The organism is Bacillus mycoides, from assembly GCF_001757995.1.
Taxonomy (GTDB): Bacteria; Bacillota; Bacilli; order Bacillales; family Bacillaceae_G; genus Bacillus_A; species Bacillus_A mycoides_B.
In genome coordinates this window covers 115343-173013 of sequence record NZ_LXLV01000020.1, presented here as the reverse complement: position 1 = coordinate 173013, position 57671 = coordinate 115343, and the positions used below count along the sequence as shown (strand labels likewise).

Genomic DNA, 57671 nt, shown 5'->3' with positions numbered 1-57671 from the left:
ATCTTCTTCACATATGCTAAAAATTGTTTTTCTACTTCATATGTAGCAACTGTCATAGTATAAAAAACCTCCTTTTTCTACCTCAACCTTATTTCGACATTAAAACATAAATTCCTTTTCTAATAGAAAAAAAGCTTGGCAAGTGCCAAACTTTTCCCTACAACATTTTTTCGCTTAAAGTACTTTTCCTTCTACCGGAAGCACTTTCTTCACTGCTTCTATCACTTTTTCATCTTCATTATCTGATAAGAATAATGATATAGCACCTTTATCTTCACTTGTACGAATTAAACGTCCAATTCCTTGACGAAGACGTAAAATCATATACGGTACATCTACATCCCAGAACGGATCATTTACATGTTTACGTTTCGCTTCAAACACAGGATCGTTTGGAGGGAATGGTAATGACCAAATAATAACGTGTGATAATGATGAACCAGGAATATCTAAACCTTCCCATAAATGCACAGCACAAAGTACAGTCTCTTCTTCATTTTGGAAACGAGAAACTAGCTGACTAATTTCCTGATCCCCTTCATATAAGAACGGAACCGACATTTGCTCTTTACTTACATACTCTTTGAACGCTGCAAGTTCTTGCATTGTACGGAATAATACAAGCGTACGTCCATTTGTTTTTTGGATATTTTCAAGTGTATATTGACACTTTCTTTCCCATTCATTTTCTTTCGTATGTGATAGTAAGTTTACTGTCATTTGCTCTTCATAATCAAACGGTGAGGCAACTGAGAATGATAAGTAATCTTTTACCCCTAGACTATTTGCAGTAAATGCGAACGAATCATTGTCAGATAATGTCGCAGAAGAGAAAATATATGGAATCTTCTTCGAGAATACTTTTTCTTGTAACACTTCTTCAACTGCACGCGGCATAATAACTAACGTGAAGGCACCATCACTTTCTTCACCCCACGTAATTACATTTTTCTCGTGCATGAAAAGACGAAGTGAATGCTCTAACACATCTAAATGCTCATCAACGATATTTAAATCGTATGTGTTTACTGTATGCATTTCACTTTCAAATACTAATGCATCACCGACTTCACCGATTTTCGCATAAAGTCTTTTCGCTTCTGCAGTTACCTTTTCTGTCACAGTAATTTCTAAACGATCAGAACCTTCAATTTCCTTTTTATTCTCTTGTAGTACCCCAAAGAATTGTTCAGTTTGCCAAATTGTTTCTTCTACTAAATGTGCGAACTCTTCACGAATATCGTTTTGTAATAATCTCGTTAAAAGTTGCTCCATCATCGTTTGCTTTAAACGGTATGTTAAAGCTTTTTGCGCTGCATACTCTACAAGATGTCCTTCATCGAATACAACGCAGCTACTTTCTGGTAATAACGGAATTTGCCCTTCACGTTTACGTGCATCATATGTCCAAATATGATCCATATAGAAGTCTTGAGAACAAATAATTAAATCTGCAGCTTTACGATAATGTTCACGAGAAAGTGTTTGACCACAACGATGACGAGAATCACAAGTGAAGCAATCTTGGAAGTAATCCCAGTTTACCTTTGACCATTCCTCGTCATTTAACAGTGGAAATTCTTTTCGATCACCATAGTGAGTAAAGTTCTGCATCGTACCATGATCGAATACGAACTGAGGTAATTCGTAATATACATCTTCAATTACTTCTGGAGCTCGTCCACTCATAACATCTTCAAGTTTACGCAAACATAAATAATTATCCATTGATTTTGCAAGTCTAACATCAACAGATAGCCCTAATGCTTCAGATAACTTAGCAATGTCTCCTTCTTCTTTCACAAGCTGCTCAATTAACGTTTCATCTGCACAAGCGATAATAGCTGGCTTCCCTGTATAACGTGCATAACAAATTGCATATAGAAGATATACAATTGTTTTCCCTGTTCCTACACCTGCTTCTGCAAACATAACTTTCTTCTCTTGGAAAGCGCGCTCTAACTGAAACGCCATAAAAATCTGTTCATCACGCTCTTCAAAGCCTTTTTCCGGAAGAATGTCGTAAAACACATCTCCAATCCACTCATTCAACTTATCGTAAAAATTATCTTGTTTTCCTACTTCAAATGGTAACCTATTCTCAGTAAACATCCTTAGCCTCCAACCAAACAGTTTTTCTATAAAAAGATATAGCAACTGCTACTTACATGTATGCAGTTGCTTTCCCCTGTTGCAATACATAGAAATACACGAAAAAAAATTTCCCTTTCGAAAAAGGAAAATTTTTTTCTATATTAATGACTTTAAATACCGTTTATCAATCGCTGTTTCATGTGAAAGAGCTGACAAATATTCTTCCTGCGCTTTTTGTATTTCATCTACAATCGCACCTTGACTATCCACTTCTTTTCCGAGCTCATCATACGTACGGTGAATAGCTTTTTGAATCATTGATAATTGGAAACTATCCATATCACTTCCTCCTTTACGCATTACATAATAGCCAGTATATGCGCGCTGGAGGAGTTTTATACTATGAATTACGCGATGGACGTTTTCCGAAGTATTGATAGTAATCTGTACGAATAAATCCGTTAAACAGTTTACGCTTTTTCGATGCATCTTTTCCGTAACACTTCTCAAATGCTTCATAACTTGTTAATAAATACATTGACCACGTATCTAATGGGCGGAATACCTCTCCCATTTCTTTATATAATTTTTCAACAAGCGCTCTTTCACTTAAACGTTCTCCGTATGGAGGATTCGTTACAACATAGCCATATTCCTCTTTTGTCGTGAAATCTTTTACTTGCATTTGTTTAAATGATATAAGATCCCCTAATCCAACTTCTTCTGCGTTATCTTGGGCAACTCTTATCATACGGTGATCAATATCTGATCCAATGATTTGCAATGGTTGATTATAATTTGCTAAATCTTCAGCTTCTTGACGAGCTTCGCGCCAATTTTGTTTACCAACCCAGCCCCAGTCATCTGATGCAAAGCCTCGGTTAAATCCTGGTGCGATATTTTGTCCAATTAATGCAGCTTCAATTGGAATTGTTCCAGATCCACAGAAAGGATCAACGAAAGGACGATCCGCCTTCCAGTTTGTTAACTTAATTAAAGACGCAGCTAATGTTTCTTTTAAAGGCGCTTCACCTTGCTCGAGACGGTATCCACGTTTATGAAGACCTACACCACTCGCATCGATTGTTAACGTTGCAATATCCTTGAGCATTGCAATTTCAATACGGAATAACGGACCATCTTCTTCAAACCAAGTTGTGCGTCTATACGTTGTTTTTAATTTCTCAACAACAGCCTTTTTAACAATACGTTGGCAGTCTGAAACGCTAAATAATGTTGATTTCAAAGATTTCCCAATAACAGGGAATTCTCCGTTCTCTGGAATATAATCTCCCCAGTTTAACGCTTTTGTTTTTTCAAATAACTCATCGAATGTTGTTGCTTTAAATTCACCGACTTTAATTTTCACACGGTCTGCAGTACGTAACCATAAATTCGTACGACAAATCGCTTTTTCATCCGCTTCAAACGTTACCTTTCCGTTTTCCACTTCACATTCATAACCAAGATCGCGAACTTCTCGGGCAACTAATGCTTCAATACCCATTGCCGCTGTTGCAATTAAAGTAACTTTTCCCATTTGCATTCACCTCTTATGTATAATCAAACAATAATTAATAACATGTTGTCCTATTAATTATCACATATTACGAAGAATATTCTCATTTACCATTTCAACTCACAATTTATAACTTCATACAAATAAAAAGCCCTCCTCTAACAAAGGAGAGCTGAGTTATTTCATAGTTGGTTCATAACGTTCTGTAAGCCATGTTCTGTTCCTTTGTACTGCAAACGGCCCACGCCTCGTACTCCGGTGGTAATCATCTATCTACAGGTTACGAAAACCTGTCCTTTTCCATCGTTCATTTCCTTGGAAAAGATTCCCCTACCATTATTTGGGTTTCTCGCTCGTGGGGTTTACCTCGTTCCACTCCTATCATTTCTTCAAGGACTTCGTCACTGTGGCACTTTAAAGGTAGTCAAACCATATCCGAAAGGACTTAGGTTTTTTCCCTGCCGTTAAACCAGCCTTACAGCCAGAATACCCTAGCTTATGACTTGGCTAGGCACGAACACTACAGCCATCTCAGGCCGTGCGAGCATGGACTTTCCTCTACAACGTTGGCGTTGCAGCGATTACCCAAACGTTATGACAAACATTAGTATAGTGGAAACAAAAAGATTTTGCAATGTTTTTTTCTATGTAAAATACTTTAACCTTTTTGTTACCTTAATTTATTCGTATAACTTACTTCCAAATACAGCTTTTTCTAAATTAGATAGACGTTTTAAAATATCTGTATTCGTATTGTTATACACTGGTTGTGCAACTGGTGCTTGTACCGGTTGTTGCGGAACTTGTGTTGCCGCTACTTTCTGCTCTTCTAATTCACGTTTTAAACGAGCGTTTTGTTGTTTTAATTGATCAAATTCCTTATGAAAAGCTTCATAATCTTTAATAATCATATCAAGAAACTTATCTACTTCTTCTTGTTGATAACCTCTCATACCTGTTTTAAATTCTTTTTCTAAAATATCTTTCGCTGTTAATTTAATTTTATCCGAAATCATTTTCTTCACCTCAAATTTTTGCCAAAGCTTTCATTAACTAAATTTTTTCAGAAACAATGCCTTTTGTCAATCAAATATACGAGTACTATATTACATATTACTCTGCATTATTCCACTGTTCCTCTTCCATTATATCTTGTAAATCAGAAAAAAGAATGAAATAACTGTGATAATTTTCTATTTCTCCTTTTTTCTTAGCTGCTTCTACAATATATTTAGGGCTCCCAGGCTTTTCTTCATCATATACAGCTAAAAGTGCATCGCTTTTTTCAATAAAAAATTGATTCTTTAATTTAAATTGCTCTGGACTTTCATACTTCCGTTTCGTAATACTATCAATGTGATCTGCTTGTGAAAGAATAAATTCGTAATATTCACGATTATCTTCCTTCCAATTTTCCTCTTGTTCTAAAAAAGGAGTAAATACCGCTAATTTTAAATCTGGATATTCTACTTGAATCTCAAAAACAACTTCAGCAGCCCATAGCTCCACTCCTAATTGACCACTTATAATAACCCATTCCAAACCTTCTTCTACAAAAGCAGTTAATTTACGATGCAACGCCTTTTTTATACATTCTACTCCTGGATGATCATTTTTAAATATTCCAAGTTCAAATGGCTTATATCCTGTTACAGCAATGACTTTCATATCAACACTCCAATTACAAAAAAAGAACTAGCATTTTGCTAGTTCTAACATATCATTTACTTTTTAAACATTCCACCAACGTTTGGTCCGATATTTGGTCCAAATGGTGACACGTTCGGTCCTGGTCCAAATGGTGATATTTGATGACCGTGGTGATGATGACCATGACCACATGGTCCACATCCACCGCCGAATCCACCGCCGAATCCACCGCCGAATCCACCGCCGAATCCACCGCCAAATCCACCAACAGATCCTGGATCACCAGGGTCTACAACATTTACGTTCGAGTTTGTTTGTGGGAAGAAGTTTTGATTTTTAATTTGTTGATGATGTACATGTGTTGTATGCGTTGGGAAAATGTGTGGCACCACCGTTGTTGAAAAAGAATGTGTTACACATTGTTTTGTCGGATGAATGACAGGAGCTGTCGTACAAATAGGTCCTACAGGCTTATGCCCTCCAAAGCAAGGATGACAATGATGCATAGTTTTTTCTCTCCTCTCTCATTAAAAAAATCTGACTACACTTTACAATATGAGCGAGGTGGTAAAGCCGCTTGTTATATATACCCATTTATTTCATGGAAATTTGTCTAGTGCCCCATTTCATACATAAGATACATTATGGATAAGCCCCTACTATTATTTACCAAAGAAGCCCCCAACTTGTTTAACAATCCCTGTTACTTGATTCATCGCGTTCATCATTTGTCCAGCTGTGTTCATCATTTTATTTACATCGTAGTTACCATCTGATGATTTAAATTGTGAAACAAAACTAGAAAACTGACTTGGTTGCTGTTGCTGTTGCTTTTGTTTATTCATCGTTGGATATGGTTGTTTCGGTGGATAAAACATAGCTTGTTGATTTACATATTGAGATGGCGACATGTAGTTTTGTGAATTCATATAAGCTTGCTGTGGTTGATTCGTATACATTTGCTGTGGCTGACTCATATGCGGTTGCTGCGGTTGATTCGTATACGCTTGCTGCGGTTGATTCATATGTGGTTGTTGCGACTGATCCATGTGCGGTTGCTGTGGTTGATTCGTATACGCTTGTTGCGACTGATTCATATGCGCTTGCTGCGGTTGATTCGTATACGCTTGTTGCGATTGATTCATATGCGCTTGCTGCGGTTGATTCATATGTGCTTGTTGCGATTGATTCCCAAACGACACTTCAAATGGTTGATAATAATTTTGGTTTCCATAATGAGGCTCGAAAGGATACATATTATATCGCAAATATGTATCCTCATTATATTGGTACATATTTTGCTGTGCATATGGATTTGCTTGCTGATATACATTAGGTTGTTGAAACATGCATTCTCTCCTCCTTCGCATAAGTTTCTACATATAGAATATGTACCTATAAATTAAAATGTGTGACGGAGTATCTGTCTTTTTTTGTCGGAAGTTTAAATTTTTAAAAAAATTAGAAAGTAAACCCTTCCATGCTATGATAATAAGGAAAAAGTTTCTCATGGGGGAGGAATCAACATGGTATTAGGGGATTTAAAACAAGCGTTTTCTCAAAAAAAGGGGTATTACACAGAAAATTCGAATGAACTGTTAGACTTTGCAAGACATTGTTATCTTGAAGGAAAAATATGCATATCAGATTACCGAACATTAATACGTGAATTAGAAATAAACGGTGCAACAAAACCTACAACAGTGACAGAAGCATAAAAAAACAAGAGGGCTTTCCCTCTTGTTACTTACATTGATCTACGATATTTTGCAAAGTATACGAAATAGCTTGATAAGTTTCAAAGAAACGTTTACCTTTTCCCTTATTAACAAAACATTGTAGCACATTAGTTTGTAAATTATCATACACTTGATCAATTTGTTGTACATGTATATACTTAGGTCGTTCTTCCTTTATCCACCTGTAAGCTAATTCTTTCCACATCTCTAACTCCGCATCTACAATATCAACAAATGGCTTCATATCCTTATAAAAATCATATTCAGCCATTTCTCTTTTTTTCACATTCGCTTCATCATTATACTGCATCAACTTCTCAGAGGACTGGATTAATGCTTCATATCCCATTTTGTTCCCACCTTATTATGCACTCACTACGACGTTTTGAAATGTCTTTACCCAACTCCCTTTTTCTTCGTGATGCACTAATTTATTTTCCATATGCTCTATATGCATTTCTGTTATTTCTATCTTATTGCATATTTTTTCACCTTTATCCTTCAATGCATGATTCATTCTAATCCCAATATTCATTTCCAGCAAATCGAGAGAACTTAACATTTGATCCATTTTTTTCATAACATCTTCCTTCTGAACCATCGCCATATTTAAAACGCCCCCTTCTTTGCCTTTCCTTTGTCATGTAATTTCGCCGATTGATTGATTACTCCTTCTCACATGACAAAACTAGTTGATATTCGTCAAAGAAATCATTTAGTATGCCATTTTTAGAAATGGTAACAATACAAAAAGGAGGTGTATTACGATGGCAAAAAATAAAAACGAAAAAAAGAAAAAGCAAAACAAACAACAAAACAAACCTGAGACTGGTAATCCAAAGCTTGACGGTCCAAATTTCCCCGCTACATAAAGTGAAACTTTAATCAGTGGGGGTTTTGTTCATTCCCCACTGATTATTAGCCTTCACCAATCGGGCGTTTACGGGCAGCAGGGCTTCCACCTAACTTCTTTGCTCCAGCCAAATTTTGAGGTGGGAGTTTTACCGCCCAAAAATAGCAGGATAAAATGACACTTTAATCAAAGTGGCTTTTACAAACAACTATTTTCTATTCTAACCTTACCTCTTCGCTTTCGATAAGTGTTGAAGTTAAAGTCATACTGCCGGCAAATAGCGAAGTAAAAAGTAATTTGTTGAAGAACATATTACTTTTAATCAAGAAGCCCCGCCTTCATGTAGGAAGGCGGGACTTTTTGATTATATCATGAACTCATCTATTCTTTTAACAAAACTACTTAATATAGAAAGAGTATGTATTTGCTCCCTCTTCTTTCTATACCATTCTGTGATATTAATTTCCCCCTTAGGTTTTTTAAGTAAAAATAATGAATCTATTTCCACCCCTTCACTAAACCAATCTTTTTCCATTAATTTTTCATGAGTGACAATAGAATACACATCTCGAAGAGCCGGCGTACATGATTTTCTAATTCCCCTTATATTACATTCATAATCCATCCTTGACCCTGTATGTCTAGTTTGCACTGCGAATTTATAAAAAGAAGCCTTATACTTTGAATGAAATAATAACCAAGCTAATTGCTTCCCAAGTTCTATACGTTTTTGCAACGTTTCAAATTGATAAACTGAAAATCCATACATTCCCCCTTCCACCATTGGAAAAATAACTGCACTAACGTGAAATATTTCTTGAAATTTGAATAGTGCAGTATCAAATACATGTTTTTGAAAGTATGCATTCTCGATTACTGGTTTTTGAATTTTATTTTGTTCATTAATAATAAGCGCCGTCATAAGCCTATTTATATCTTTTTTCTCCCAAAACGTGACCCATTCTTTTTCCATAAAAATTGATATGTTGAAAAATTGTAACAAATGAAAGAGCGGCGCACATCTCTTTTTACTTTCCTCATACAGTAATAGTTGAGGAAATGCATCTAAAAAAATGAGCCAATTAGCTTTCTCATACAAAAGAAATAATCGTCTCTTAACTGTTTGAGATAAAAGATTAGAATAATATTCTCCTTCTAAATCAGTCATGTTCCATCCCCCATTCCTTGAAACCATACTTGCTAAAAAAGACCATCTAATTTCTCTATTTCTCAAATAATATTCTTGGTAAGATTGTGTACGTGAAATATTATCTACGTTAGCTACATCCGTTCTCTCCTTAATATGAAGAACTATAGCTTTTTCCTCTTCTGTACAAAAAATATCATTACGGTTCTGTTTAATTTTTTCATACTCATTCCATCGAAACATGAGTAAGTCACCATACCTTTCTTGAAAAAGGTCACATCTTTTTTCATTTTTTGATATAATCACCTTTGTAAGTAATTCTTATCAAGTTGGGAGTGGACAAAATATGACCATTCGTTACCCAAATGGAAAAAGGTACGATCAAGCTTCACAACCTCATAAAACACCAATAAAAAAACATACTTACAGTAATAGAGGTATGTCCCTTGAAGAGGAATTGAATGACACCAATCAATATTACTTAACCCATAATATTGCATGCGTACATAAAAAACCTACACCTCTTCAAATTGTAAAAGTAGATTACCCCGCTCGAAGTGCTGCAGTGGTAAAAGAAGCGTATTTCAAACAACCTTCTACAACAGATTACAACGGTGTATACAAAGGGAAATACATCGATTTTGAAGCGAAAGAAACTAAAAATAAAACCAGTTTTCCACTTCAAAACTTCCACCTTCATCAAATTGAACATATGAAGCAAGTAGTCGCTCATAATGGAATTGCATTTGTTATTATTAAATTTACACTTTTTGATGAATTTTATTTATTAGATGCAAAACATATTATTGCATTTTGGAATCGTCAAAATACTGGTGGACGTAAATCGATTACAAAACAAGAAATAGAAGAGCATGGGTCTTTATTATCATGCGGTTATCACCCTCGAATTGATTATATCCGCGTACTAGACACGGTTTATTTTTCGTGATAGAGTCATCACTAAGGCTCTTTTTTCGACTTTTGGGGGAGAGAATGAAAGGTAGGAGAAAGTATAATGTCAGATAATTATCGTTCTCGTACAGAACGAAATCATGTAAAAAATCAAACGAAAGAAACTCATAAAGAAGAAAAGCCAAAGAAAAAAGGTTCCTTTTTCAAGAAATTCCTTATAGGTTGTCTACTTCTTGGTATCGTCGGCCTCGTAGCTGGCGTTTCGGCTTTCTTTGTTATGGTAAAGGACGCTCCAAAACTAGACAAATCAAAGCTAGTCAATCCTTTATCAACAAAGTTTCTTGATAAAAACGGAAATTTCTTCTATGAATATGGTGCTGAAAAACGAACCCATGTTACATACGATCAAATTCCAAAAGTAATTGAAAGTGCATTCCTTGCGACTGAGGATGCTCGTTTCTACGATCATAATGGAATTGATTTTAGACGTACTGGAATGGCAGTCATGGAAAATGTCACTGGTGGCTTCGGCTCACAAGGTGGTAGTACGATTACACAGCAAGTAGTTAAAAACTATTTTCTAACGATGGACAAAACTGCAAAAAGAAAAGTGCAGGAATGGTACTTATCTTATAAGTTAGAGCAACAGTATTCAAAACATGAAATTTTAGAAATGTACTTAAATAAGATTAACCTAGGTAATCGCTCTTATGGTATTTCAACAGCTGCCAAAAAATATTACGGCAAAGATTTAAAAGACATACAACTACACGAAGCTGCAATGCTCGCTGGTTTACCCCAAGGTCCTAACATTTATGATCCAACAAAACCAGATAACGTTGATAGAGCAACGAAACGTCGTAATATCGTATTAACATTAATGAACCGACACGGGTATATAACGAAACAAGAAATGAATGACGCGATGCAAATCCCTGTAACACAAGGACTTCTTCCATCTTCAGAAGTAACTGAAATGAAATACCAAGCATTTTTAGATGCTGTTGTAAAGGAAGTTGAAAAAGAATACCCTGATGTAAATATCGGTTCAGATGGTTTAACGATTCATACAACACTTGATCAAGATGCTCAAGATTACGCTGAGAAAATTATGGATGGTAATATCATTAAATATCCAAACGATCAGTTCCAAGGATCATTTGTATTTATGGATACACAGTCTGGAGAAGTTCGAGCAATTGGTGCTGGGCGTAAAGAAAGTAAGTCTACTTTCAAAGGTCATAATATGGCAGTTGATTTAAAACGCCAAGTTGGTTCAACAATGAAACCAATTTTCGACTATGGTCCAGCAATTGAGAATCTTCAATGGTCTACTTATCATCAATTAAATGACTCTGATTACACTTACTCTAATGGCACAAAGATTAAAAATGCTACAGGTAATTTTAAAGGTGACGTTTCACTTCGTGAAGCATTGAAGAAGTCATTAAACATCCCGGCTTTAAAGACAGCTCAAACAGTTGGTCTTACTAAGTCACAAGAGTTTGCTGAAGGTTTAGGCATGACGTTTGAAAATGGAGTACATGAATCTACTGCAATTGGTAGTAACGATAGTTCTCCATTAGCAGTAGCAGGTGCATATGCAGCGTTTGGTAATGACGGTGTTTATAATAAACCTCACTTCGTAAAAGAAGTCATCTTCCCAGACGGGAAAAAGAAAAGCTTTAAACCGAAAGAACAACGTGCAATGCACGACTATACAGCTTACATGGTTACTGACGTTCTTCGTGACGTAGTAAAACCTGGTTCTGGCGGTACAGGGCCAACAGCATATGTTTCTGGATTCGACGTTGCTGGTAAAACAGGAACACAAAACTTTGATGCAAAAGATATAAAAAAATATGGCATCCCATCTGATGCAAACAGAGATAGCTGGTTTGCTGGATATACACCACAATATACGATGGCTGTGTGGACTGGTTACGAAAAGAATGGTCCAGAAAATTACATTAGCGATCGTTATACTAAAATTGCACAACAAATGTTCCAAGTGATGATGAGCAAATTTGCTACAGATAAATCTCGTTTCGAGCGCCCTTCTTCTGTACAAGAATTAAATGGAGAACTGTACATTAAAGGTGCGAAAAAAGATGCAGTTAAAGAAATTAAAGTAGATCCACCTAGTGGCCTTAATGTCGCTTTCGATGGTGCTAGCACAGTGACACTGAACTGGTCTGGACCATCATCAAATGTTGATGCATACGCAGCAAGCTATAAAGCTACTGACGGTTCTAGTGGTAGCTTGTCAGTAAGCGGTACGACAGCTACTCTTGGTGGTATTAAACCAGGTGTTACTTACAGCTTCTCTGTAGTAGCGAAAAAGGGTACTGGAACAAGTCCTGCAATTGGTGCATCATTCACTGCGCCTGGCGGAACTCCAGATGCGAAAAAAGCTGAGGAAGAGGCTAAGAAGAAGGCTGACGAAGAAGCTAAGAAAAAGGCTGACGAAGAGGCCCAGAAAAAGGCCAATGAAGATAAACTAAAACAAGAAGAAGCTACAAAAAAAGCTGACGAAGATCAGCGTAAACAACAAGAACAACAACAGAAGCAACAACAAGAACAACAACGTAAACAGCAAGAAGAAGCTCAAAAGAAAGCTGCTGAAGAAGAGGCTAAGAAGAAGGCTGACGAAGAAGCTAAGAAGAAGGCTGACGAAGAAGCTAAGAAAAAAGCTGAAGAAGAAGCTAAGAGAAAAGCTGAAGAAGAAGCTAGAAAAAAAGCTGAAGAAGAGCAGCACCAACAGAATACCGGAGGAGATACACCTCACGCAGACGGAGATGTTGTTACATCAGAGTCTTAATAACAAAAAAGAAGTCCTTACTCTTAACGAGAAAAGGACTTCTTTTTTGTTATCACTTTCTTAACATGTAGCTTTTCTATTTCAATATACAACTGTGCTAATTGAATATACGAATGATAATTACTCGGTTTCTTTATAATAAATGAGTATCGTTCTATAAAATTAACAGGTTGTGCTTCCAATTCATTCGTATTTACTTGCATCTCATTCAAACTATGAACAGGCTTCTCATTTAGCCAATATACAACCGATAGCAAGTGTGCTGCAAAAAGAATCATCGGACCCTCAGCTTCTTGTTTTTTTCGGTTTCGAAATAGTGTAGCAATTTCTTCATGCCTGCTTTTCCATACATTTAACACCGCTGGAATACTTGTTTCAATTTCATTCCACGGCTCATATTGTCTTTCAATATCAAATACAAAGTAAGTATTTTGTATTATCTCTTCAAAAGACTGGTCTGTATTATACGTAATCGAATTTGCACTCTTTTTAAAAAATGGTACGTACCGAAACTCTTTCGGTATTTCTATAACTCGCTCCATCCTTTATTTCCCCTTCATTCGTTTCTTTCCTTCACGACATATTTCTAGTAATCGGCACTCTTCACATTGTGGTCGCTGCGCCTTACAGTAATAACGTCCAAAGAAAATCATACGATGGTGTGTAACTCCCCACTCATCCATTGGAATTTTCTTCATCAATGTCTTTTCCACTTCTAACACAGAATCTTTCCATCTACAAATTGCTAACCGTTTACTTACTCTCTCTACATGCGTATCAACAGCAATTGCTGGAATTCCAAATGCTACCGAAACAACTACATTCGCTGTCTTTCTCCCTACTCCAGGTAATTTCGTCAGCTCGTCACGGTCTTCTGGAACTTTCCCGTTATAATCATCTAGTAACATCCGGCACAATTTTTGAATATTTTTCGCCTTATTTCTAAACAATCCAATGGAACGTATATCTTGTTGTAATTCTTCTAAAGACACACTTAAATAATCTTCTGGTGTTTTATATTTTTGAAATAAGTTTTTCGTCACTTTATTCACAAGTGCATCTGTGCATTGTGCAGATAATGCCACTGCGATTACAAGTTCAAATGGATTATCATGAATTAATTCACAATGCGCTTCTGGATACATATCCGCCATTGTATCTAAACAATAACGAATTTGCGTTTTGTTCAACATATCTTTCCTCCTACACTACTGCTCCAACCAATTATAAAAAGGCACTTTCCCAGTAAATTTCGTCTCTTGTTTTGTCGTTTGTTGTGTGCGTTGTTGATTCGCTCTAAATTTCTGGCCTTGATTTTGCGCTTGATCTACCGTTTTAATTCCGTTCTTTTTCCACTCAAACAAAATACGATCAATATACCGGAAATTAAGTTTACCACTCATAACAGCTTCACGAAGAGCCGCTTGAATTAAATTTGGATGGTGTTGATCTTGATCTTCCCACATCCCTAATGTTTCACATTCAAATGGCGAAAGTGGTCTTCCGAATTCTTTTTCAAATACTGTATATAAATTTACTTGAATTTGTTTTTGTTCTTTTTGCTCTTCCTCTATAGATTCATTCATTAAAAAGTGTAATATTTTTTCCCACAGTGGTTGTAAAGAATAACTTTCACACATCATCGCTTCAGATCTTTGTCCACCTTCTAGTGCTAAAAAACCTTTTTGGATTAAAGTCTGAATCACTTCCATGCATTTCATTTCTGTTATCGTCATCCGTTCTGAAATCTCTGAAGGAGTCGGGAACGAATTACCTGATTCTAAAAATGTGTGTACATGAAGTACTACCATAAATTCCGTCTCATTTAAACCTAGCTTTTTATAATGCATCATAAGTAATTTAGGAATCGCTATGCTTCCCTGTTCAAACCATTGTAACATCATTTTCTTTTTCATCACCAAACACCTCGCTTTCTAGTATAACACACCTTTAGCCATTTCTTTTTGCCACAATTCGTCAAAAAAACCTCCCTATATATAGGGAGGTTTTTTTCCATTTACTACAAGAAACAGACGATTAAGCCTGTACTTTACTTTTCATGAACGTATGAATTCGTTCTAATGCTTTCTCAACTTGCTCAAGAGATGTCGCATACGATAATCGAACGTTATTTGGTGCACCAAATCCTGTACCTGGAACAAGAGCCACCTTTTCTTCTTCTAATAATGCTTTTGCCCACTCATCAACTGTATCATACCCAGCTAATGCTACGGCTTCTTTTACATTTGGGAACAAGTAAAAAGCACCTTGTGGCTTAATGCAAGTAAAACCAGGAATTTGAATTAATTTATCATAAATAATGTTCAATCTTTCTTCAAACGCTTGACGCATTGTTTCTACAGGTTCTTGTGAGCCTGCATACGCAGCAATTGCACCGTATTGAGCAATTGAAGTAGGGTTTGACGTACTATGACTCGCTAAGTTCGTCATCGCTTTAATAAGCTGCTTATTTCCTGCTGCATATCCAATGCGCCACCCTGTCATAGAATGTGATTTAGATACACCATTAATAATAAGTGTTTGTTCTTTTAATGCATTAGAAAGCTGGGCAATTGAAGTATATTCTACATCACCATAAATTAATTTTTCATAAATTTCATCTGAAACGATTAAGATATCATGCTCTAAACATACTTCTCCAAGCTGTTGTAATTCTTCTTTGCTGTAAATCATCCCTGTTGGATTGCTCGGTGAATTAATAATAACTGCTTTCGTTTTCTCTGTAATTGCCTCACGCAGCTGCTTTGCTGTAATTTTGTACTCATTGCCTTCTAGACCTTCTACATAAACTGGCTTACCACCAGCAAGCTTTACTTGCTCAGGATAACTTACCCAATAAGGAGTTGGGATGATAACTTCATCTCCTTCATCAAGTAACACTTGGAATAATGTATATAATGCATGCTTGGCACCATTACATACAATAATTTCAGATGGATCATACGCAATTCCTTGATCACGCGTAAACTTCTTCACAATTTCTTGTTTTAACGCTTGTAATCCACCTGTTGGTGTATACTTCGTATGTCCTTCTAACATCGCTTTATGCGCAGCATCCATAATATGTTCTGGCGTATTAAAGTCAGGTTCTCCTGCTCCTAATCCAATTACATCATGACCTTCTGCTTTTAATGCTTGTGCCTTTGCTGTAATTTCTAAAGTTGCAGATGGTGTTAAAGCAGCTACTCGCTTTGCTAATTTCATTTGTAGTTCCCCCTACATCTATTTTTCAATGCTATATCGTTTTAAAAACTGACCATCTTGAAACGCAAGATTGTAGTAACTATAACGATTGTCATCATCAATATATGTAACTTCCCATAGTGGTATATTGTTTTCAACGCCTAATTTTACTTTTAAAATTTCTTTCGGCTTACTTTTGGGTTCTTTACTTTCATCTCCGACTTGTTCAATCGTTCTTTGTAAAGCATCTTTTTCAGAAATACCTTCGCTCTTTTTCTTTACTATAGTTTCCCCTTTTTTCTCAGGCACCCAAACAATAAGTTGTTCTCCTTTTTCATCTGTACCTTGTACGACTGTATATGAAGATTCTCCGTTATAATAATCCACAGATTTCACATTTGTAAGCTTTGCTTTTTCTTTTGCAATTTCTACAGACTTTGACTCTTTTGGAATTTTCTTTTCCATCGCTTTATTATAAACATACGCCCCATATATTCCGCTAGCAACGATAATGATAATGATTGTAAAGATCCACTTTTTCATTGTATCACTACGTTCTGTAAATCGTAAATACAGCTATTTCTTTATCTTTTTCGTCTAATGCTAATCCGAACATGAGGTCCTGCTCTTTTAACGTACGATTCAAGCTATCAACAATTTTATACAAGTCAGACGAATATTTAATACGCGTCGTTGATAGGACTTCGATTTTCTTATCCATGAAAAAACTCCTCCGTTACACAAAAATTTCTAATTATAGAAGAACGCAATGCGGTTACAATAAGAGTACATTCTTTACAACCCCTGCTTCATCACCCATCTATTATAGCAGGACATGTACAGCAAAAAAAGGTTTCAAATCGAAAAGCAATATATTTTGTGTACAAGAAGTAAGAAAAATAAAATTCCTCCTACCCACATTTTTTACGCCTGAAGTTTAAATGTACTTCAGGCGTATTTTTCTTCCAATTTTATTTATTTGGCCGTTCCTTTAATTGCTCTAACAATTCTTCTAACGGTCCTTCATAGAGCGGGACAGTTGGGATTGATTGTAAAAATCGTTTTCCATAGGAAGAGCTTGTCAAACGGCGATCTAGTACAAATACCGTTCCCGTATCTGTATTTGTTCTAATAAGACGACCAAATCCTTGTTTAAAACGTAATATCGCTTGCGGGAGCGCTAACTTAGCGAATACGTCTTCTCCTTGATTTTTTAGCCACTCTCCTTTTGCTTCCATCATCGGCTGATGAGGAGGCGTAAAGGGCAGACGGACAATGACAAGGCAACTCAGAGCATCTCCAGGTATATCTATCCCTTCCCAAAAACTACTTGTTCCTAACAAAATCGATTTGTCGAACTCTTGAAATTTACGAATGAGGCGACTTCGGCTCTTATTATTCACACTTTGTGTTAATAATAAATATCCTTCTAATGCATCATCACTTTTCAAATTCGTATACGCTTCTTTCAACATTTCATACGAAGTAAATAAAACGAGCATTCTACCTTTTGTAGCTTTCGCTATTTTCGCAATATGTGCCGATACAGACTCAATATATTCCTCATTACTTGCTTGCTTAATAAAAGGCACATCCGTTGAAACCATTAATTTCATTTGTTCTTCAAAACGAAATGGTGATGGAACCTTTAATGTATTGGGCGCAAAATCATGTAAACCTAGCTCCTCTTTTATATAGTCAAATGAATCACTAACTGTTAACGTCGCTGATGTGAAAATAACACTCTTTTTTTCTGTTAAAAATTCATCAGCAAATCTTTCACTAATATGAACAGGCTGCGCATATAAAACTGTTGAATGAATCGTTCCCTTCGTTTCAGTCTCCATCCATGTCACGTATGAATTTTTTTCTAAAATGAGTAATTGTAAAGATTGTACCATCTTTCTCAACAACTCAATTAAGTGCATAAATTCACCTGTAACAACATGCATCTCCCATTCTAATTTACTTTGTAATATATCAACTTGCTTCTCAAGTGTAGTCACTAATTTTCTTACATCATATACAAAACGATTTGTTAACTCGGTAATGCTATCCCATAGCTTACCTGTCTCTACTTCCGTGTTATATCGATAAATGAGCGGCATATTGCTCATCCCTTGTTCCTGCTTTGTTTGTTTAAATATGAAAGCACGTAACATTTGGAATAGTTCATCCGCATCAAATTTCAATTCCTTCAAACTATGACTCACCATACGAAAAGTCGAACGAGAGGCTTGCTCTGATTTTTTCATCATTTTATATACTTTAGAAAGCACATCATCTGTTTCTAGCGTACCAAGACGAGATAGCGCTAATTGAAAATACATACATGAGAACTGTTCACCGAATGTTCTACTCGCCGCTTCCTCGATATGATGAGCTTCATCAAAAATAATATGTTCACATGAAGCAAACAGTGGTTCTTCACTTGAAAAATCTTGAAATAATAACGCATGATTGGTAATAACAATATCTGCAAACAATGCTTTATTCTTCGCTCGTTGATAAAAACAACGACTAAACCAGTTACTTTGCATCCCGCCTGGACTATATGCATCACTACAAATACGGTTCCAAAGTAACTTTCCGCCCTCAGGAATATTTAATTCATCACGATCGCCGGTTTCCGTTTGCAATAACCACACTAAAATTTTTGCCTTTGTGAGCGCTATATCATAATTTTTCTCTTCCTCTTGCAAAGCATATTCAAATTTATGTAGACACAAATAATGCTTTCTTCCTTTCAGAAGAGCCACTTCAAATGAAAATGGCATTATTTTCTTTAATAAAGGAATTTCTTTTTCTAGTATTTGTTGTTGCAATTGTACAGTTTGTGTACTTATAATGACAGGTTCTTCTTTTTTCTTTGCAAAATAAATACTTGGAAGTAAATATGCAAGCGTCTTCCCCGTACCTGTTCCTGCTTCAATCAGTGAAAACCTAGAATCTCTTAGCGCTGTATATATTTCCTTCATCATAATCTGTTGGCTTTCTCTTTTTTCAAACTTTGGCATATTCAATTCAAGTTTATCCATTGTCTTATGTAAGAAAGCATCAAATTTAGATGAGCATGTTTCACTGAGGCTTAAAGAATAATTCCGCTTTCGAAGCGCAATATTTCGATACACTTCATACTCCTCTGCCTCTTCTTTACCGTGCATCATTTTCTTTAAAATATTTTCAGAAAGTACATCAGCTATATCACTTTGGAAAACATCACTTAATTCATAAAGCGCTTGTAATGTGACCAGTGGTAACTTTTCAATTTCACTTAAAAATTGTAAAAACAACTCCGCTGTTGCAAGAGCATCACTATCCGCACGATGTGGTTGATCATGCTCTAGTTCATGTTGCTTAGCTAAATCACGTAATTTATAACTATCAGCTGTCGGCAAAAGAATTTGCGCCAATTCAACTGTATCGATTTTAGGACAATGTACTTCTGTATATCCAGCCTGTCTTAATTCTTCATTTAAAAAATTCCAATCAAAGTGAACGTTATGTGCAACAAAAGCCGCACCTTGTAATAGCTCAACAATCATCGGGGCTACATCTCGAAATAACGGGGCTTGTTTTACAAGGTCTTCATCAATCCCAGTTAGTTCTGTAATAAATAGGGGAATCTCTCTCTTCGGATTAATAAAAGATGAAAAAATCTCTAATATCTCTCCATCTTCCACTACAACAGCTGCAATTTGGGTAATTTTATCCTTCCCATCCTTCCAGGAGTTCCCTGTCGTCTCTAAATCAACAACGACATAACGCTTACTCATATATGTAACACCTCAATTTCTTACCTATCAAACACAAAAATTATATAATGTTACTATACCACGTTTTACCTCATCTTAATGAAAAGATGCACAAAAAAGCTATCTCCTTAATTAGAGATAGCCTTCCTACTTATAATATCGTGCCAGCTTTTTCAGCACCTAACATTTCAACAATTTGATTATCATCATCTAATACTGCAATTTTCGGCTCTTGTTTATGAATATTTTCTTCTGCCACTAAACCATAGCAAATAATAATAACTTTATCACCTGGTTGTACAAGCCTTGCAGCTGCACCATTTAAACAAACAATACCGCTACCGCGCTCTCCTTTTATAACATATGTCTCTAAGCGAGCTCCGTTGTTGTTATTTACAATTTGTACTTTTTCATTTTCTACAATATTTACCGCATCGATTAAATCTTCATCAATTGTAATACTACCTACATAATTTAAGTTTGCTTCTGTTACAGTTGCGCGATGTAACTTCGCTCTCATCATTGTGCGAAACATAGATGCTCCCCCTTATTTCCCCATTAATGTTATATTGTCAATTAATCGTACATTTTCAAACTTAACTGCAATCGCTAAAATGATTCTTCCTTCAATTTTATCTATTGCTTTTAATGAAGGATATGCATATAAATCAGCATAATCTACAGTGCCTTTCGTATACTTCTCAATATGCTCTTTCACAAGATTCATAATGATTTCTGGATCACGTTCGCCTGCCTCAATTCGTTCTTTCGCTATACATAGACTGCGGTATAAACGAGGAGCCTCTTCACGTTCTTCTTGTAATAAATACACATTACGAGAACTTTTCGCTAATCCATCTTCTTCCCTTACAATATCAACTGGTACGATTGTAACTGGAATATTAAAATCCGTTACGAATCCTTCAATTACAGCTACTTGCTGTGCATCTTTCATACCGAAATAAGCACGCGTTGGCAATGTAATATTAAATAGTTTCATTAGTACAGTAGCAACACCAGCGAAATGACCAGGTCTTTGTTTGCCACATAATACGTCGGTACGCTTCACAACTTCTACTGCTGTCGTTTGTTCTGCTGGATACATCTCTTCTACACTCGGATAAAATAAATAATCAACACCATTTTCTTTTGCTACATTTTCATCTCTATCAATATCACGTGGGTATCGATCTAAATCTTCATTTGGCCCAAATTGTAGTGGATTTACAAATACACTTAAAACTACAATTTCATTTTCTTCCCTTGCCTTACGTAGTAACGTAGCATGCCCTTCGTGTAAATACCCCATCGTTGGAACAAAACCGATACTTTTTCCACTTGTACGAAGTTCGTTTGTAATTTGCTGCATCTCTTGTACTGTAGTTATGATTTTCATTATTGTTTTCCTCCGTATAACGCTAAGCATTCTTCCTCTTTCATTGTGAATGAATGTTTTTCTTCAGGAAATTGCCCTGTCTTTACTTCAGTAACGTATTGCGAAATCCCTCGCACAATCTCCTCTTGAACAGACGTATATTGCTTCACAAATTTCGGAACACGATTTACGCCGTACGAGATAAGATCATGGTATACAAGAACTTGCCCATCTACTTTTTGTCCTGCTCCAATTCCGATTGTAGGAATTGTTAACTGCTCTGAAATAAGTTCTGCTAATTGCATTGGCACACACTCTAACACAAGTGCTATTGCACCCGCTTCCTCACATTTCTTTGCATCTTCTATTAATTTTTTTGCACTTTCAGCATCTTTCCCTTGTACTTTATACCCACCTAGCACTCCTACAGATTGAGGAGTTAAACCTAAATGCGCCACAACGGGAACTCCCGCATTCGTTAAGTAATGAATAGTTGATATAACTTCTCCAGCACCTTCTACCTTTAATGCATGTGCCCCGCTCTCTTGAACAATGCGACGTGCATTAACCATCGTATCTTGCAATGAGACATGATAAGACATAAATGGCATATCAGTTACAATAAACGTCTCTTTCGCTCCGCGGCGTACAGCTTTCGTATGATGAATCATATCCTCTACTGTTACTGGAACTGTTGAATCATACCCAAGCACAACCATTCCTAGAGAATCACCCACTAAAATCATATCGACTTTAGCTTCTTCTGCTAATTTAGCAGATGGATAATCATACGCCGTTAGCATTGTAATCGGCTCACCTAGCTCTTTCATTTTCAAAAAATCTGTTTTTGTTTTCAAAAACTACTCCTCCTTTATGCAGGAGAGAGGAGATGGCCGAAATCATATAAAAAACCCCTCTGGCCATAAAAGGGCAGAAGGGTTGTGTGTTAGTCGGCATTATTCATCCCTCTGTCCCAGTCCGTTATTGGATCAAGGCAGAATCCAAATTATTATTTTTTCATACTGCGTAAAATAATGGTGCAGTTCGCTTTGATACTGCCCATATTCGAATTAATTATAGCAAACTCTGAAAAGGAATTGCTACATTTTTTCGAAAAAATAATTTTCTATTCCTATTACGGTATGTGAAATTTATTAGTATCTAAATGACAAAAAGAAGCTCCAAAATAGGAACTTCTTTTACTTAATTTCTATATCGGCAGAATGAATGTGGTGCACTTGTCCTTGATGATCCTCAAGTAACAATACACCATCCTCCGTAATCCCTTTTGCTAGCCCATTAATAGTTTCCTTCATCGTTCGAGCTGTAATTTCTTTTCCGATACTTACTGCGTAACTTTCCCAAAGAATTTTAATAACAGAGAAGCCATTTTTTAAATACTCTTCATACAATTTCTCTAGTTGCAAGAAAATTTGTTGCATAAGTTCCGCACGAACAATCGGCTTACCCGATTCAATTGCTAATGAAGTTGCAATTTGCTGAATTTCCTCATCAAAGTGTTCTTGTTTCTGATTTGCATTAATGCCAATTCCCATAATAACAGCATTAATTTTATCTGGATCAGCTTGCATCTCCGTTAATATACCGACAGCTTTTTTACCTTGAATTAAAATATCATTTGGCCATTTAATCCCTACGTTTACACCGGTACATTTTTCAATTGCTTGCGCTACGCTAACAGCTGCTAATAAAGTAAGCTGCGGGGCATGATGAACTGGAATAGATGGACGCAAAATAATACTCATCCAAATTCCTGTTCCTTTTGGAGAATACCATTTTCTACTTAAACGTCCTCTACCTGCTGTTTGTTCTTCAGCAACGACAATTGTTCCCTCTTCTGCGCCTTCATAAGCAAGTCTTGCTGCAATATGCTGAGTAGATTCAACCGATTCTTCAAAATAAACCGTTCTACCAATACGCTCTGTTTGTAATCCTAATTGAATCTCATTAGCAGTTACTTTATCTGGTTTACTAGCAATTCGATAACCTAAGCGGCGTACAGCTTCTAGTTCATACCCTTCATTACGAAGATCCTCCATATGCTTCCATACAGCGGTTCTCGAACAGCCAAGTTTGTCACTAAGTGTTTGACCAGATACAAATGCACCATCTGCTTCAGAAAAAACTTGTAATAACTGCTTTCTTATAGTAGATTGCATCTTTGTAGCCACTCCCTTATATTCTCTTTCTTATTAACTAAATCTCCTTGTACGATTGCTTCTTCAATATTTTGAAGCATTTCGGCAACCCACGGACCTGGCTTTTTATCTGCCCAGCTTAATAAATCATTACCAGTCACATTCATTTCTTGACGATTTTTTATCGGCAATGCATGAAATAATGATTGTACTTGCTTAACAGACGCACTATTATAACTTTCTATTATCGCTTCATATACTCTTTCCGCCATCTCAGCGATGTGAATTCCAGTTTTATAAAGAAGGATTGTATCCCACTCCTTCTCCTTTCTAGAACGAATTGCTAATAAAACCGCTACGATATCTTTAATCTTTTTATTCGAGAACTTCCATTGACGTAAAAAGACAGATGGATGCTCTTCTCCGATACAATATAAGAAAAATGCCCACGCCTCAACGTCTGTTTCGAAAGAATCCCATTTATACTGCGTAGCTTTCAAGAGTCTTTCTTCTGACATTTGTAAATATGGCAGATGAGCAAATAGCTTCGTTTCTACTAACTCTTGAAGACCATTCACACAATATGTACCGGTCAACAATTTTTCAAATTCAACTGTAATTCTTTCAATCGCTATATGTTCGAGCAAATGCCCATACGTTTCAATTGCTTGTTTCGTCTTTATTTCCAAAGAGAAACCTAACGTACTTACGAACCGAATACCACGCATCATTCGCAGTGCATCTTCTTGAAAACGGTCTGCAGCATCTCCAACCGTTGTAATTTCCTTCAGACGAATCGCTTCTTGTCCGGCAAATAAATCAACCATTTCGCCTTCCTCTGTCATCGCAATTGCATTCATCGTGAAATCACGTCGTTTTAAATCCTCTTCTAATGAACGGACAAATTGAACACTACTAGGTCTCCGAAAATCTTCATATTCGCTTTCTGTCCGAAAAGTAGTTACCTCATACGGTTCACCATTTTCTACAACAATTACAGTTCCATGCTCAAGACCAACCGGAACATGTCTTGGGAAAATAGCCATTACTTCTTCTGGTAAAGCAGATGTTGCGATATCGATATCTCCAATCGGTCTATCGATGATAAGATCGCGTACACTTCCACCCACGAAGTAAGCCTCATGTCCGTTCTGTTTTAATATCTCAATAATTGAACTAGCTTTTTTAAATCTTTCCATTCTTGTCATCCCTTAGTATGTCATAATAAATCGCCTCATACTGTGAAACGATTTTTTCCGAACGAAACTGCTCATATACTGATTTCATCGCCCGCTCTCCCATATTACGGTGAAGTTCTTCATTTTCTAGTAGTTGAATTGCTTGCTTAGCTATTCCGTCTGTATCTCCAACTTCACATATATATCCTGTTTCACCATGTTGAATGACCTCTGGAATGCCCCCAACCCTCGTTCCGATACTAGGCACACCACACGCCATCGCTTCTAATATAACGAGACCAAAACTTTCCTTTTCTGATAAAAGTAGCATTAAATCACTCATCGCAAGAAGCTCTGCAACATTATCTTGCTTTCCTAGGAATAAGACACGTTCCTCAATATGTAAACTTTTCACCAATTGTAAAATAGTACAGAACTCTGGTCCATCACCAACAAGAAGCAATTTCGCATCTACTTCCTTTACAATTTTGGCAAATGACTGCACAACATCCTGTACACGCTTAACCTTTCGGAAATTTGAAATATGAATCAACACTTTTTCATTTTCTCGTATACCGTATTCTTTTTTTAATTGAGACATATCACGTTTGAAATAAACACGTTCGTCTACAAAATTGTATACCGTCTCAATTTCTTTATCTGGTTTTACAAGTTCATTCGTTTCTTCAATTAACGAATGTGACACAGCTGTAACAACATCAGATTGTTCAATACCAAAGCGAATTAAATTATTTAACGAAGGGTCGGAACCTAACACAGTAATATCCGTTCCATGTAAGGTTGTAACAATTTTAATACGCTCCCCAATCATTTGTTTTGCTAAATATGCACAAATAGCATGAGGGATTGCATAATGCACGTGTAAAATATCAAGGTTTTCTCTTTGAGCAACCTCTGCCATTTTACTCGCTAATGCTAAATCGTAAGGTGGATATTGAAAAACAGAATATTGATTTACTGTTACTTCGTGAAAATAAATGTTCGGGTACACTTTATTCAATCGAAATGGTACACCCGATGTAATAAAATGAATTTCATGTCCGCGTTCCGCCAATTGCTTTCCTAACTCTGTCCCAACAACCCCAGAACCACCTACAGAAGGATAACATGTAATACCTATTTTCAATTTCATTTACATCCCCCTATTAAATCAGCATGTAATAAAACCGGTTTCTTACTCATAAATCCTTCGGCATACAACACTCCAACTTCTTTCCCAAACATCTTCTCCCGAGCGATTACAGTTTCAACGTATCCTTCGGTTAATGGCGTCTTAACACCATCACTCCCTGTTGAAAACTGACTTTCATACGCTTCTAAGGCTTCCACCTTTTTAGAAAGGTATTCACTAATATCTATACAAAAATTCGGTTTATGAAAACCATTAATCATATAATTATAAAAAGACTCTACACGGTGCGGCGGAAGTTCAGGCATATATTTACGAATTCCCGCTGAAAAGATAGCTTCTTCCACAAGTTTTGCGCAATTAGCATGGTCTGGATGACGATCTTCGTAATATGGTGCGAAAATTAGTGTTGGTTTATATGTACGAATAATCTTTACAATTTCACGTATATACTCTTCTTTCATATACAAACCACGGTCTGGCATTGCTAAATTAATTCTCGTTTTTACTCCCATAATACGAGCTGCAGCCTTTGCTTCTTCTTTTCTTAGTTCTACCGTTCCATTTGAAGAAAGATCAGCTTCTGTTAAATCGCAAATACCTACTTCATATCCTTGCTTCGTATACTTTGCAATGGTACCTGCCATGCCGATTTCAACATCATCGGCATGAGCACCAAACGCTAATATATGTAATCCACTCATAATTGTTCCCCTCATTTTCTTAACTTTCGGTAATCTAAATCTCCCCGCTCTAATGCATGCATTAGCATTTCAGCACTTGCCATATTCGTTGCTAGTGGGATGGCGTATACATCACATAAACGAAGTAACGCATTGACATCAGGTTCATGTGGCTGTGCTGTTAGTGGATCCCGGAAAAAAATCACCATATCCATCTCATTTTTTGCAATCATTGCACCAATTTCTTGATCGCCACCAAGAGGGCCAGATTGATATCTTGTTACAACTAAACCAGTTGCCTCCATAATACGAAGTCCTGTCGTCCCTGTTGCAAAAAGTTCATGTTTTTCGAAAATTGGTTTATATGCGTATGCGAACGAAACCATATCATCTTTCTTTTTGTCATGTGCGATTAAGGCAATTTTCATCCGTTGTCTCCCCTTTAGTCGATAATGTTTTCTAAACCGTACACAAGATGATCAAGGTTCATTACTGTTTCAATTGATAGTTTTACACCTGACATAAATGATGCACGATTGAATGAATCATGACGAACTGTTAACATTTGTCCATCTCCGCCGAACATTACTTCTTGGTGTGCGATAAGTCCCGGTAAACGTACGCTATGAATATGTATACCGTCTACATTTGCACCACGTGCTCCTTCTAATTGTTCCGTTTCATTAGGGTGTCCTTGCTCTTTTGGTACACGATTTTGACGGATTAATTCTACTGTTTTTACAGCCGTACCAGATGGTGCGTCTAATTTTTGATCATGGTGTAATTCAATTACTTCAACATCTTGGAAGTACTTCGCTGCCATTTGTGAAAATTTCATCATAAGAACTGCACCAATTGCAAAGTTTGGAGCGATAATTGTTCCTACTTCTTTTTCTTTTGCATTTTCTGTTAATTGCTTTAGTTCTTCTTCAGTAAATCCAGTTGTACCAATAACAGATCGAAGTCCACGTTCAACTGCAAGTGTCACATGTTTCTTTCCAATTTCTGGAGTTGTTAAATCTAACAATACGTCTGCTTCTACTTCATCTAAACAAGTATGTAAATCTGCGTAAATAGGTGCATCTAGCGCTGGCATTCCCGGTAAATCAGAAATTTTTTCTCCGCCATGCTTATAATCAATTGCTGCTACTAAATTGAAATGTTCTGTTCTTTCCATTAGAAGGACTGCTTCATGTCCCATGCGTCCTCTTGGTCCAGCGATAATTACTTTAATTTCTTTCATGCTTCTTTCTCTCCCTCATCAATACGTGTCCAGCGATCTTTATCACGTGTATTAAATTTATTCATTACAATGTTATGCGCTGTTTCTAAATCAATATTTAAACTATTTGCCATACAAATCATAACAAATAATACATCTCCAAGCTCTTCTTCAATACTTCGTTCTTTTTCAGTTGTTTTCTTCGGTTTTTCACCGTAATAGTGATTTACTTCCCTCGCAAGCTCTCCCATTTCTTCCGTTAAACGAGCCATCATTGCAAGCGGACTGAAATAACCTTCTTTAAACTGACCAATATATGCATCTACTTCTTTCTGCATATCTTTCATCGTTTTTGCTTCCATACTATTCACCTCTAATCCTTCCTCTTTCATGTTAGCCAATTCATCGCGATTTGACAAATATTATTCCCCGCCAATCACCTATTTGCGACCCTTTTTTGGATAGACTATAATAAAGTGAAACTTTCTTTTGCGGTTTTTGCAAAAGATTAGCTGAACCAATCGGGTTCCTACGGATGGTTTGCCCTTCTCCTTCGCCTTATCTCCTACCAGCCGTTGGTACGGGGTAAAGTGAAACTTCTTTTGCGCTTTTTGCAAAAGATTAGCCCGAACCAATGAGATTCCTAGGACTCTTACTATTTTCACCAACAACTAGAAATTACTTATCATTATGTTTTACCGTTTAAGCGGAGCAATGCAATCATTACATAATTAGGGGGATTTCTATATGACATCAAGTTTGAAGATTCGAAATATCATTTTCATTTTAATTGGTTCCGCTATTTTTTCTTTCGGTATTGTGAATATCAATATTGAAAACCATCTTGCAGAGGGTGGATTTACCGGCATTACGCTATTATTATATTTTAAATTTTCACTTGATCCTTCCTATACAAACTTAATTTTAAACGTCCCTCTATTTTTCATTGGCTGGAAATTACTCGGCCGAACAACATTTTTATACACATTAATCGGTACATTTAGCGTCTCTTTATTCCTTTGGGTGTTTCAGCGCTACGAGATTCTCAACTTACATTTAAACTTGCAAAATGATATGACACTGGCTGCTTTATTCGCTGGGGCATTTATCGGTATTGGACTTGGAATTATATTCAAATACGGCGGGACTACTGGCGGTGTTGATATTATCGCAAGACTAGCTCACAAATATGTTGGCTGGAGTATGGGAAAAACGATGTTTATGTTTGATGCCGTCGTTATCATTATCTCTATTCTTACATATTTATCATATCGAGAAGGTATGTATACGTTAGTTGCTGTATTTATCGGTGCTAAGGTTATTGATTTTATGCAAGAAGGAGCTTATGCAGCAAAAGGAGCAACTATCATTTCTGATAAAAACGATGAAATTGCTTCAAAAATTTTATCAGAAATGGAGCGCGGAGCAACCTTTTTAAAAGCAGTTGGATCCTATACGAAAGTTGAACGAAATGTACTATATTGTGTTGTTGCAAAAAACGAAATCGTGAAATTAAAAAATATCATTATTTCAGTAGATCCTCACGCCTTTGTTGCTGTAAGTGATGTACATGATGTCGTCGGCGAAGGATTTACACTAGATGAAAATAAAAATCCGTTACATAATTAAATTCAACTAGAAAAGCTCTTTAGCTTTTCTAGTTTTTTATTACATATCTTTTAAGTTTCTCCAAATCCTCATAAATGAGCTCCAATAAACTCCGATTATAAAAAATTGAAGCTGGATGAAAAGTAGGAAATATATTATATTCTTTTTCAGTCCATATAAATTCTGTACCGCTACTATCTTTTAATTGCTGCACGGGTTGTTTTAACAATTCGCCATGAACATCCGTAATTTTATTATTTTTACCGACTAAACGCTGTAATGCAATATTACCAAGTGTCACAATAATAGGCGGCTGTATAAGTTCCAACTCATAATCTAACAAAGGTGCATGGGCAAGTATTTCTCCTTGATTTGGCGTTCTATTATACTTTTTCTGTATTATTTCGCCATTACGTTCTCTTTTCTCTCTCCACTTATAAGGTCTACTCCGAACCGCACTCGTAATATATACTTCTTCCCTTGTAACGTGAATACGTTCTAAAAACTCTATTAAATGCTTTCCCGCTCTTCCGCTAAAAGGAATATTATTATGAATTTCTGTTTCACCAGGCGCTTCTCCAACGAGCATAAATTTTGGATTTTCAGGACCTTGACCACTTAAAAAACCTTCTAATTGGTATGTAGCACTTCGCTCCCTCACTTGTTTAACTAAATGGTTTGGATATTCTATGTCTGTCACCTTCTTTCATCATTCCATACTTATCTTTATTTTAACTAGTTCTATACCCCATATTCTCTCTATTATTTCCATTTATAACATGTTATAAGATTCAATCCACAAAACAAAAAAAGACTATCATAATTGATAGTCTTTAATCGTCGCTGCGCTGCATACCAGTATAAATTAATACGAGACGTAATAATTCAAATACTGCTACAGCAGCTGCTGCTACATATGTTAATGCTGCTGCATTTAATACTTTACGAGCTTGACCGTACTCATCTGTCGATACGATACCAAGTGCTTCAATTTGTTGCATTGCACGTTTTGATGCATCAAACTCAACTGGTAATGTAACAAGTTGGAAAACCACACCTGCTGCCATTAAAATAATTCCTAGTAACAACAAACCAGACATTTGTGCAAATACACCAATTAGGACAAAAACCCATGACATGTTTGAACCAAAATTGGCAACTGGCACTAACGAATGGCGTACACGCATAAAGTTATAATCTTTCGCATCTTGAATTGCATGTCCTACTTCATGTGCTGCTACAGCTGTACCAGCAACTGAATGACCATAATAGTTATCTGTCGATAATCTAACCGTCTTTACACGAGGGTCATAATGATCTGACAAATGACCTGGCGTTTCTTCTACGGCTACATTGTACAATCCATTTTCATCTAAAATTTTTCGAGCCACTTCCGCTCCTGTCATACCTGATGTTGAATAAACTTGTGAATACTTGCTATAGGCACTACGTACTTTTGACTGTGCATACAACGGTATGATCAAAATGATCGCGAAGTAAATTAAATAAAACATCATAAACCTCCATTGAAGTTTTAATTATAGTACTTCTCATTCTATTTTTTTCTTCCACCGTTGTCAATAAATAAACCTTACAATCCGTATCTTTATTTATACGCATTATCTATCTTTAGAATGCAAGTTACTTCTCCGCTTCTCTCTCTCCCCTTTATACTTTCTCCAGCCAACATACGTTAAAGTGAACAAAATAAGTCCTCCAGTAATTGTCATAAACCAAATGAGAGAGGGAGCAATCTCATCTTTTTTTACGGTATGAAATATTTTTTGCAAATCACCTTTAATAATCCCTATTTGCATTTGTCCACCTTTCGTTTTTAACATAACGTTACGAAATTCATCCAAATAAGATAAATGTGCATTTACACGCTGCGCTTCGTTTTCTGGCAAGGCAATCATTAAACTAGGATAAATAATATTAAATTCATTTAAAAATGTATTTAGCGTCTGTTGGAACTGTCCATCATCGTCTTTTTCCATCGCCTTTTCTACTTGAGAAAAAGCATTCATTATCTTTCTTTCTCTTTCCATCCAAAGTGGCTGATATTTAGATACTTGTGCATCAACAGCAAGTTGTAATGCTAACATATTATCCACTTTAACTTGCCTATCTAAATCTTCCGCGAGAGATTGTTTCGCCTTATCGTATGCTAAAGAAACGACTCTAATTTGTCCCGGAGTTACTTTTGAATTTTTTTCATTCTCCTTTGATAGAAATTGCTCTGAGAAATGGTGCAGTACTTGTATTGCCTTTTCATCTTCTTTTTTCTTCACTAACTGCAAAGAGTCATCTAGCAATCCAGTTAGTTCACTCCACTCTTCAGCATATATACGTACTGGAAACATTATAATTAGAAATGCTATCAGTCCAATTAATGTTCTCTTCATCCCGGTCCCCCCTATAACTACTAGTACAAAATATGTGGAATTGGACAAGAATAGAACAGAACAAAACCAAAAAATATATTATCTCTATGAAAACAAAAAAATTCTCTTTAAACAGAGAATTTTTTCTTTGAAACCCTTTTCTTTTTCACTAAATATTTATACACACCGTAACAAAGTATGCTACCACCTAAAATCAATAACAAAATAACACATGCAGCATGCATAAAGAATTCTTCCGGTAACATTAAAATAACCGGATCTGTTTCAATATCAAACATCCAATAATCATTGCTAAATAAAAGCTTATGAAATAATACGAAACTCTTTTCAAAATTAATCGCAATTGGTAACGTAAGAGCTATTGGAAAAATAATTGTAAGAATCGCTCCGTGAAGTAAAAACTTTTCTTTTTTCTTTTTTAATAAATATGCTCCTCCTAATACAGCAATTACAATCGTTCCATACATTACATATTGAATCTTTACTAAAATATTTTTAACATCCACAAAATGAATTCGGCCATTTGTAGACATATCTAATGTCGGCAATTGTAATGCACCGTCATAAAACGGAGATAAATATGTAATAAGCGCATCATAGTTTCTCTTAATTTCATCTTTCGTCATATCCGCTAAATCTGGAATATTTAAAAAATCAATTTCAAAATAATACAGCCATTTTCCATATACAACTACCGTTGCCGCGAGAGCGAAAATAGAAAATGCTATGCTATATGAAACTACTAAAGTGATCAATCGATCCAATATGTTTATACCACTCTTATTCTTCTTCATTTTCTCCCCCTAAATGTTCTCACTATCATAAAGAAAACTGTTTTCGATGCTCACGTAAGCAATAATAATATGTAATGCATAGTACAGCAATACTTAACCAAAACGTAAAATAGCCTATCTCCTCGACAAACAAATGCATAATTCCATATCTCGGCATTTGCCAAAATAAATAATCAATTGCATCATTATGTAACGTCCATATCCCAGCTACAACGAAATGCCATTTTTTTATCCGATAAAACGGCGCATATAAGACTCCCTGTACAGCCATTGCAAAATGAGAAAGCATTAACATGTAGCCCATAATACCTATAGGACCTTTTACATAAATCATAATTCCATTTACAACAACAGCCCATATGCCATATTTTATTAAAGAAACAATCGCCAACGCCTCTATTAATCCCCAATTTTTCTTTTTCAAAAAGGCAATTAAAACAAATACAAAAAAGAGACTTGCCATCGGGCTATCTGGCACAAACGGCCAAAATATTAGGGACGTTTCTTTTAATTGATTTCCATACCATATAAACCCGTAAATTGTGCCTAATATGTTAACAATCAATAAAAATAATAATACTGAGCGCTGTCTTAACATTGCATACACGTAAACCAATCTGTATGTCCAACACCTTTCAAACAATGTAATTCTTTCATCGAACTCTACTCTATTATATAGCAAACTTTCCGTCATCAAAATAAAAAGCTGACTACAGATTTTGTAGTCAGCTTTTCTATTATTTTTTATTATACTTTGCAACGAATTCCGAAAGCTTTTTCAGCTCTTCATCCGTTCCTTTAAATACACCTTTAGGCATTGCACCTTTACCATCTTTCGCAATTTTAGCGATTTCTTCCGGTTTTAAAGTTAAGTTTTGTAGAGCTGGTGCTGCTGCACCACCTTGTAAGTTGTCACCATGACATGTTAAACAAGTATTCTTTTGCATTAACTTGTAGCCGTCATCATTTTTATCAACTGGTGCTGTTTTTACAATTGCTCCTTGTTTTTTTGCAGCTTCCCAGTCGTGGTGTGCTACAGATTCCCAAGTTAAGAAGATAATCGATGCAATTGCTAAAAGCATAAACCCCGTTGCTACAGGACGCTTCAATGGCGCTCTTTCTGGGCCTCTATCTAGAAACGGAGCTAATAGTAACGCTCCAAACGCAATACCCGGCATAATAAACGCACCAATTACAGTAAATGAGCCTGAAGCATACGAATACTTTAATAACTGATACAAGAATAAGAAATACCAATCTGGAAGTGGTATATACCCTGCATCTGTAGGATCCGCCATTCTCTCAAGCGGTGACGGATGCGCCACTGTTAAACATAAATAACCGATTAAAAAAACTGCACCAACCATCCATTCTTTTAACAAGAAATTCGGCCAAAACGCTTCTGTTTTCCCTGGATATTCAGAATAATCTTTTGGAATATTTGGTTTCCGAGCTACTGGTACCCGAGAATCTCCTACAAACTTCATCCCTTTGCCGCGATGCATAATCTCCCTCCTTTTGTTCTTTCCCCTTTAATTTAGCAATCTCTTATAGCGGACCGGAAATACCTTGTTTGCGAATCATGATGAAGTGGAAGGCCATTAAACCTAGAAGTGCTGCTGGTAAGAAGAAGACGTGAATAGCAAAGAAGCGAGTTAATGTTTGAGCGCCAACAATTTCGGAATGACCAGCGAGTAATGTTTTAATATAAGGACCAATAAGCGGCGTTTGCTCTGCAATTTGAATCCCTACTTTCGTAGCAAATAACGCTTTCATATCCCACGGTAATAAATATCCGGTAAAGCCAAGACCTAACATAACAAAGAAAATAAGAACACCAACAATCCAGTTTAACTCACGAGGCTTTTTATACGCACCTTGGAAGAAAACTCTGAGTGTATGTAGAAACATCATTACAATTACGAGACTAGCACCCCAGTGGTGCATACCACGAACAATTTGCCCGTAAGCAACTTCATTTTGTAAATAATAAACCGATTCCCAAGCGTTTTTAATATCAGGCACATAATACATCGTTAAAAACATTCCAGACAAAATTTGAATTACAGTAACGAAAAAGGTAAGTCCTCCAAAGCAATAGACGAATGCAGAAAAGTGATGTGCCGGGTTTACATGTTCAGGTACTTCATGATCAGCGATATCGCGCCATATTGGTGTAATATCTAATCGTTCATCTACCCAATCATAAATTTTATTTAGCATCTACTTTCCACCCCCTCTTGGCTTCGCTTTTCCTAAATACAACGTTCCATCTTTCACTTTAGACTCGTACACATCAAGCGGAGCAAGAGGCGGTGTGCCTTTAATGTTAACCCCATCTTTTGTATAACGGCCCCCGTGACACGGGCAAAAGAATTGATTCGGATGTGCTTTGTCCGAATTCCAGTTAACTGTACATCCTAAATGTTTACATACCGGAGAGAACGCAACAATGTCTCCGCTTTCATCTTTATGAACCCAAGCTGATTTTGGCTCTTCAGACTTGTACCAACCATCAACCTGCTTCACCTTAAAGTCAAAACGCTTCGGCTCTGTTGTAATATCTTTTACTTGTGCAACAGCAACCATGTCCGTTCCCGCTTCTTTTCTTAACACCGGATCAAGCGCAAACCGCGTCATCGGCATTAAAATACCCGCTGCCATAAAGCCTCCTACCCCTGTAAGTGTGTAATTTAAAAACTGTCTTCTTGACACACGATGTTCTTTCTCGCTCACGAAAATTTCCCCCCTCTATCAGAAATTGTCCCCTCGTGAAAAATAATATAAAAAATAAAAACTAGGACACTATCATGATATAATACCCTCATGCACAGGTCAATATCATACTACTCATAATAATAAGAACTTTCTGTTTATTATTACTTTCCCCATTTTTCTTCTAACATTACCATAATATTTTTTATATGAGCGTGAATGACTTCTCTCTTCGCTTGATCACTAAATTGCTCTAACGCCAATGAAGGAAACCAAAATAAATCCCCTTGTAACTCTTGCATATCTTCTTTCCATGAAAAATCACTTGTCACATAAGCAATATGCTTAAAACCTTGGCTTTGCAAATGATCTGTCCACTCTTGCAAACGAGCTTTTTCTTTCTTTTGACTTTCTACTAAATACGTAAATGCAGGTAGTAAAAGCACTCTTCCTTTATATTCTCTTTCCAACTCCATACTCAACAATTCTATAAATTCACCTTGTTCTACTACCATTTTCATTTCTTTTGCTGCTGAAATAGACAGAAGGGGTATAATCCCTGTATCTACATACTCCCTTGCTTGCTCAAACTGTTCCACATCTTTTACAATCCATTTCACCTTTTCTCCCCTCCTCCACTTTAAATGACAGAACTTTCACTTTATATATATTAAACCATACTAAAAGAGGTAAAAAAAGAAAAACTACCTATTATTAAGTAGTTTTTCTTAAAAAGTCTGAAATTCGTAAAGATTACATAATCAAAATGAATTCTATAAAATTTTCAACTCTGCTGTTAACCTATGAAATGCTTCCTTATCTTGCTTATCCAAAGCTTCATCAATTTGTTTCAAAAGACGCTCTCTTCTAAATGAGAATACACTTTCTTCTAAAAATCGTTCTGCAAGCAATCGATCTTTTTCATTCACTTCAATATACTTTGGCAAATATGGGTTTTCTTCTAATACAGCTACATAGTTTGCATTTTGGAACGATGATTTAAAATTAAGCTGAATATAAATATCCTCATCTCGATTCAAACGAATATCATGAAACGACTTTTCTGCATCTGTTGTCATTACATTTTGTTTAAAAAAGTGAAACGGTGTGTCTTTCACACAATTCGCTGACATTACTAAGCCACGCGGACAATATTTTGCATGTTCTACGAAGTGGACTTTATGCATTAATTGATCGTGACTCATTAAATAATTCAAAATCCATACACATTCACGCTGTTTCAGTTGGTAATTATTTAAAAACCATTTTACAAAATCCTTCTTCTCGTTTACAGAAACAGGGGTATTCATAGCGATTAAGTCCCTCCTCTGTCTTTCTCTTTTCTTTTTAGATTCAAGAAGCGGCATTCAGTTTCCTTCCAACTTACGAAAAATCCTCTAAATTATATAACAATTCTTCAATATGAATTTGTGTTGGGTCTAGTTGTATTAACTGCGTAAATACTTCTTTCGCCTCTTTTCGCATTCCTTCTTCTAATAAGAAATAACCGTACTCTTCCAAGAAATCTGGATGATTCTTAAAAGAAGTATATGCACTTTCATAGTGTTTTAATGCATCCGAATACATTTCTAATTGTTTTTTTGCAAACGCAAGATCCCAAAGTAATTGTGTATCTTGCTCTCCGCTATCAATAGCATGCTCTACAACTGTAATTAACTCTTCATACTTTTCTTGTCCTTTTAAGATATACGTATATTTTAATATTGCACCTAAATGTCCTGGATCTAACTCAAGCGCTTTTTGAAGTACTTCCTCTGCCTCTGCTACTTTTCCTAATTTAGCTGCAATGTTCGCTAATTCTACATAAAACGGAACAGCAAGCTCATCTACTTTAATTCCTTCATGAAGTGTTTCATAGCTTTCTTGAAGCATTCCTTCTTTTTCATAGCTTTTCGCTAAGTACATGTATAGTGATGCGTACTCAGGGTCTAATTCTTTTAGTTCTTGCCAAGCACCAATTGCTCTTTGATATTCTTCTCCTTGATATAATGTGAACGCATATCCAAATAAGGAGTGAATATCTTTTTGCTCCTCTAAGCCTGCTTCATAGTAAGAGATCGCCTCTTCCCAGTTTCCAATCGCACTTAACGTTTCTGCAAGGCGAAGTGCAATGACAACACCACCCATTACTTTATGCTCCGCTAATAGCGACTCGTAATAAGTGATTGCCTTTTGTTCTTCACCTTTACTACTATATAATTCTGCTAATCCAAACGTAATAACAGGCTCTTCAGGCATGATTTCTTTCGCCTTCAATAGTTTTTGCTCTGCTACATCATCAAAACCTTGCATTTGGAATAAATCCGCAACAAGTAATAACGATTGAACATATAAATCATCATTTTCTGGAATATCATGAAGTACTTCAATTGCTTCATCTTCTTTGTCTAAATCAATATATAATTCTGCTAAAAATACCGTAAATTCACTTTCTTCCGGATATAGTAAACGTAAGTCTTCAGTAATTGCTAACGCCTCATCCGTAAATCCAAGTGTATGATAGTAGCGAGCGATATCATACTTCTCTTCATCATTCGCAACTTGTAATTGTTCTTTTAATAATTGTAATCCTTTTTCTGCTTCACCGTTTTCAATATAAGAAACAGCTTGTTCAAAATTTTGCATAAACGTCTCCTTTAATTCAAAAAAATATTTCTCTTCTGTTCATTTATCATAAGCAACTAGGTGTAAGAACGCAACCTTTTGAGTGAACTGCCTCTTCCTATACTTTCTCTTATAGCGCAGCTAATTGTTCAAAAAAGTTCGGATACGATACAGCGACCGCATCACTATTCTCTATTTTCACTTCTCCATCTATAATACACGATGCGATTGCAAGCATCATCCCAATACGATGATCGCCGTGACTATTAACCGTATTTCCTTTTAAACTTTGTTTACCATATATAATCATACCATCTGGTGTAGCTTCAATCTTCGCACCTAATTTGCCTAATTCATCTACAACAGTATCGATACGATTTGTTTCTTTTACTTTTAATTCCTCAGCGTCTTTAATAACAGTAATTCCTTCTGCCTGCGTTGCCAATAAAGCAATTACAGGAATTTCATCAATTAATCTTGGAATAAGCGATCCACCAATTTCTATTCCTTTTAGTTTCGATGTTTCAATCGTAATATCCCCGCACGGTTCAAATTCTTCGTTTCTAATATTATCGATAGAAATAAGTGCACCCATCTTTGTTAATACATCTAAAATCCCTGTTCTCGTCGGATTTAAACCAACGTTTTCCAATACAAGCTTACTATTTTGGACAATTGCACCAGCTACTAAAAAAAATGCAGCCGAAGAAACATCTCCTGGAACTTCTATGTCTGCACCTTTAAGTTGTTGTCCGCCTTGTAATGAAACGGTCCGGCCATTAACATCTACGGTACAACCGAATGCACGTAACATTCTTTCCGTATGATCACGAGATTGCATAGGCTCTGTTACTGTAGTTACACCTTCCCCTTGCAAACCCGCAAGTAAAACTGCTGACTTCACTTGTGCACTTGCTACTGGTGAATGGTAATGCATACCTTTTACCTTACCACCACGAATAGATAAAGGTGTGTATTGTCCGTTTTCTCTACCATCAATTTGAGCATTCATCTTACTAAGCGGGTCTGTAACACGTTTCATAGGACGTTTTCCAATTGAAGCATCACCAATTATCGTACTATGGAACGGTGTATTTGCTAAAATCCCAAGCATAAGACGAATAGTCGTCCCTGAATTCCCCACATCTAATACTTCTTTCGGTTCTTGCAAATTTGCTAATCCTTTACCGTAAATCGTGACATCGTTACCACTCTGTTCAATCTGGACACCTAGTTTTTGAAAACATGCAATTGTACTTAAACAATCTTCTCCTAATAAAAAATTTGATACTTTCGTCGTCCCTTCCGCTATCGCTCCAAACATAACAGAGCGATGCGAAATAGATTTATCTCCTGGAACAACAATTTTCCCATTCAAACTATTTTTTCGTCCTACTAGTTTCAAACTGTATCCTCCTCACATTTTAAATAAGTTATATGTATAATAGTTCCTCTTATACGTCTACTTCTATTGTAACGTTTTCTTTCTTGAACGTGCAAACAACTCCCCTTATTGCAATTCAAATGAAAAAGGCTCCTGTAACAGGAGCCTTCACTATTTCTTAAGAATACGTTTCTTCTTTCTTCACTTGTTCTTTTACAAGTTCCGTAAGTAATTCAATAATCTCATCATTTTCTTCTTTTAATCCAACAGTAATACGAATACCATCATGCATACCAAATGCTGCACCAGAACGAACGATATATCCTTTTTGCATTAATCTTTCGAAAGCTTCATTACCAGGTATACCGAGTTTCAAGAAAATGAAATTCGTTTGAGATGGATAGTAGAATACGTTATATTCCTTACAAAATGCATAATATTGATTTAATCCTTCGGCATTTTTCTTCACACACTCTTGTAAAAACTGCTGATCCTCTATTGCCGCTAATGCTACCGCTTGGGCGATAGTTGATGTGTTAAATGGTAGTCTCGCCACTTCTAGCTGCCCAATAAGCTTTGCATCCCCAATCGCATATCCAATACGAAAAGCAGCTAATCCATATGCTTTTGAGAATGTGCGTAGCACCATAAGATTTTCGTACTTTTCAAGAAGAGGTAATGTTTGCGGATAGTCTTTTGCTTCCGCATATTCATAATATGCCTCGTCCATAATAACGAGCGCTGACTTTGGAACTGATTCTAAAAATGAAAGTAATTTTTGTTTCTCTACATATGTACCTGTCGGGTTATTCGGATTACAAATCCATACAATCTTCGTTTTCTCATCTACTTGCTTTAACATTGCATCTAAATTGTGAATACCATTTTCAAGTGGTACTTCCCTAACTTCCGCTCCTTCAATAACAGCATGGTGATAATATTGTGAGAACGTAGGATTCGCCATTACAACATTTGTTCCGTTATGTAGCAAGGCGCGGCTAATCATTTGAATGACTTCATCTAACCCACTACCAAATAAAAGTTGTTCCGCTTTTACACCTAAATGCTCTGCTACTTTCTCACGAAGCTCAAAAGCCGCCCCGTCCGGGTAGAGTGCATATTGATTGGCTAACGAAGTTAATGCTTCTGTCACACGGGCAGAGCAGCCAAACGGATTTTCATTCGATGCTAACTTCACAATTTTTGACAATCCATATTCTCTTTTTACTTCCTCAATATTTTTCCCAGGTACATATGCTCTCAAAGTTAACAATTGCTCTTTTACTCTCACTTTTCTTCCCCCAGTCATTGATATGATTTATAATTCCTTACTATCATCTTTAATCATAACCGTCACCATTACGAGAATACCTTTAAATATGCATTTCATACCTGTTCTACAACTTTTTTAGACCATATCCTTTTGAAATGCTTCTAACGCAATATGAACAGTCTCATCTGAAATAGATACGACATTCACTCCCCCATATTCCTGCATAAGCACCATATGAATTGTTCCGGCATTTGCTTTTTTATCTTGTTTCATCAACTGAACGAGACGTTCTACATTCAAGTCGCTTGGCATTTTTGGATAACCGTATTTCAAGAACCACTGCTTCATTTCTTGATAAGAAAGATCAATTTTGTACACTTGCTCACTTAAAAACATGGCAAATAGCATGCCAACCGCTACTCCATCACCGTGAGTAATATTTCCATATCCTAACTCTTTTTCAAGAGCATGTCCTAACGTATGCCCAAAATTCAAATGGGCACGTACACCTTTTTCTGTTTCGTCTTGCGACACGATGTTCGCTTTCACAGGAATCGCCTTCGTTAATATATGAATTAACTTTTCATCACGAAGATCCGTTAATGTTTGCACTTCTTCCTTTAACCAATGATATAGCTCTACATCACCAATAAGAGCATGCTTTATCACTTCTGCATAACCTGATCGCCACTCTTTTTCAGGAAGTGAATATAAAAATGGCGTATGATATACAACAGCTTCTGGCTGATGGAACGCCCCAATCATATTTTTTCCTAGTGGATGGTTAATTGCTACTTTTCCGCCTACTGCGCTATCGTGAGCTAACAAAGTTGTTGGAACTTGGACAAAGCGAATACCACGCATAAACGACGCGGCAACAAATCCAGCCAAATCTCCAATCATTCCGCCTCCAAGCGCGATGATTAAAGAATTTCTATCTAATTTATTTTCAAGAGCCGAAGTGTGAGCCTCATAGAAATTTTCAAAAGACTTCTCTTTTTCGCCACTCGGTACAACAAACGAAAATACTTTTTGCTCTACTTGCAATGCATCAACAACTGTCTGTAAATGCAGTGATGCAACAGCTTCATCAGAAATGATCATTATGTTAGATACTGCAGGATTCATTTTTTGAATAAGCGTTGTTAAATGTGACAACGCCTCCCTTCCAACATGTACATCATATTCTTTTGATTTCGTTTGAATATGTATGTTCTCCATTAAAATCCCCTCGCATATTCATTATGTTTCTTAATATTTTCACGTATAAGATCGATACGATCTAATCCAAATTGTTCAATTAAAGCTGTCGCGAGCTCCCAAGCCACAACAGCTTCAGCCACAACGCTAGCTGCTGGCACTGCACAACTATCTGAACGTTCAATACTCGCTGTAAAAGGTTCTTTCGTATCAATATCAACACTTTGAAGCGGTTTATATAATGTCGGTATCGGTTTCATAACACCGCGCACAACAACCGGCATACCAGTTGTCATGCCACCTTCTAATCCACCTGCATTGTTCGTTTTTCTTCTGTACCCTTGCACTTCATCCCAAAGGATTTCATCATGCACTTCACTGCCTGGTCTATGTGCTGCTTCAAAACCAATTCCAATTTCAACACCTTTAAAAGCGTTAATACTCATAATTGCCGCTGCTAATTTTGCATCTAATTTTCTATCATAATGTACATAGCTACCTACTCCAATTGGCATTCCTTCTACAACTACTTCAACAATACCGCCGATAGAATCACCATTTGCCTTCGCATCATCAATCGCTTGCATCATCTTTTTACCTGCCTCTTCATCTAAACAACGTACAGGAGATGCTTCTGTAGTACTTTGTAATTCCGCAATAGAGTTATATTTAATATTTTCTGCCTGTACACCACCGATCTCCACAACATGTCCCGCTACTTGTATACCTAATTCCGCTAATATTTTTTTTGCAACTGCACCAGCTGCAACACGAACTGTCGTTTCACGTGCTGAAGAACGCTCTAATACATTCCTCATATCTCTATGACCATATTTAATCGCACCATTTAAATCTGCGTGTCCAGGTCTAGGTTTCGTAACTTGCCTTTTCATTTCTTTCTCTTCCTGCTCAGTTAGCGGCTCTGCACCCATAACCTTTGTCCAATGTGTAAAATCACGATTTTCAACAACAAGTGCAATCGGGGACCCCATTGTCTTCCCATGCCTAACACCACTTACAATTTGCACTTGGTCTTTCTCAATTTGCATGCGTCTACCGCGTCCATATCCTTTTTGCCTTCTAGCTAATTCTTCATTTATATCATTCGCTACTAAAGATAATCCTGCCGGAACACCTTCTACAATTGTCGTAAGTTGTGGTCCGTGGGATTCACCAGCTGTAATATACCGCATATGTTATTCCTCTTTTCGTATATATGATTGTAATTCTTATTATTCTATAAAAAAGAAGTCATATAATAAATCATCTTTCTACTTTACCATATTTATCATTATTCTATCGTTTTCGTATTTCTAAATCATTTATATTAAATAAAATATATCATAACAGCTTTAGCTTCGTAACAAATCAAAATAAAAAAAGTGCAAGAAGAATACCCCTATTCTTCTTGCACTTTTTACTATTATCACAGTTATTAAAGCGTTTACAAATTATTTCAAAATAATTAGTAAATCCATTGATTCATTAATTTTGAGTAGTCTACTAATTCTTCTTCCTTAAAGAAAATAGCAATCTCGCGCTCTGCACTTTCTAAAGAATCCGAACCGTGGATTATGTTTTTCGCAACAGTTACACCGAAATCTCCGCGAATTGTTCCCATATCAGCTTCATGTGGTCGTGTTTTACCCATCATATTGCGTGCTGTATCTACTACATTTTCACCTTGCCATACCATTGCGAATACAGGGCCAGATGTAATAAAGTCTACTAATTCACCAAAGAAAGGTCTTTCTTTATGCTCACCGTAGTGTTGTTCAGCAATTTCCGGAGTAACTTGCATTAATTTTGCACCAACTAATTGAAAGCCCTTTTTCTCAAAACGAGCTACGATTTCCCCAATGAAGGCACGTTGTACACCGTCTGGTTTTACCATTAGAAATGTTTTTTCCATAAAAAATCTCTCCACTTCTGAATTATGTATGTAATTGTATATCCCCACACACATATTAACACCCTTATCACAATTGTGCAATAGTTTTGAAATAGAGAGATTATTTTATTTTTTAGAAAAATCACTAAAATTTTCGTTTTCCAATATACTTTGCAACATTTTGCAACGCGTACTTCGCCTGTCCACGAGGGAGTGGTTTTATTATGTCTAATGCTTTATGTAAATAACGTTCACTAAACGAAAATGCTTTATCAATAGCTTCGCTCGCTTTAATATCATCAATAATTTCTTTCATTTCACTTGCTGTTGTATTTTCATGCACAGATGTAATTTTCTGACGAAGAACTGGATCTTCCATGGCATACAAAACAGGTAATGTAATGTTACCTTGTAATAAATCACCACCAGCAGGCTTTCCAAGCTTCTCTTCTGTCGATACGAAATCTAAAATATCATCAATAATTTGATAAGACATACCCACAAAATATCCATACCAAAATAGACGATTTACAGTATCACGATTAGCACCAGCAGCAATCGCTCCCAACTGACAACTCGCGGCGATTAACAATGCTGTTTTTCGTTTTATCCTTCTTAAATACGTTCTTAAATTTTGATCATAGTTATACTTATCTTTAATTTGTTCGATTTCACCTTTACAAACTTCTAAAATTGTATGAGACAACGCTTGATGTGCATCTGGAATTTCTATATTTGTTATACATTCAAGAGACTTCGCAAACAAGTAGTCTCCTGTATACATTGCAATACGATCTCCCCATTTCGCATTCACTGTTGCGCTACCGCGTCGTAAAAACGCAGCATCAATGACATCATCGTGAACAAGCGAAGCCATATGAATAAGTTCTAATGCAACCGCAACATGCTTAATTGCATCTAACTTATAATCCCCAAATTTCCCTGCAAGCAAAACAAAAACAGGGCGAATCCGCTTCCCACCTGCTTCAATAAGCTGTAATGCCGCTTCTTCTACTAACGGCTGCTCAGAAGCAACTGTCTTCTTCAATTCTTTTTCTATAACATTAATATCCGATCGTAAAAAAGAGTACATAAGTTGTAACTTCATATTGTTCACCTTAACCTAAAACGTCTTTTTTCTTTTTTCTATTTTGATTCTGGTTTAATACCTAAATGCATAGCTGCTACACCAAAAGTAAATGGTTTCACTTGCACATTCTTAAGCCCAGCTTCTTCAAACATATTTGCTAACTCTTTCATCCCTGGGAATGTACTAGCAGATTCCTGAAGCCATGAATATTCTTTATAACTTTTCGCAAACATCTTTCCAAATAACGGCATGATATATTTAAAGTATAAGACATATCCTTGACGAAAACCTATCATCGTTGGTTGGGATGTTTCCAGGCAAATTACTTTTCCACCAGGCTTTACTACACGCGTCATTTCTTTTAATACTTGCATGTAATCCGGAACGTTACGTAACCCAAAACCAATCGTTACATAATCAAACGTATTATCTTCATAAGGAAGTTCCATTGCATTTCCATGCATAAGTTCTACTTGCTTTAATTCTAAAGCTTCTACCTTTTGTTTACCGACAGCTAGCATATTTTCACTAAAGTCTAAACCGTAAACCTTCCCATCTTCACCTACAGCTCCCGCTAGTGCAATTGTCCAATCTGCCGTCCCGCAGCATACATCAAGTGCCTTACTCCCAGGTTTCACATCCATAATTCGCATCGTTTCTTTGCGCCATGCCTTATGCCTTTGAAAACTAATTACAGAATTCATCACATCGTATTTATCAGAAATTTTCTCAAATACGTCATGTACTCTTTCTTCTTTTGATTGTTGCATGCTCGTACCTTCTTCCAATGTAAAGTTGCTTATGTCCTTGATTTATCTCTTAACATAGAAATTATCTCATTAACTTCTGTATGATTCTCTAAAAAATTTTCTTCCTGCTTTCTCATTTCCATAAGCCATTCATTAATAACTGTTTCTAGATTTTTATCGTCATCCGATGAGATTTGTTGGACCGCTTGAAAAACAGGTGAATTTTGTTTATCAGCATACAATTGACACTCTTTTTGAAGACGATTTTTCCCTAACACATAAGTTATATATGGTTTCCAATTAGATAAATGAAAATGATCACATGTTTTTTGTAAAAGCGCAGATTCAATTATTACTACACTTTCCATTATGTCTTGAATCGCCACATGTGCTTTTTGATATAGCATAATTTTATGTTCATTAATCTCCTTAATTCCTTCAGCAAGTGCACGAATTAAGATAATATCACAATTCATTGACAATAAGTAATAGTATAGACCACTATAATAATCCCCTGCAAGAACTGTCAATTGACGACGCTTATGGAATCCACTCGTCTCTTCGTTTGCTTTATTCGATACTTTTTCATGTGTATCAAGAGCAATTTGTACAAGCATAATCGTTACTACATAATGATCAATTTGTTCTTTATGTATATTTGCACCTTTTAATGCACCGTATAACAGCGCTATTTTCTCTTCATCAATAAATGGTTCTTCAATATAGTTTATAAAATAAGGATGGCGTAATTTCTCCATCAATTTCTCTTTAATACCCGCATACCCTCCGTAGATGTCACACACAAAAAATCACCCTTGTTTTCTAATTCATAAAATTTATTATAACACATACATTCTATTTTCTATAATCAAAACTTGGCTACTTCTGCCAAACTGCCCCCGAATAAAGCCTCATCTTTCATTCATACGAGTTATCTTCGTCTCTAACAACTACAAACATTCATTTCCACAAAAGGCAGAAGTAATTTTCAACCTTTATATTCTTGCTCTTTAACACTAAAACTATATCATTTTTTTGTATATAAAAAAAAGAAAAGCAGTTTCCCGCTTTTCTTTACTTCGTCTTAATAAACGATAAAATTTCACTACGTGCTGCTGCATCATTTTCTAACACGCCGCGCACCGCAGTCGTTACTGTTTTCGCACCAGGCTTTTTCACACCACGCATCGTCATACACATATGCTCTGCTTCTACTACTACCATTACACCATGCGGCTCTAGTACTTCCATAATAGAGTTAGCTACTGTTGATGTAATTCGTTCCTGTAGTTGTGGACGACGCGCAATTGTGTCTACAGTACGAGCTAATTTACTTAGTCCTGTTACTTTTCCACCTTGCGGAATATATGCAACGTGAGCAACTCCATAAAACGGAACAAGATGATGCTCACACATCGAATAGAATGGTATATCTTTTACTAGTACAAGCTCTTCGTGGTCTTCTCCGAATACTTTGTGTAAATGCTCTTTCGGATCCTCATGCATCCCTGAAAATACTTCTGCATACATTTTCGCAACACGTTTCGGTGTATCAAGTACTCCCTCGCGATTTGGGTCATCTCCGATCGCCTCTAAAATAAGACGTACTGCATGTTCAATTTGTTCTAAATTAACTTTTGCCATCCGCTAGCCCTCCCGAAAAACCTAAAAGTGATACGAACACATTCTAGCATATTTATGTTTTTAAAAGCAAAAAGAAGAGTTTCCAAAAAGGAAACCCTTCTTCCCTGTTAATATGTAAGGATTATTTAACCGCATCTTTTAACGCTTTACCAGGTTTGAATGCAGGTACTTTACTTGCAGCGATTTCAATCTCCTCACCTGTTTGTGGGTTACGACCTTTACGAGCCGCACGCTCACGAACTTCGAAGTTACCGAATCCGATTAGTTGTACTTTATCACCTTGTTTTAAAGCTTCTAAGATAGAATCAAAAACAGCGTCCACTGCTTTTGTTGCGTCCTTTTTAGAAAGGGAACTTGCTTCTGCAACAGCATTGATTAAATCTGTCTTGTTCATGCCATTCACCTCCTCCCAAAGATAAGACTGTATAATGATCATAAAATGAGTCTTACTTTCATTTGTAGGCAATTTTTACAAATTCTATACTACAAAGATGTAGATAAATCATTATCAACGCCTATATTATACGATTCTCCTTTATAATTCAATATTTTTAAGGAAATTGTTACTCTTAAAATGTGAAATTCTGATGAAACTTGACAATTTACAACAAAATATTAGATAATGACTGTTTATTTTTCTATTACGTACTCAAAAAGAAAAAAATCCCTCTGCAATTAGAGGGATTTTTTTCTTATAATATAATCGCAATTAATCCGCCAGATCCTTCATTAATAATTCTTTCTAGCGTTTCTTTTAATTTATAACGAGCGTTTTCTGGCATTAGAGATAACTTCGCTTGAATTCCTTCTCTAACAATAGAGCTAAGAGAGCGCCCAAATATATCAGAATTCCAAATTGATAGCGGGTCATCTTCAAAATCTTGCATCAAGTAACGAACTAGTTCTTCACTTTGTTTTTCAGTACCGATAATTGGTTCAAATGTTGATTCTACATCCACTTTAATCATATGAATAGACGGCGCAACCGCTTTTAATTTAACACCGAACCTTGAACCGTGACGAATAATTTCCGGTTCATCTAAGCTCATATCAGCTAATGCAGGCGCTGCTACTCCATATCCGGTTTGTTTTACCATCCGCAGGGCATCCGCCACTTGGTCATACTCTGTTTTCGCATGAGATAAATCGAGCATAAGCTTTAATAAATGATCTTTCCCTCGAATCTCTACTCCTACTACTTCTTTTAAAATTTGATCATACAATTCATCTGGCGCATATAAATCAATCTCTGCCACACCTTGCCCCATATCAATGCCAGCTAGACTTGCTCGATCAATAAATTCATATTGACTAAACTGCCAAACGACACGGTCCACATCACGAAGACGTTTTATATCCTTTACAGTCTCTTGAACCGCTTCCTGATAACTTTGGCGTAACCAATGCCCTTCATTTAGCACCATTACCCAGCTTGGAAGGTTTACATTCACTTCTAAAACCGGGAACTCGAATAACGCTTCTCGAAGTACGTTATACACATCTGTTTCTCTTAAACTCTCTACACTCATCGCAATTACTGGGATATCATATTCTTCTGATAAGCTTTGACGTAACTGCTCCGTATCTGGATGATATGGCTGTACAGTATTGATAATCATAATGAAAGGCTTTCCTACTTCTTTTAACTCATTTACAACGCGTTCTTCTGCATCTATATAATCTCTTCTTGGAATTTCACCAATTGTTCCATCTGTTGTAATAACGACACCTATTGTTGAATGCTCTTGAATTACTTTACGTGTTCCGATTTCTGCAGCTTCATGGAATGGAATAGGCTCTTCATACCAAGGAGTATTAATCATGCGCGGACCATTCTCATCTTCATAGCCTTTTGCTCCTGGAACCGTATATCCAACACAATCTACTAATCGAATATTCACTTCAAGACCTTCATCTACTTCGATAGAAACCGCTTGGTTTGGAACAAACTTCGGTTCCGTCGTCATTATTGTACGACCAGCAGCACTTTGAGGCAGTTCATCCTGCGCTCTTTGACGGTCTGACTCATTTTCAATATTGGGAATAACAACAAGTTCCATAAATTTTTTAATAAATGTTGATTTCCCTGTTCGAACAGCTCCTACAACTCCAAAATAAATATCACCGCCTGTGCGTTCCGCAATATCTTTAAAAATATCTACCTTTTCCAAGTGATTCCCTCCCTCAATATTTTTGGGAATAATTCCACGTTTATAGTCAACTAATACCTTCTCTAACGTTGTCTATAATATCTGATATAATATAATGGTATTCTAGAAGTTCGGACAATATATCATATAATTTTGTCCAATTTCATATGACTATTTAAAAATACCTTTTGTTTGCATCGCAAGTTGTATAACATAAAAAACCTTTCTTCTAGAACTTATTCACTAAAAGAAAGGTTCATGACTTATGATTTTAAAAAAATTGGTTCTCCATTTTTTACTGTGTACGGCAAAGAATATGCAGGAACAAACGGGGAATCCTTCGATAGTATACTCCGAATATCTTCACCTTCTTTAAATTGTCCTTCATTTTTTTTCAACGCTTCATATAAGTCGATTCTATAATCAACAAACAATTCTCCTTTTTCATTGATTACAAGAGGGAGACCTTTTCCTGAGTACGGACTTGTCACTTGTGGTACATCTTTATATCCTAGTTTTTTGAAGTCTAATTCATAAACACCATCTGTAATCACTTTTTTAAAAGGTGGATATTGATGTTCATCACGATACATCCTTAGCTTCAATGCCACTTCTTGAATTTGTTCCGCCATTCTCACATCAATTAACTTTACTGTCGGATTTCTTTCAACATCTATTAATACATATTGATATACCCCACCACTTTCATACGCATTCCCTGGCGCCTCTTGTATGTACCTTGGAGCAATTTTTTGAAAATCAATTGGATACTTCTGATAAATCGGCGTACTCATATCACGCGTCTTAATTGGTAATAAACCATCTGTTTGCTCCTTATATGTATTAATGGCTTTTTGTACAACTTGCAACTGATCTTCATAAGGAATCGCATTTTGTTTCATATTTTCTTTCGGGTACATACACCCTGTTAAAATGCTAATGCAACAAAATATTAAAATAATATGGATTTTTTTCACTGACAATCACCTTTTCATGCGAGTATAGATTGTTTCCTATAACGTCTTTTATTGTTCCACAGGTCCACTAAATACAACAAGAAAAATAACAATACCCGACACAATCATGAGGGTGTACGCTACTAACGCTGTAATCCCTTTCAGAAATTTATTCTTCATTTTATGTCTACTTAATAAAATAAAAGCTACTGCAACAAACATAAATCCCATTGCCCCTAAGGAAAACCACATTTTTATAAGCCCTTCCGACATATATACACCCCTTTACTTTCTAACTATTTTTATACTATTTTAACAAATTAAAATCTTTAAACAAATAGAAATCATCACTTTACCGTGAATTAACAAAATTTAAATACAATAAAATAATAAAACCGAAGCACGTTTTTTCGCACTTCGGTTGACCAAATATGCCCTTAACAGCTCTATTCCCATTCTTTCATGACTATCATATGCATTCGCTAAACTCTTTGTTTCTCATATTTTACTTTTTAAACATTTTACTTAACGAACCAAAATCAGCGGGCATATTATTGTTAATGATTGCTTTTACAATTTGATCCTCTTGCTCTTTTGGCACTTCGCGTCCTGCCATTAGAGCAACTTGATGAATCAATTGGCGAAGCACTGTCTCATCACGTAAGTTCGCATTTTGAACAGACGACGCTAATTTAAAAATATCTTCTTTGTTCACTTTCGCTTCTTTTTCAATGTTATTAAAAATGTTGTTATCCATTCTTTTCACCCTCTCCTCAAGTTACTCTTTATCCTATGCAGAGATGAAAAATTGGTGAAAAGACCCATAAAAAATATATAAAAAAAAAAAAAAAAAAACGGTAGAAGTACGAAATGTACTTCTACCGCTTTCTTTATAACAAATCAGGTATCGCTTCAACTTCATGTTTTCGAACACGTCCCATCAATGAGCCTACTGTATCTTTTACATTTTTCTCATTGAACAATACGTCATATAAAGCCGCTGTAATCGGCATTTCAACTTCCATTTTCTCTGCCAACTCATGAGCAGCTTTCGTTGTTCGTACACCTTCAACAACCATACCCATACTTTCTAACACTTCTTCTAAAGAGTGTCCTTTTCCAAGCATATTTCCAGCACGCCAATTTCGACTATGCACACTTGTACAAGTTACAATTAAGTCCCCCATACCAGTTAGACCAGCAAATGTCAGTGGATTTCCGCCCATCTTTCTTCCTAAACGAGCAATTTCCGTTAAACCACGTGTCATTAATGCGGCTTTCGCATTATCACCTAATCCAAGTCCGTCAGTTATTCCCGCAGCTAGTGCAATAATATTTTTTAAAGCACCACCAAGCTCAACTCCAACGATATCTGGGTTTGTATATACACGGAAATAGCTATTCATAAACAGATCCTGTACTTCCTCAGCCGCTTCCATACGTTTGGCTGCAGACGTAACAGTCGTCGCTTGGCGCAAACCTACTTCTTCAGCATGACTCGGTCCAGACAGTACAACAACATCTTTAATCAATTTCTCTGGAATTTCTTCCTCAATCACTTCCGAAATACGTTTTGACGTACCTGGTTCAATTCCTTTACTTGCATGAATCCAAGTAACTGGTTCTGTAACAATTTCTTTCATCTCTTGCAATACGTCTCGGTACGCTTTCGTCGGTACTACTAGCAGTACTGTATTTACATCTACTAATGCTTCTTCTAAAGAAGAGTAGGCTACGATTGTGCTTGGCAATGTAATTCCTGGAAGATATCGACTATTCTCATGTTTCGTATTAATCTCATCCATAAGTTCAGAACGGTTTCCCCAAATACGTACATCATGCCCATTGTCAGCTAATACCATCGCTAACGCTGTTCCCCAGCTACCTGCTCCTATTACTGTGATTTTTGTCATAAAATCACATCCTCTCCATTAGTCTCTTGCTCTAGCGATAATGTGAATCGGCGTTCCTACAAAACCGAACGCTTCACGTAAACGGTTCTTTAAGAAGCGCTCATATGAAAAGTGCATTAATTCTGTATCGTTTACAAATATAACAAATGTTGGTGGTTTTACCGCAACCTGTGTCGCATAGAAGATTTTCAGACGGCTACCATTATGAGTCGGCGTTGGATTCATCGCGACCGCATCCATAATTACATCATTTAATACGTTCGTTTGTACGCGGATGCTATGGCTTTCATTTACTTCATTAATAACTGGTAATAATGTTTGTGTACGTTTTTTCGTTTTCGCAGATAAGAATACAATCGGCGCATACTCTAAAAATTGGAAATGAGCGCGAATGTTTTCTTCAAATGCTTTCATTGTTTTCTCATCTTTTTTCACTGCATCCCATTTGTTTACGACGATAATAACAGCACGTCCTGAATCATGAGCATATCCAGCGATTTTTTTATCCTGTTCAATAATTCCTTCTTCTCCGTCTAAAACGACTAAAACAACGTCAGAACGTTCAATCGCTCTAAGTGCACGAAGTACACTATATTTTTCTGTGCTTTCGTATACTTTCCCTTTTTTACGCATACCAGCTGTATCGATGATTACATACTCTTGATCATCTTTACTATATGGTGTATCAACAGCATCACGTGTCGTTCCCGCTATATTACTTACAATTACACGTTCTTGACCAAGAAGTGCATTTACAAGTGATGATTTCCCTACGTTTGGACGTCCAATTAAAGAGAAACGGATTGTTTCATCGTCATACGCTTCTTCTTCAATCTTTGGAAAATGATTTGCAGCTTCATCTAACAAATCACCAAGTCCTAAACCGTGTGTACCTGAAATCGGGAATGGCTCGCCAAATCCTAATGCATAAAAATCATAAATATCACTACGCATGTCTGGATTATCAACCTTATTTACCGCAAGTACAATTGGTTTTTTAGAACGGTATAAAATTTTAGCAACTTCTTCATCTGCTGCAGTTACACCATCGCGACCATTCGTCATAAAAATGATAACATCCGCTTCATCAATCGCTACTTCCGCCTGTTGACGAATTTGTGTCAAGAACGGCTCGTCTCCAATATCAATTCCACCTGTATCAATAATGTTAAACTCATGATTTAACCATTCTCCCGCACTATAAATACGGTCTCGCGTTATACCTGGTATATCTTCTACGATTGAAACTCTTTCTCCAACAATTCTATTGAAAATAGTAGATTTCCCTACGTTCGGGCGGCCTACTATTGCTATTACTGGTTTCGGCATATACTTTCATCCTTTCAACTTGCTTCTGTTTATTATGTAAAAAACCCTTCTTTGTGCAAGAAGGGATTTGCATTCCAGAATAATTCTCAACGTATCAAAACACCTCACATTATACCACACGTTGCTAATGTTTCACAATAATATATACATTCTCTTGTAAGCGATGTGCAATGCCATCTAAAATGGCTTCTAAATTATTTGCAACAAATTCCATTTCCTCTGTCGATTCACAAACAAATAAAGGAGCCCCCCCTGCAAACTTTTCCGGTGTGGTTGTAATGACTGCGAGAATAACACTTTCTAACATCATCTCTTATCTCCCCTTCCCTTCGGAGCTTCCGATGACATATGAACAGCACTCTCTAATGTTGGGACATTTCCAATTACCCCTATCGCTTTCTCTGCATTTTGATCTTGCGGAAGAACAAAAACCCCGACTCTCCCATCCTCTAAATCACGCTTCGCTAACGGCACAAGTGCCGGTGTACCAGAATCTCTATATATCCCTAAAGCAACAGAAACATCATGTAAAATAGCTTGACGTTGTCCTAAATTCGCGATTGTAACCATCGCATCGATCGATTTCGGCTTTAAAATAAAGCCCATTCCATATTTCATAATTTCTTCTTGTCTTGCTGGCAATCCAATGTTCATAATATAAATATTATCAATATAAAGTCCCGCTCCTTCAAAACGGAGTGGAACATGCTCAATCTCTACAAGATCATGGAGCCTTTTACCAGACATTAGTTTTTTCGCGATAAAAAATGCTATTGTACCAGTTATTATTCCGGCAATCCACGAATGGAATCCTATATACGCAAACGTTGTCACAAACGACGTTAACATCGCCAAATAGTTACGACTTTCAAATACTAATGCAATTCCTTCAATGTATGTATTGCCACGCGGTACGAGCTCATATCCATCTAATTGTTGAAGTGTATTTCTTTCCATATTGCGCACATCACGAAATTGCGTCGCTGCTAATGTAAGAAATGTAATTGCAGAAAAATCTTTTTTCAAAATAGACGGGATAGCAATCGCCCCTAAAGCCGCTGCAATTAAACCCATCGCAATATGAATAATTTTCCCGTGAAGCCTCGTCGGATATTGCCTCGTATCTGTGCGAAGCATTAATACTCTAGTCACCGTCCCTGCAATTACGCCACATAAAATGGCTGGTGTATATTCAGTCATGTATTACCCTCGCCTTTCTTTTACGTGTTTTCCGCTTAAACTGTTCCATGTATACCGATGCTTTTGCAATCCAAAATAAAATTGCCATAAATAATGTAGAAACGGCGACGATATCAAAAAATGCTAAACTACCGTAATCATAAGGGAAATTTAGTTTCCGAAAAATAAGGGTCACTAGCAATTCTCCTTGTAACATCCCTATATATAAGGAGCATAATCGTAATATGCGATTCCCATGTAATAAAACCGATGCATACACAAGGGCACTACTTAACAGAAACAATCTATCCGCCACAATCCAAATTGGATCATATACTTCTAACAAATGAAAACTTGTATATAACATTGCAATAATAAGTGCCGAAAGTAAGCTATATAATTTTTTCCAAATAGAATATAGCGTGATTCCTACAAAAGAAATAATACAAAGCAAAAGGGCATTTACCGATATCGTGAAAGAAGCAATCGTCACATTTAACGGAGAACAAATAATAAAGATTAATATACAAGCACTTATCTTCCAACGAATAGATTCCTTTTTCATAAAAAAGGTCACGACGATCCACCCTATCCAAGCAACAAAATAAAAAGTACTCCCATCCATCATTTCACCTCCTATGTTTTCCATTATGGGAACTTTTTATGAAAGTTAATCCTCCTTTTCTTTGTGCATAGTTTTCCCCATAACAGCAAAACTTTTAATAAGGAGGTGTAACTCACAATGGGTAAAGATCGCCAAGAACGAAAACTAAGAGAATCACGCCGCGTTGAATCTGATCGCGACCAATCACTTCAATATCCCGGTGCAACAAGTCTTGATACACCGGAGCAAGCTCGAAAGCAGAATCAGCATTAAATAAAGTGAAACTTCAGTGGGGGCATCCATCCCCACTGATTATTAGCCGGCACCAATCGAGCTGCCCTCAAATAGGCAATACAAAAAGACGGTTTCGATATTGTACGAAACCGTCTTTTTACAAAAATATTTTACTTATTTCTACTCGTAATATAATTCTTTTGTTTTCGCATTATAAACCCTATCACTCAACGCGGCATCAATCGTAACTATACCTGTTGGTTTTTTAGAATATGTAATAACATAATACGTATGAAGAGAAGGATTTTTAACGCTTTACCTCTACACGTACATAATCCGTCTCTCCTATTTCATTTAACTTTCGCTCAACCTCTTTTTTCACGCCTACAATGTCTTCTTTTTCTTCTGTAATTTCCCTACTCACAATGGTATTCCCTTGATCAGAAAGTAATACTACTTCAGCATTACTTAAGCTCACTTCATTTGATATATTAAAATAATAATTTACATACGAATCTTCCGATGGATTTTTATCTTCTCCTAATTCCCTTGGCAAAATTAGTGCTTCCATTCCACTTCCTGCATTCACCATTGGATTCCTATACAATTCATTCCCGACTACGATCGTAATATTCGCCGTTTTAATTGTTGATTGTACTGTTGTTGAACTAGAATCCCCTTCTCTTACATTTGAAGTTAATGAAGTTTCAACCTTTTTATTATATCCAGAAACCACTGTATCTTCTCTTATATTTCGTGCATGAATATTAACATCTTCACTATTATATGTAATGCGTCCTATCGTATTTTTACTATTTGAGGATACATTATCTCCTTTTTTATTAACATCCTCATCCCCTAAATTATCGTAAATTTTTTCTTGTTTCTTTTGACTCTTAAATAACAATCTCTTATCTTGTTTTATCGCTAACCAGCTATATTGAAAAGTTTGCACACGTTCTGCTTACGAAAATAAAACGCAAAAAAATCAACCGGACGGTTGATTTTTTATCGCCTACTATAATGTGCAGTGTCAATCCCTCGCTGCGCTAACCAATGGTACGTTTCACCTTTTACAACAAGAGGTACAGATTGTAACTCTTCTATCGTCTTCACGCCAAGAGCTGTCATAATAAATTTTAAATCTGTATGTAAAAGATCAATTTCATCCACTAACTTCTCAACACCATCTTGCATTAAAATACGTAAAAAGTATCCAGCAAACGCAGTTGTATTCGCCCCTAATGCGATTGCCTTCGCCACGTCAAGTGCTGTTTGTATACCCCCAGATGCAATAAAAGAGAGGTTATTATTTGTAGAGGTTGCTTCAATAATCGAGGTAGCTGTTTGTATTCCCCAGTTATTAAAATAAGAAAGCATTCGCTGTCTTCTTTCATTTTCAACAGCAGCAAAATTCGTACCACCTTGTCCGCCAATATCAATTGCTGTTATACCTATACTCGCTAACTGTTGTACTGTTTCCTTACTCATTCCAAATCCCACTTCTTTTACAATGACAGGAACTTTACTGTTTAAAACAATTTGTTCAATTCGCCGAAGTACACCAGTAAAATCACGGTCTCCTTCTGGCATCGTTAACTCTTGTATGACATTTAAATGAATTTGCAGTGCATTCGCTTCAATCATATCAACGGCACGCTCTGCCTGTTCGACAGTTGCCTCACTCCCCAAATTAGCAAAGAAAATACCATTTGGGTTTACCTTTCTGACGATCTTATAAGAAGCCGCCTCGCTTTCATTTTTTAAAGCTGCCATTTGGGATCCTACAGCCATAGCAAGGTTATGATGTTTCGCTACATATGCTAATTGCTCATTAATATGTAACGTTTGATCTCCTCCACCACCAGTCATCGCATTGATAAAAATCGGCGAACTTAGTGAAAGTTCGCCGATTTTTGTTTCACATGTTACAGTGTCATAACTTGAATTTGGCAAGCTTTGATGCACAAAATCAATATCATGAAATCCATGCGTACGAGACTGACCAGTAGAAAGAGCATATTCAATATGATCTAATTTACGTTTTGCCCTTACCACTTGTACCCCTCTTTATTTCTTTAATTTTTTCAGTTGTTCACCAATAATATCACTTAACTGGAAAGTAGCAGAATCAGCATTTGGCTCATATTGGCTATAATCTTCTGTTACATTATTTTCTTCAAGCGTTTCTTTTATGCTTAAAGAAATACGTTTTTCTGCTACATGGACTTCAAGTACTTTCACTTTTACTTCTTGTCCCATTTCCAGTACCTCATTTGGATTTTTCACGTGACGATTTGCAATTTGAGATACATGCACAAGCCCTTCAACACCAGGTAAAATTTCAACAAATGCACCGAATGTAACAAGGCGTTTTACTACTCCCTCACGAATATCTCCAGCCTTTATTTCGCCAGCAACATTTTCCCAAGGTCCCGGCTGAGCTGCTTTAATTGATAAAGAAATA

Annotated in this window: 66 protein-coding genes, 1 other RNA gene and 1 pseudogene (2 of these 68 running past the window's edge); 6 read left to right on the top strand and 62 right to left on the bottom strand. The window is 36.4% G+C overall.

Annotation, left to right across the window (positions count from 1 at the left end; genetic code table 11):
- From ypwA to BWGOE10_RS07660, 9 genes are all read right to left on the bottom strand, one after another.
- On the bottom strand, window positions 1–56 hold the beginning of the coding sequence (gene ypwA / locus BWGOE10_RS07700) for a carboxypeptidase (protein WP_070141558.1). It extends 1462 nt beyond the left edge of the window; only the first 56 of its 1518 coding nucleotides appear in the window; the start codon lies at window positions 54–56; its stop codon lies beyond the left edge, outside the window.
- Window positions 57–174: 118 nt separating this feature from the next.
- On the bottom strand, window positions 175–2112 hold the full coding sequence (locus BWGOE10_RS07695; RefSeq protein WP_070141557.1) for an ATP-dependent DNA helicase: 1938 nt from the start codon (window positions 2110–2112) through the stop codon (window positions 175–177).
- Between the two features lie 138 nt (window positions 2113–2250).
- Window positions 2251–2433 (bottom strand): DUF3921 domain-containing protein, encoded by a 183-nt coding sequence (locus BWGOE10_RS07690; RefSeq protein ID WP_000376895.1) that lies wholly within the window; start codon window positions 2431–2433, stop codon window positions 2251–2253.
- Window positions 2434–2494: 61 nt separating this feature from the next.
- Window positions 2495–3634 carry a THUMP domain-containing class I SAM-dependent RNA methyltransferase gene (locus tag BWGOE10_RS07685; protein ID WP_070141556.1) on the bottom strand — a complete coding sequence of 380 codons (1140 nt, stop codon included), beginning with the start codon at window positions 3632–3634 and terminating at the stop codon, window positions 2495–2497.
- Between the two features lie 180 nt (window positions 3635–3814).
- Window positions 3815–4206: RNase P RNA component class B (rnpB, locus tag BWGOE10_RS07680), an RNA gene on the bottom strand.
- A gap of 87 nt (window positions 4207–4293) precedes the next feature.
- Window positions 4294–4629, bottom strand: coding sequence for a cell division regulator GpsB (gene gpsB / locus BWGOE10_RS07675; protein ID WP_070141555.1), 336 nt, complete (start codon window positions 4627–4629; stop codon window positions 4294–4296).
- 97 nt (window positions 4630–4726) lie between these two features.
- Window positions 4727–5281, bottom strand: a complete 555-nt coding sequence (locus tag BWGOE10_RS07670) for a DUF1273 domain-containing protein (RefSeq protein WP_070141554.1) — start codon at window positions 5279–5281, stop codon at window positions 4727–4729.
- Window positions 5282–5337: 56 nt separating this feature from the next.
- Entirely contained in the window at window positions 5338–5769 is a 432-nt protein-coding gene (locus tag BWGOE10_RS07665; RefSeq protein WP_070141553.1) for a CotD family spore coat protein, read from the bottom strand.
- A gap of 156 nt (window positions 5770–5925) precedes the next feature.
- A complete protein-coding gene (locus BWGOE10_RS07660; protein ID WP_070141552.1) occupies window positions 5926–6612 on the bottom strand; it encodes a YppG family protein in 687 nt (228 codons plus the stop codon).
- Window positions 6613–6789: 177 nt separating this feature from the next.
- On the opposite strand from BWGOE10_RS07660, the gene BWGOE10_RS07655 reads away from it, so the two are divergent.
- Window positions 6790–6981 carry a YppF family protein gene (locus tag BWGOE10_RS07655; protein WP_012260642.1) on the top strand — a complete coding sequence of 64 codons (192 nt, stop codon included), beginning with the start codon at window positions 6790–6792 and terminating at the stop codon, window positions 6979–6981.
- Between the two features lie 25 nt (window positions 6982–7006).
- Here the strand turns inward: BWGOE10_RS07655 and BWGOE10_RS07650 are convergent, their stop codons facing one another.
- Together BWGOE10_RS07650 and BWGOE10_RS07645 are read right to left on the bottom strand one after the other, a co-directional pair.
- Window positions 7007–7351, bottom strand: a complete 345-nt coding sequence (locus BWGOE10_RS07650) for a YppE family protein (RefSeq protein WP_002149288.1) — start codon at window positions 7349–7351, stop codon at window positions 7007–7009.
- A 15-nt stretch (window positions 7352–7366) separates the two neighbouring features.
- A complete protein-coding gene (locus tag BWGOE10_RS07645) occupies window positions 7367–7609 on the bottom strand; it encodes a hypothetical protein (protein WP_002117753.1) in 243 nt (80 codons plus the stop codon).
- A gap of 118 nt (window positions 7610–7727) precedes the next feature.
- Between BWGOE10_RS07645 and BWGOE10_RS33795 the strand changes: the two genes are divergently transcribed.
- Window positions 7728–7874 carry a phage portal protein gene (locus tag BWGOE10_RS33795; RefSeq protein WP_306475192.1) on the top strand — a complete coding sequence of 49 codons (147 nt, stop codon included), beginning with the start codon at window positions 7728–7730 and terminating at the stop codon, window positions 7872–7874.
- A 345-nt stretch (window positions 7875–8219) separates the two neighbouring features.
- Here the strand turns inward: BWGOE10_RS33795 and BWGOE10_RS07640 are convergent, their stop codons facing one another.
- The gene (locus BWGOE10_RS07640; RefSeq protein ID WP_070141551.1) at window positions 8220–9245 is read right to left on the bottom strand and encodes a DUF2515 domain-containing protein; all 1026 of its coding nucleotides are present in this window, start codon (window positions 9243–9245) and stop codon (window positions 8220–8222) included.
- 103 nt (window positions 9246–9348) lie between these two features.
- Here BWGOE10_RS07640 and recU point away from each other — a divergent pair, with 103 nt between their 5' ends.
- Both recU and BWGOE10_RS07630 read left to right on the top strand, forming a co-directional pair.
- Window positions 9349–9951: a Holliday junction resolvase RecU gene (gene recU / locus BWGOE10_RS07635; RefSeq protein ID WP_002030800.1), complete on the top strand. Its 603-nt coding sequence runs from the start codon at window positions 9349–9351 to the stop codon at window positions 9949–9951.
- A 66-nt stretch (window positions 9952–10017) separates the two neighbouring features.
- Window positions 10018–12735, top strand: a complete 2718-nt coding sequence (locus BWGOE10_RS07630) for a penicillin-binding protein 1A (protein WP_070141550.1) — start codon at window positions 10018–10020, stop codon at window positions 12733–12735.
- Between the two features lie 23 nt (window positions 12736–12758).
- Here BWGOE10_RS07630 and BWGOE10_RS07625 read toward each other — a convergent pair whose 3' ends face one another.
- The 17 genes from BWGOE10_RS07625 to BWGOE10_RS07545 all read right to left on the bottom strand — a co-directional run bounded on the left by BWGOE10_RS07625 (window position 12759) and on the right by BWGOE10_RS07545 (window position 27823).
- Window positions 12759–13277 (bottom strand): YpoC family protein, encoded by a 519-nt coding sequence (locus BWGOE10_RS07625; protein ID WP_070141549.1) that lies wholly within the window; start codon window positions 13275–13277, stop codon window positions 12759–12761.
- A 3-nt stretch (window positions 13278–13280) separates the two neighbouring features.
- Window positions 13281–13928, bottom strand: a complete 648-nt coding sequence (gene nth / locus BWGOE10_RS07620; protein WP_000933020.1) for an endonuclease III — start codon at window positions 13926–13928, stop codon at window positions 13281–13283.
- Window positions 13929–13943: 15 nt separating this feature from the next.
- Window positions 13944–14651 (bottom strand): DNA replication protein DnaD, encoded by a 708-nt coding sequence (gene dnaD / locus BWGOE10_RS07615; protein WP_000728545.1) that lies wholly within the window; start codon window positions 14649–14651, stop codon window positions 13944–13946.
- Between the two features lie 121 nt (window positions 14652–14772).
- Window positions 14773–15960: an aspartate transaminase AspB gene (aspB, locus tag BWGOE10_RS07610; protein WP_070141548.1), complete on the bottom strand. Its 1188-nt coding sequence runs from the start codon at window positions 15958–15960 to the stop codon at window positions 14773–14775.
- Between the two features lie 18 nt (window positions 15961–15978).
- Window positions 15979–16482: a DUF5590 domain-containing protein gene (locus BWGOE10_RS07605; RefSeq protein WP_070141547.1), complete on the bottom strand. Its 504-nt coding sequence runs from the start codon at window positions 16480–16482 to the stop codon at window positions 15979–15981.
- 7 nt (window positions 16483–16489) lie between these two features.
- Complete coding sequence (locus BWGOE10_RS07600) at window positions 16490–16660, bottom strand: YpmA family protein (protein ID WP_000358351.1); 171 nt, start codon at window positions 16658–16660, stop codon at window positions 16490–16492.
- A gap of 250 nt (window positions 16661–16910) precedes the next feature.
- Window positions 16911–19715, bottom strand: a complete 2805-nt coding sequence (gene dinG, locus BWGOE10_RS07595; protein WP_070141546.1) for an ATP-dependent DNA helicase DinG — start codon at window positions 19713–19715, stop codon at window positions 16911–16913.
- 130 nt (window positions 19716–19845) lie between these two features.
- Window positions 19846–20229, bottom strand: a complete 384-nt coding sequence (gene panD, locus BWGOE10_RS07590) for an aspartate 1-decarboxylase (RefSeq protein WP_070141545.1) — start codon at window positions 20227–20229, stop codon at window positions 19846–19848.
- A 12-nt stretch (window positions 20230–20241) separates the two neighbouring features.
- A complete protein-coding gene (panC, locus tag BWGOE10_RS07585; RefSeq protein WP_070141544.1) occupies window positions 20242–21090 on the bottom strand; it encodes a pantoate--beta-alanine ligase in 849 nt (282 codons plus the stop codon).
- Entirely contained in the window at window positions 21090–21926 is an 837-nt protein-coding gene (gene panB, locus BWGOE10_RS07580; protein ID WP_070141543.1) for a 3-methyl-2-oxobutanoate hydroxymethyltransferase, read from the bottom strand. Before panB ends, panC begins: the two co-directional genes overlap by 1 nt.
- 342 nt (window positions 21927–22268) lie before the next feature.
- The gene (locus tag BWGOE10_RS07575; RefSeq protein ID WP_070141542.1) at window positions 22269–23249 is read right to left on the bottom strand and encodes a biotin--[acetyl-CoA-carboxylase] ligase; all 981 of its coding nucleotides are present in this window, start codon (window positions 23247–23249) and stop codon (window positions 22269–22271) included.
- Window positions 23234–24427, bottom strand: coding sequence for a CCA tRNA nucleotidyltransferase (locus BWGOE10_RS07570; RefSeq protein WP_070141541.1), 1194 nt, complete (start codon window positions 24425–24427; stop codon window positions 23234–23236). Before BWGOE10_RS07570 ends, BWGOE10_RS07575 begins: the two co-directional genes overlap by 16 nt.
- Window positions 24414–25559, bottom strand: coding sequence for an N-acetyl-alpha-D-glucosaminyl L-malate synthase BshA (gene bshA, locus BWGOE10_RS07565; RefSeq protein ID WP_002086596.1), 1146 nt, complete (start codon window positions 25557–25559; stop codon window positions 24414–24416). The genes BWGOE10_RS07570 and bshA overlap by 14 nt, the downstream gene beginning before the upstream one ends.
- Window positions 25556–26260: a bacillithiol biosynthesis deacetylase BshB1 gene (bshB1, locus tag BWGOE10_RS07560; protein WP_002011848.1), complete on the bottom strand. Its 705-nt coding sequence runs from the start codon at window positions 26258–26260 to the stop codon at window positions 25556–25558. The genes bshA and bshB1 overlap by 4 nt, the downstream gene beginning before the upstream one ends.
- 11 nt (window positions 26261–26271) lie before the next feature.
- Window positions 26272–26667 carry a methylglyoxal synthase gene (gene mgsA, locus BWGOE10_RS07555; RefSeq protein ID WP_000684753.1) on the bottom strand — a complete coding sequence of 132 codons (396 nt, stop codon included), beginning with the start codon at window positions 26665–26667 and terminating at the stop codon, window positions 26272–26274.
- Window positions 26668–26681: 14 nt separating this feature from the next.
- Window positions 26682–27482 (bottom strand): dihydrodipicolinate reductase, encoded by an 801-nt coding sequence (gene dapB, locus BWGOE10_RS07550; protein ID WP_070141540.1) that lies wholly within the window; start codon window positions 27480–27482, stop codon window positions 26682–26684.
- Window positions 27479–27823: a nucleotide pyrophosphohydrolase gene (locus tag BWGOE10_RS07545; RefSeq protein WP_070141602.1), complete on the bottom strand. Its 345-nt coding sequence runs from the start codon at window positions 27821–27823 to the stop codon at window positions 27479–27481. The genes dapB and BWGOE10_RS07545 overlap by 4 nt, the downstream gene beginning before the upstream one ends.
- A gap of 385 nt (window positions 27824–28208) precedes the next feature.
- On the opposite strand from BWGOE10_RS07545, the gene BWGOE10_RS07540 reads away from it, so the two are divergent.
- Window positions 28209–29090: a YitT family protein gene (locus BWGOE10_RS07540; protein ID WP_070141539.1), complete on the top strand. Its 882-nt coding sequence runs from the start codon at window positions 28209–28211 to the stop codon at window positions 29088–29090.
- A gap of 28 nt (window positions 29091–29118) precedes the next feature.
- Here BWGOE10_RS07540 and BWGOE10_RS07535 read toward each other — a convergent pair whose 3' ends face one another.
- The 30 genes from BWGOE10_RS07535 to BWGOE10_RS07390 form a co-directional block, all read right to left on the bottom strand.
- A complete protein-coding gene (locus BWGOE10_RS07535) occupies window positions 29119–29769 on the bottom strand; it encodes a uracil-DNA glycosylase (protein ID WP_070141538.1) in 651 nt (216 codons plus the stop codon).
- A 133-nt stretch (window positions 29770–29902) separates the two neighbouring features.
- Window positions 29903–30583 (bottom strand): zinc metallopeptidase, encoded by a 681-nt coding sequence (locus BWGOE10_RS07530; protein ID WP_002149330.1) that lies wholly within the window; start codon window positions 30581–30583, stop codon window positions 29903–29905.
- A gap of 105 nt (window positions 30584–30688) precedes the next feature.
- Window positions 30689–31474, bottom strand: coding sequence for a sporulation protein YpjB (gene ypjB / locus BWGOE10_RS07525; protein ID WP_070141537.1), 786 nt, complete (start codon window positions 31472–31474; stop codon window positions 30689–30691).
- 107 nt (window positions 31475–31581) lie between these two features.
- The gene (locus BWGOE10_RS07520) at window positions 31582–32268 is read right to left on the bottom strand and encodes a TIGR01906 family membrane protein (protein WP_070141536.1); all 687 of its coding nucleotides are present in this window, start codon (window positions 32266–32268) and stop codon (window positions 31582–31584) included.
- A 25-nt stretch (window positions 32269–32293) separates the two neighbouring features.
- The gene (locus tag BWGOE10_RS07515; RefSeq protein WP_050447064.1) at window positions 32294–32866 is read right to left on the bottom strand and encodes a DUF1405 domain-containing protein; all 573 of its coding nucleotides are present in this window, start codon (window positions 32864–32866) and stop codon (window positions 32294–32296) included.
- A 139-nt stretch (window positions 32867–33005) separates the two neighbouring features.
- Complete coding sequence (gene qcrC / locus BWGOE10_RS07510) at window positions 33006–33773, bottom strand: menaquinol-cytochrome c reductase cytochrome b/c subunit (protein ID WP_070141535.1); 768 nt, start codon at window positions 33771–33773, stop codon at window positions 33006–33008.
- A 43-nt stretch (window positions 33774–33816) separates the two neighbouring features.
- A complete protein-coding gene (gene qcrB / locus BWGOE10_RS07505; protein WP_000932700.1) occupies window positions 33817–34491 on the bottom strand; it encodes a menaquinol-cytochrome c reductase cytochrome b subunit in 675 nt (224 codons plus the stop codon).
- Window positions 34492–35004 (bottom strand): menaquinol-cytochrome c reductase iron-sulfur subunit, encoded by a 513-nt coding sequence (gene qcrA, locus BWGOE10_RS07500; RefSeq protein ID WP_070141534.1) that lies wholly within the window; start codon window positions 35002–35004, stop codon window positions 34492–34494.
- Between the two features lie 143 nt (window positions 35005–35147).
- Window positions 35148–35603, bottom strand: a complete 456-nt coding sequence (locus BWGOE10_RS07495) for a YpiF family protein (protein ID WP_070141533.1) — start codon at window positions 35601–35603, stop codon at window positions 35148–35150.
- A 153-nt stretch (window positions 35604–35756) separates the two neighbouring features.
- The gene (locus BWGOE10_RS07490) at window positions 35757–36293 is read right to left on the bottom strand and encodes a ReoY family proteolytic degradation factor (RefSeq protein ID WP_070141532.1); all 537 of its coding nucleotides are present in this window, start codon (window positions 36291–36293) and stop codon (window positions 35757–35759) included.
- Window positions 36294–36366: 73 nt separating this feature from the next.
- Window positions 36367–37629 (bottom strand): tetratricopeptide repeat protein, encoded by a 1263-nt coding sequence (locus BWGOE10_RS07485; protein ID WP_070141531.1) that lies wholly within the window; start codon window positions 37627–37629, stop codon window positions 36367–36369.
- A 109-nt stretch (window positions 37630–37738) separates the two neighbouring features.
- A complete protein-coding gene (gene aroA / locus BWGOE10_RS07480; protein WP_070141530.1) occupies window positions 37739–39013 on the bottom strand; it encodes a 3-phosphoshikimate 1-carboxyvinyltransferase in 1275 nt (424 codons plus the stop codon).
- Between the two features lie 157 nt (window positions 39014–39170).
- Window positions 39171–40283, bottom strand: a complete 1113-nt coding sequence (gene hisC, locus BWGOE10_RS07475; protein WP_070141529.1) for a histidinol-phosphate transaminase — start codon at window positions 40281–40283, stop codon at window positions 39171–39173.
- 117 nt (window positions 40284–40400) lie between these two features.
- Window positions 40401–41486 carry a 3-dehydroquinate synthase gene (gene aroB, locus BWGOE10_RS07470; protein WP_070141528.1) on the bottom strand — a complete coding sequence of 362 codons (1086 nt, stop codon included), beginning with the start codon at window positions 41484–41486 and terminating at the stop codon, window positions 40401–40403.
- Window positions 41486–42658 carry a chorismate synthase gene (gene aroC / locus BWGOE10_RS07465; RefSeq protein ID WP_070141527.1) on the bottom strand — a complete coding sequence of 391 codons (1173 nt, stop codon included), beginning with the start codon at window positions 42656–42658 and terminating at the stop codon, window positions 41486–41488. The genes aroB and aroC overlap by 1 nt, the downstream gene beginning before the upstream one ends.
- A 272-nt stretch (window positions 42659–42930) precedes the next feature.
- Window positions 42931–43377, bottom strand: a complete 447-nt coding sequence (gene ndk, locus BWGOE10_RS07460) for a nucleoside-diphosphate kinase (protein ID WP_002064527.1) — start codon at window positions 43375–43377, stop codon at window positions 42931–42933.
- Between the two features lie 124 nt (window positions 43378–43501).
- On the bottom strand, window positions 43502–44464 hold the full coding sequence (gene hepT, locus BWGOE10_RS07455; protein ID WP_070141526.1) for a heptaprenyl diphosphate synthase component II: 963 nt from the start codon (window positions 44462–44464) through the stop codon (window positions 43502–43504).
- A gap of 38 nt (window positions 44465–44502) precedes the next feature.
- Window positions 44503–45216, bottom strand: coding sequence for a 2-heptaprenyl-1,4-naphthoquinone methyltransferase (gene menG, locus BWGOE10_RS07450; protein WP_002158591.1), 714 nt, complete (start codon window positions 45214–45216; stop codon window positions 44503–44505).
- A 29-nt stretch (window positions 45217–45245) separates the two neighbouring features.
- The gene (locus BWGOE10_RS07445; RefSeq protein WP_070141525.1) at window positions 45246–45998 is read right to left on the bottom strand and encodes a heptaprenyl diphosphate synthase component 1; all 753 of its coding nucleotides are present in this window, start codon (window positions 45996–45998) and stop codon (window positions 45246–45248) included.
- A gap of 271 nt (window positions 45999–46269) precedes the next feature.
- Window positions 46270–46839: a GTP cyclohydrolase I FolE gene (gene folE / locus BWGOE10_RS07440; protein WP_001151482.1), complete on the bottom strand. Its 570-nt coding sequence runs from the start codon at window positions 46837–46839 to the stop codon at window positions 46270–46272.
- A gap of 121 nt (window positions 46840–46960) precedes the next feature.
- Window positions 46961–47233 carry an HU family DNA-binding protein gene (locus BWGOE10_RS07435; protein ID WP_001043860.1) on the bottom strand — a complete coding sequence of 91 codons (273 nt, stop codon included), beginning with the start codon at window positions 47231–47233 and terminating at the stop codon, window positions 46961–46963.
- A 298-nt stretch (window positions 47234–47531) separates the two neighbouring features.
- The gene (gene spoIVA / locus BWGOE10_RS07430) at window positions 47532–49010 is read right to left on the bottom strand and encodes a stage IV sporulation protein A (RefSeq protein WP_070141524.1); all 1479 of its coding nucleotides are present in this window, start codon (window positions 49008–49010) and stop codon (window positions 47532–47534) included.
- A gap of 242 nt (window positions 49011–49252) precedes the next feature.
- A complete protein-coding gene (locus BWGOE10_RS07425; RefSeq protein WP_070141523.1) occupies window positions 49253–49966 on the bottom strand; it encodes a hypothetical protein in 714 nt (237 codons plus the stop codon).
- 48 nt (window positions 49967–50014) lie between these two features.
- Window positions 50015–50218: a DUF2768 domain-containing protein gene (locus BWGOE10_RS07420; protein WP_002117663.1), complete on the bottom strand. Its 204-nt coding sequence runs from the start codon at window positions 50216–50218 to the stop codon at window positions 50015–50017.
- Window positions 50219–50450: 232 nt separating this feature from the next.
- Window positions 50451–50702, bottom strand: a complete 252-nt coding sequence (locus tag BWGOE10_RS07415; RefSeq protein ID WP_000369753.1) for a stage VI sporulation protein F — start codon at window positions 50700–50702, stop codon at window positions 50451–50453.
- Window positions 50703–50835: 133 nt separating this feature from the next.
- Complete coding sequence (locus tag BWGOE10_RS07410) at window positions 50836–51858, bottom strand: NAD(P)H-dependent glycerol-3-phosphate dehydrogenase (protein ID WP_070141522.1); 1023 nt, start codon at window positions 51856–51858, stop codon at window positions 50836–50838.
- An 18-nt stretch (window positions 51859–51876) separates the two neighbouring features.
- Window positions 51877–53187 (bottom strand): ribosome biogenesis GTPase Der, encoded by a 1311-nt coding sequence (gene der, locus BWGOE10_RS07405; protein WP_070141521.1) that lies wholly within the window; start codon window positions 53185–53187, stop codon window positions 51877–51879.
- Window positions 53188–53311: 124 nt separating this feature from the next.
- Window positions 53312–53497 carry a capping complex subunit for YIEGIA gene (locus tag BWGOE10_RS07400; RefSeq protein WP_070141520.1) on the bottom strand — a complete coding sequence of 62 codons (186 nt, stop codon included), beginning with the start codon at window positions 53495–53497 and terminating at the stop codon, window positions 53312–53314.
- On the bottom strand, window positions 53494–54387 hold the full coding sequence (locus BWGOE10_RS07395) for a YIEGIA family protein (RefSeq protein WP_070141519.1): 894 nt from the start codon (window positions 54385–54387) through the stop codon (window positions 53494–53496). Before BWGOE10_RS07395 ends, BWGOE10_RS07400 begins: the two co-directional genes overlap by 4 nt.
- Window positions 54380–54991: a hypothetical protein gene (locus BWGOE10_RS07390; RefSeq protein ID WP_070141518.1), complete on the bottom strand. Its 612-nt coding sequence runs from the start codon at window positions 54989–54991 to the stop codon at window positions 54380–54382. Before BWGOE10_RS07390 ends, BWGOE10_RS07395 begins: the two co-directional genes overlap by 8 nt.
- A gap of 117 nt (window positions 54992–55108) precedes the next feature.
- Here BWGOE10_RS07390 and BWGOE10_RS07385 point away from each other — a divergent pair, with 117 nt between their 5' ends.
- The gene (locus BWGOE10_RS07385) at window positions 55109–55243 is read left to right on the top strand and encodes a YpzI family protein (protein WP_000513901.1); all 135 of its coding nucleotides are present in this window, start codon (window positions 55109–55111) and stop codon (window positions 55241–55243) included.
- A 141-nt stretch (window positions 55244–55384) separates the two neighbouring features.
- On the opposite strand, the pseudogene BWGOE10_RS07380 reads toward BWGOE10_RS07385, so the two are convergent.
- The 3 genes and pseudogenes from BWGOE10_RS07380 to rpsA form a co-directional block, all read right to left on the bottom strand.
- Window positions 55385–56159: pseudogene (locus BWGOE10_RS07380) on the bottom strand (hypothetical protein).
- 53 nt (window positions 56160–56212) lie between these two features.
- Window positions 56213–57262, bottom strand: coding sequence for a type 2 isopentenyl-diphosphate Delta-isomerase (locus BWGOE10_RS07375; RefSeq protein WP_070141517.1), 1050 nt, complete (start codon window positions 57260–57262; stop codon window positions 56213–56215).
- A gap of 12 nt (window positions 57263–57274) precedes the next feature.
- On the bottom strand, window positions 57275–57671 hold the end of the coding sequence (gene rpsA, locus BWGOE10_RS07370) for a 30S ribosomal protein S1 (RefSeq protein ID WP_070141516.1). 752 nt of this gene lie beyond the right edge of the window; 397 of the gene's 1149 nt are visible here — the last part of the coding sequence; its start codon lies off the right edge, out of view; the stop codon is at window positions 57275–57277.

Excerpts from the sequence above, each read along its gene's own strand:
- BWGOE10_RS07695 (WP_070141557.1), bottom strand. The coding sequence starts at position 2,112 with ATGTTTACTGAGAATAGGTTACCATTTGAAGTAGGAAAACAAGATAAT.
- BWGOE10_RS07690 (WP_000376895.1), bottom strand. The coding sequence starts at position 2,433 with ATGGATAGTTTCCAATTATCAATGATTCAAAAAGCTATTCACCGTACG.
- BWGOE10_RS07685 (WP_070141556.1), bottom strand. The coding sequence starts at position 3,634 with ATGGGAAAAGTTACTTTAATTGCAACAGCGGCAATGGGTATTGAAGCA.
- gpsB (WP_070141555.1), bottom strand. The coding sequence starts at position 4,629 with ATGATTTCGGATAAAATTAAATTAACAGCGAAAGATATTTTAGAAAAA.
- BWGOE10_RS07670 (WP_070141554.1), bottom strand. The coding sequence starts at position 5,281 with ATGAAAGTCATTGCTGTAACAGGATATAAGCCATTTGAACTTGGAATA.
- BWGOE10_RS07665 (WP_070141553.1), bottom strand. The coding sequence starts at position 5,769 with ATGCATCATTGTCATCCTTGCTTTGGAGGGCATAAGCCTGTAGGACCT.
- BWGOE10_RS07660 (WP_070141552.1), bottom strand. The coding sequence starts at position 6,612 with ATGTTTCAACAACCTAATGTATATCAGCAAGCAAATCCATATGCACAG.
- BWGOE10_RS07655 (WP_012260642.1), top strand. The coding sequence starts at position 6,790 with ATGGTATTAGGGGATTTAAAACAAGCGTTTTCTCAAAAAAAGGGGTAT.
- BWGOE10_RS07650 (WP_002149288.1), bottom strand. The coding sequence starts at position 7,351 with ATGGGATATGAAGCATTAATCCAGTCCTCTGAGAAGTTGATGCAGTAT.
- BWGOE10_RS07645 (WP_002117753.1), bottom strand. The coding sequence starts at position 7,609 with ATGGCGATGGTTCAGAAGGAAGATGTTATGAAAAAAATGGATCAAATG.
- BWGOE10_RS07640 (WP_070141551.1), bottom strand. The coding sequence starts at position 9,245 with ATGTTTCGATGGAATGAGTATGAAAAAATTAAACAGAACCGTAATGAT.
- recU (WP_002030800.1), top strand. The coding sequence starts at position 9,349 with ATGACCATTCGTTACCCAAATGGAAAAAGGTACGATCAAGCTTCACAA.
- BWGOE10_RS07630 (WP_070141550.1), top strand. The coding sequence starts at position 10,018 with ATGTCAGATAATTATCGTTCTCGTACAGAACGAAATCATGTAAAAAAT.
- BWGOE10_RS07625 (WP_070141549.1), bottom strand. The coding sequence starts at position 13,277 with ATGGAGCGAGTTATAGAAATACCGAAAGAGTTTCGGTACGTACCATTT.
- nth (WP_000933020.1), bottom strand. The coding sequence starts at position 13,928 with ATGTTGAACAAAACGCAAATTCGTTATTGTTTAGATACAATGGCGGAT.
- dnaD (WP_000728545.1), bottom strand. The coding sequence starts at position 14,651 with ATGAAAAAGAAAATGATGTTACAATGGTTTGAACAGGGAAGCATAGCG.
- aspB (WP_070141548.1), bottom strand. The coding sequence starts at position 15,960 with ATGAAATTAGCAAAGCGAGTAGCTGCTTTAACACCATCTGCAACTTTA.
- BWGOE10_RS07605 (WP_070141547.1), bottom strand. The coding sequence starts at position 16,482 with ATGAAAAAGTGGATCTTTACAATCATTATCATTATCGTTGCTAGCGGA.
- BWGOE10_RS07600 (WP_000358351.1), bottom strand. The coding sequence starts at position 16,660 with ATGGATAAGAAAATCGAAGTCCTATCAACGACGCGTATTAAATATTCG.
- dinG (WP_070141546.1), bottom strand. The coding sequence starts at position 19,715 with ATGAGTAAGCGTTATGTCGTTGTTGATTTAGAGACGACAGGGAACTCC.
- panD (WP_070141545.1), bottom strand. The coding sequence starts at position 20,229 with ATGTTTCGCACAATGATGAGAGCGAAGTTACATCGCGCAACTGTAACA.
- panC (WP_070141544.1), bottom strand. The coding sequence starts at position 21,090 with ATGAAAATCATAACTACAGTACAAGAGATGCAGCAAATTACAAACGAA.
- BWGOE10_RS07575 (WP_070141542.1), bottom strand. The coding sequence starts at position 23,249 with ATGCAATCTACTATAAGAAAGCAGTTATTACAAGTTTTTTCTGAAGCA.
- BWGOE10_RS07570 (WP_070141541.1), bottom strand. The coding sequence starts at position 24,427 with ATGGAAAGATTTAAAAAAGCTAGTTCAATTATTGAGATATTAAAACAG.
- bshA (WP_002086596.1), bottom strand. The coding sequence starts at position 25,559 with ATGAAATTGAAAATAGGTATTACATGTTATCCTTCTGTAGGTGGTTCT.
- bshB1 (WP_002011848.1), bottom strand. The coding sequence starts at position 26,260 with ATGAGTGGATTACATATATTAGCGTTTGGTGCTCATGCCGATGATGTT.
- mgsA (WP_000684753.1), bottom strand. The coding sequence starts at position 26,667 with ATGAAAATTGCCTTAATCGCACATGACAAAAAGAAAGATGATATGGTT.
- dapB (WP_070141540.1), bottom strand. The coding sequence starts at position 27,482 with ATGAAAGAAATTAAAGTAATTATCGCTGGACCAAGAGGACGCATGGGA.
- BWGOE10_RS07545 (WP_070141602.1), bottom strand. The coding sequence starts at position 27,823 with ATGGAAGCAAAAACGATGAAAGATATGCAGAAAGAAGTAGATGCATAT.
- BWGOE10_RS07540 (WP_070141539.1), top strand. The coding sequence starts at position 28,209 with ATGACATCAAGTTTGAAGATTCGAAATATCATTTTCATTTTAATTGGT.
- BWGOE10_RS07530 (WP_002149330.1), bottom strand. The coding sequence starts at position 30,583 with ATGTTTTATTTAATTTACTTCGCGATCATTTTGATCATACCGTTGTAT.
- ypjB (WP_070141537.1), bottom strand. The coding sequence starts at position 31,474 with ATGAAGAGAACATTAATTGGACTGATAGCATTTCTAATTATAATGTTT.
- BWGOE10_RS07520 (WP_070141536.1), bottom strand. The coding sequence starts at position 32,268 with ATGAAGAAGAATAAGAGTGGTATAAACATATTGGATCGATTGATCACT.
- BWGOE10_RS07515 (WP_050447064.1), bottom strand. The coding sequence starts at position 32,866 with ATGTTAAGACAGCGCTCAGTATTATTATTTTTATTGATTGTTAACATA.
- qcrC (WP_070141535.1), bottom strand. The coding sequence starts at position 33,773 with ATGCATCGCGGCAAAGGGATGAAGTTTGTAGGAGATTCTCGGGTACCA.
- qcrB (WP_000932700.1), bottom strand. The coding sequence starts at position 34,491 with ATGCTAAATAAAATTTATGATTGGGTAGATGAACGATTAGATATTACA.
- BWGOE10_RS07490 (WP_070141532.1), bottom strand. The coding sequence starts at position 36,293 with ATGAATACCCCTGTTTCTGTAAACGAGAAGAAGGATTTTGTAAAATGG.
- BWGOE10_RS07485 (WP_070141531.1), bottom strand. The coding sequence starts at position 37,629 with ATGCAAAATTTTGAACAAGCTGTTTCTTATATTGAAAACGGTGAAGCA.
- aroB (WP_070141528.1), bottom strand. The coding sequence starts at position 41,486 with ATGGAGAACATACATATTCAAACGAAATCAAAAGAATATGATGTACAT.
- aroC (WP_070141527.1), bottom strand. The coding sequence starts at position 42,658 with ATGCGGTATATTACAGCTGGTGAATCCCACGGACCACAACTTACGACA.
- ndk (WP_002064527.1), bottom strand. The coding sequence starts at position 43,377 with ATGGAAAAAACATTTCTAATGGTAAAACCAGACGGTGTACAACGTGCC.
- hepT (WP_070141526.1), bottom strand. The coding sequence starts at position 44,464 with ATGAAGTTACAACTTATGTACTCTTTTTTACGATCGGATATTAATGTT.
- menG (WP_002158591.1), bottom strand. The coding sequence starts at position 45,216 with ATGCAACAATCAAAAGAAGAAAGAGTACATGACGTATTTGAGAAAATT.
- folE (WP_001151482.1), bottom strand. The coding sequence starts at position 46,839 with ATGGCAAAAGTTAATTTAGAACAAATTGAACATGCAGTACGTCTTATT.
- BWGOE10_RS07435 (WP_001043860.1), bottom strand. The coding sequence starts at position 47,233 with ATGAACAAGACAGATTTAATCAATGCTGTTGCAGAAGCAAGTTCCCTT.
- BWGOE10_RS07420 (WP_002117663.1), bottom strand. The coding sequence starts at position 50,218 with ATGTCGGAAGGGCTTATAAAAATGTGGTTTTCCTTAGGGGCAATGGGA.
- BWGOE10_RS07415 (WP_000369753.1), bottom strand. The coding sequence starts at position 50,702 with ATGGATAACAACATTTTTAATAACATTGAAAAAGAAGCGAAAGTGAAC.
- BWGOE10_RS07410 (WP_070141522.1), bottom strand. The coding sequence starts at position 51,858 with ATGACAAAAATCACAGTAATAGGAGCAGGTAGCTGGGGAACAGCGTTA.
- der (WP_070141521.1), bottom strand. The coding sequence starts at position 53,187 with ATGCCGAAACCAGTAATAGCAATAGTAGGCCGCCCGAACGTAGGGAAA.
- BWGOE10_RS07400 (WP_070141520.1), bottom strand. The coding sequence starts at position 53,497 with ATGATGTTAGAAAGTGTTATTCTCGCAGTCATTACAACCACACCGGAA.
- BWGOE10_RS07395 (WP_070141519.1), bottom strand. The coding sequence starts at position 54,387 with ATGACTGAATATACACCAGCCATTTTATGTGGCGTAATTGCAGGGACG.
- BWGOE10_RS07390 (WP_070141518.1), bottom strand. The coding sequence starts at position 54,991 with ATGGATGGGAGTACTTTTTATTTTGTTGCTTGGATAGGGTGGATCGTC.
- BWGOE10_RS07385 (WP_000513901.1), top strand. The coding sequence starts at position 55,109 with ATGGGTAAAGATCGCCAAGAACGAAAACTAAGAGAATCACGCCGCGTT.